Genomic DNA, 57193 nt, shown 5'->3' on the forward strand with positions numbered 1-57193 from the left:
CCCTCAACCAGACATTTATGGATGGCACGCGAGGAATGGAAGCTTTCCGAGCCGCCGCGCAGGATCACAGCATTGCCGGATTTGAGGCACAGAGCGCCCGCATCGGCGGTCACGTTGGGACGGCTTTCATAGATCACGCCGACCACACCCAAAGGCGTCCGCACTCGCTGGATATGAAGCCCCGTGGGCCGGTCCCATTCGGCGATGACCTCGCCGACCGGGTCCTTCTGCTCGGCGACGGAACGCAGACCATCAACGATGCCACGAATGCGGTCTTCGTTGAGCTTCAGCCGGTCCATCATCGCCGGGCTCAGGCCCTTGTCGCGGCCATAGTCGAGGTCGCGGGCATTCGCTTCGATGATCTCCGACCGCCGCGCCCAGACCGCATCCGCCGCCGCGATCAGCGCGGCATGCTTGCGTTCGGCGGTGGCAAAGGCCAGCTCTGCCGCAGCAGCCCGCGCATTCCGGCCCATCTCCACCATCAGGGCCGGTATATCGCTGAAATCTTTCATCTTCTTCTGTTCCAAAATACTCGCGCCGCAGGCATGGCCCGTCAGGGCCACCCGTCAGAACGCCATATCGTCCCGGTGAACCATCGGCCCGCGACCGGCATAGCCGAGAATGGTCTCAATGTCACCCGAACGTCGCCCGGCAATGGCCTTCGCTTCGCCCGCCGAATAGCGCACCAGCCCCTTGGCCAAAGCCTCGCCCGCAGGGCCAAGGACGGCCACCGGATCGCCGCGTTCGAACCGGCCGCTTACGCGTGTCACCCCTGCAGGCAGGAGCGACTTGCCCGATTTCAGGGCCGTGACAGCACCGGCATCGAGATGCAGCTCCCCGCGCGGTTTCATCGCCGCGATCCAGCGCTTGCGCGCCAGTTGTGGCGTGCCTTCGGGCAGGAACCAGGTGCAGTTGGCGCCTTCGGCCAGCGCCTTCAGCGGACGCAGGACAGAGCCCTCGGTGATCGCCATGGCGCAACCACCCGCGACGGCGGTCTTGGCGGCAAGAAGCTTGGTCTTCATGCCGCCTTTCGAAAGACCCGAGACGGGATCGCCCGCCATTGCCTCAATCTCGCCCGTGATCTTCTCAACGATCTCAAAGCGTTGGGCTGCGGGGTTCACCTTAGGATTGTCGGAGTAGAAGCCGTCGACATCCGACAGGAGCACAAGCTGATCCGCGCCGATCGTCACCGCGATCTGGGCGGCCAGACGGTCATTGTCGCCAAAGCGGATCTCATCCGTGGCCACGGTGTCGTTCTCGTTCACGATCGGCACGACGCCAAGACCCAGAAGCGTCTCCATCGTCGCGCGGCTGTTCAGATAGCGCCGACGATCCTCAGTATCTTCCAGCGTCACCAGAACCTGACCGGCGGTCAGACCGTGGGGGGCCAGCACCTCTTCATAGGCGCGGGCCAGCCGGATCTGGCCGACTGAGGCCGCCGCCTGGCTCTGATCGAGGGAGAGCGCGCCTTTCGGCAGGCCGAGCACCCCGCGCCCCAGTGCGATGGAGCCCGAGGAGACGAGGATCACATCGGCGCCGCGCGCCTTGGCCGCCGCGACGTCTTCGGCCAGCGCCACGAGCCAGTCGCGCTTGAGCCCGCCCGCCAGATCGACGAGCAGCGCCGAGCCGATCTTGACCACCAGCCGCCGCGCGGCTGCGATATCGGGCCTCAGGGTTGCCACGGCTGATCATCCTCGGGTTCAGCCTGTTTCCGTGTCCTGGCGATCACCTTCCAGAGCACGCGCAGAACGTCCTGCACGCCTTCGCCGGAGACGCCGGACATCAGATGCACCGGCCCGTCCGCCGCCTTCTCAAGGCTGCGCTTGCGGTTCGCCAGCGTCTTGGCATCCAGCGCGTCGATCTTGTTCAGCGCGGTAATCCGTGGCTTAGCCGCAAGGTCGGGAGAATACGCCTCAAGTTCCGTCAGGATCGTCTTGTAATCCTTTGTGATCGTTGAGGATGTTCCATCAACGAGGTGCAACAGGACCGAGCACCGTTCGACATGGCCGAGGAACATATCGCCCAAGCCCCGGCCTTCCGACGCGCCTTCGATCAGGCCCGGGATGTCGGCCATCACGAATTCGCGGCCATCGACGCCCACTACACCAAGATTAGGTACCAAAGTGGTGAACGGATAGTCCGCGATCTTGGGTTTGGCGTTCGAAACCGCGGCGAGGAAGGTCGATTTGCCAACGTTCGGCAGACCCAGAAGCCCCGCATCGGCGATGAGCTTCAGGCGCAGCCAGATCGTGCGTTCGACGCCTTCCTGACCGGGATTGGCGCGGCTGGGCGCGCGGTTGGTGGAGGATTTGAAGCGCAGGTTGCCCCAGCCGCCGTTGCCGCCCTGTGCGAGCAGAACACGCTGCCCGACCTCGGTCAGATCGGCGATGATGGTTTCCTCATCCTCATCAATAATTTCGGTGCCGACAGGCACCTTTAGCACGATATCCTCACCTGTCTTGCCGGTGCGTTGCGAGCCCATGCCCGGCTGTCCGGACTTGGCGAAGAAATGCTGCTGATAGCGGAAGTCGATGAGCGTATTCAGCCCCTCGACCGCCTCGGCCCAGACCGAGCCGCCATTGCCGCCATCGCCGCCATCGGGGCCACCGAATTCGATGAACTTCTCGCGCCGGAACGAGACGCAGCCCGCGCCGCCGCCGCCGGAGCGGATATAGACTTTGGCGAGGTCGAGAAACTTCATAGGTCAGGCTTTCCTTGGGGTCGTGTGGCGATAGCTTGTGGCGGCGGTTTTCGCAAGGGCGGCGCTGTCGGCAGCGCGTCTGCAAAGCGTCAGCAAAACGTATGGCAGGCGCGCGCGGTGGGGTAAGGGTTCGGCCTCGGCTGCGCCTCGGCCGATCGAAGCGGGGGCCAGCCCCCGCCCCCCCGAAGTATTTTTGCCAAGAAGAAGCTGCAGGGACCAGCCGCCGGGACCGGACAGGTCCGGCCCAAGGTCAGTCACCCCATCTTGCGCAGATAGGTCCAGGTCGGTGCGGTGGCGCCGCGGGCGACCGAGAAGGCCTCGGCATCGCCGAGATATTCGAAGCCGCAATTGGTCAGCACCCGGGCCGAACCCGGGTTGTCCTGAAAGACCTCGGCAAAGAGCGTCCGCGCCTGCTGGGGATTGGCTGCAACGATGGCGGCGACGGCCTCGGACGCGTAGCCGGTGTTCCAGAAGGCGGGGGCGACCCAGTACTTGATTTCGCTCTGCGCGCGCTCCATCCGAGTCAGGCTGACGAGGCCGAGGACCTCGGCATGGCCGAGCTCTGATCCGTCCAGAACCCAGATATCCTCCCCCCGGCCGTTCGCGAGCACACGGGCGATAAACGCCGCGGTCGCGCCGGGAGGCAGCGGGTGGGGAATGGTGCGCGTACCTTCGGCGACGCGCCTGTCGGCGGTATACATCTCGATGAGGCCGGCATCCGACATCCGCAAGGGACGCAGAACGAAACGCTCGGCCGCCAGCGCAGGCTGGACGACGATCGGTTCCTGCATCATGAACTCTTCCTCCGCCTCAACGAATGGCGAGGATCACGGCCGCCCTACCGGCCATGCCCCGTCCGACACTCGCAATGTGACGCGCGACCCTCCCGGCCGCTTTGGGCGCCACGCTGCCCGATACACCCCAAATGGGGCGTGAGCATGACCGGATCAAGCTTGCGCCGTTCACACGTACCGTGATCATGCTCATCACTGCCTCATTGAAACCGTACACTGGCAAACTCCTGCCTGTAAAAGAAAAGGGACCGGCCTTTCAGCCGGTCCCCGTCTACAATCCGATTGTAAAGGTTCGGCTTACTCGGCTGCCTCCGCCGCCGGGAGGACCGAAATAAAGGTGCGGCCCTTGAGACCTTTCTTGAAGGTCACGCGGCCTTCGGCGGTTGCAAAGATCGTGTGGTCACGACCCATGCCGACGCCTTCGCCCGGCCACCAGGTGGTGCCGCGCTGACGCACGATGATGGCGCCCGGCTGAGCCGCCTGACCGCCATAGAGTTTCACGCCGAGACGGCGACCGGCCGAGTCGCGGCCGTTGCGGGAGGAACCGCCTGCCTTTTTATGTGCCATGGGGTGTTACTCCTTCGCTTTGGCCGCGGCCTTTTTGGGCGCAGCTTTTTTTGCCGGGGCGGCCTTGGCTTCGGCTTTCTTGGCCGGGGCCTTTTTCGCCGGGGCAGCTTTCTTTTCGGCCTTTTCCGCCGGGGCCGCGTTGTTATGCGCGGCAACGCGGGCGGCATGGGTGCCAACGGCTTCCTTCACGCCCGACTTGTCCGCGCCCGAGGCGAGGATGTCGGTGACGCGCAGCAGGGTCAGCTTCTGGCGGTGGCCACGGGTGCGCTGCGAGGAGTGCTTGCGGCGGCGCTTCCAGAAGGTGATGACCTTGTCGGCCTTGATGTCGTCGATGACTTCGGCCTGGACGGCGGCGCCCTTGACGAGCGGCGCACCCAGAACCGGCTTGTCGCCGCCGATCATGAGAACTTCGTTGAACTGGACTTTGTCACCAGCGGCGGCTGCGATCAGTTCCACGCGGAGCACGTCGCCCGCCTGAACCTTGTACTGCTTGCCACCGGTCTTGAGGACCGCGAACATGGGTCTTTCCTTCATTTCTGCCGCGCCCTGTGGCCCCGGATCATCCGGCGTTTATGGGTTTCCCCGCCTCGGGCAGCGCGCCCCGTTTCGGGACGACATTACCAAAGATAGAATCCCGGCCGGGCCGAGAGACCCGCCGGGATGCGGGCTTATCAGGCAGGAGGGGGCGAAAGTCAAGGGCGGCTGCAGAGGATTTCATCCATGTCGCAAACGGGATTGCGCGTTGTCGCCGCGAGGCGGATGGTACGCCGCATGCGCGATCACAAGGCCTTTCTGAAGTCCCTTTCCCCCGAACGCAAGACGGCGCTGACCGAAACCAGCGACCGCGCCGGTCTGCTGCATCTGGCGGGCCATGCCGGGCTGATCCTGATCCTCGCCGCGCTGATCGCGGCGCGGGTGCCGTTCTGGGGGCTTCTGCTGCCGCTTCAGGGCATCGCCCTCATCTTCCTGTTCACGCTGGAACATGAATGCACCCATCGGACCCCGTTCCGCTCTGCCGCGCTGAACGATTGGGTGGGGCGGGTCTGCGGCTTTCTCATCTTCCTGCCGTTCGAGTGGTTCCGGGCGTTTCACCTTGCCCATCACCGTTTCACCAACATCCCCGGCGAAGACCCTGAACTGGATGCAAGCAAGCCCGCGACCCTGCGAGACTGGCTGGTCCATGTGTCGGGCCTGCCCGTCTGGCGGGCGAATATCGCGCTGATCCTGCGGCTGGCGGCGGGGCGAGAGCGGGCGCGGTACCTCTCTGACCGGGCCCTGCCCCGGATGGAGCGCGAGGCGCGGGTTCTGCTAGTACTCTATGCGCTGGTGGGATTGTCGCTGATCTGGTCGTCCCTGCTGCTTTGGGTCTGGATCGTCCCGGTCCTTCTGGGTCAGCCCTTTCTGAGGCTCTATCTTCTGGCCGAGCACGGCGACTGTCCCTTTGTCGCGAACATGTTCGAGAATACCCGGACGACCTTCACCAACCGGATCGTCCGCTTTCTGGCCTGGAACATGCCCTACCATGTCGAGCATCACGTCTATCCGGCAGTGCCGTTTCACCGCCTGCCAGAGTTGCACGGGCTGATGCGGGAGAAATTGCAGGTCACGGCAGACGGTTATGCGGTCTTTACCCGCGACTACTTGCGACGCCGGATGTAAATTGCCCGGACCAATGTACCCGTCACAATCCCGGCGTGGCCCTTGCCGGAGCGATCAGTTACTGGGTTTCAGGCTTACGCAACATATCAGACCGGACCGGCCATGACCGACCTTGCGCCATCGAAACCGACGACCGGCGACACCCTGCCGGGGTTCTTCTTCGCGCTCTCGGCCTATCTCCTCTGGGGTTTCCTGCCACTGTACATGAAGGCTCTTGCCCATATCCCGCCGGTGGAGGTCATCGCCCACCGGGTGCTCTGGTCGGTGCCGGTCGCAGGGATGATCCTGATCGCGACCGGGCGCACGGCCGATCTGGCACGGGCGCTTCGGACGCCGCGCATGATCGGGATGGCTGTAGTGACCGCGGCGCTCATCTCGATCAACTGGGGCATCTATGTCTGGGCCATCGGCTCGGGCCACGCGCTGGATGCGGCCCTTGGCTATTACATCAACCCGCTCTTTTCGATCTTCCTCGGCGCGGTTCTCTTGCGCGAACGGCTTGCGCCGACTCAGTGGGTCGCCATCGGCCTCGCGGCCCTTGCCGTCGCGATCCTGACCTGGGAGGCGGGACGGCTGCCTGTCGTGGCGCTGGCTCTGACCCTGACCTGGGGGTGTTATGCGTTTTTCAAGAAGAAGCTGCCGATCGGTCCCAATCAGGGCTTCATGCTGGAAGTGCTGTTGCTGACCCCGCCGGCGCTGGCCTACGCGGTCTGGCTGGCCCGCGACGGAGCGGGTCATTTCATGGAAGGTGTGGCCTTCGATACCTGGATGCTGGTCGGCTGCGGTCTGGTGACAGCGGTGCCGCTGATCCTCTATGCCAACGGGGCGAAGCTGCTGCGGCTCTCGACCATCGCGATCATGCAGTACATCGCGCCGACGATGATCTTCCTGACGGCCGTCTTCGTTTTCGACGAACCGTTCGGAACCGCCCGCGCCATCGCCTTTCCTCTGATCTGGACGGCGCTTGTCGTCTATACCGCGTCGATGGTGCGTCAGGCACGGCGGCGCTGAGATAGCTCAGCGCAAAGGATACCGGTCGCCCTTCTGGTCGATCAGCAGCACCCTCTGACCATTGCGGACATAAAGATCACAGCGCGAGAATCCGTTGACGAAGTCGACACAGACCTCGCCATCGGATTCGATCCGATAACGCCCTTCGGCCCGGTCCCCGCCGTCATATATATAGGCATAGGCCCCGTCCGGGCCGTATTCCGACTGACCGCCATCATAGAACCGCACTTCATTTTCCATGAGAAACGCGGTGACATCGGTCATGCCGAGCGGTTCATCGCCGTCCCGCATTTCCCACCCGGCGGCGTGGGCAGGCACGGCGAAAGCGAAAAGCAGGACGAGGGCGCGCATTGGGACTCCTTTCGGCTGGTGTCCAGAAAACAATCCCCTGCGCCAGCGGTCAACGCACCATCCGGTGAACGGCCGGAGGACGGTTCGGCGATTCACCCTGAATTAACGGTTTCGTGGCAGGCTCAAACCGTGGGGGCTCCGATTGGGGAGCTGGATGATGACGGACTGGCACGCGGTCATACCGCCGCCCGCTGTCGCGACGGCCATGATGCGAACACCTCAGCAGACCGATGCCAAGCGGGTCACCGCCCCGGCGGATTCGGGCAATATCGGCAGTGATGCGAATAACCGCCATCCTCGCACCACTGCGCAAATACGCCACCCCGTCGTCGTGCCTCCGCAGCCTGACACCGACCGGCCGACCGGCCCGCCACCCGCTTTCGAGGCCAATGTGCTGGAAGCCGAGGCAGAGCGCCGCCGGTCGAAAATTGCCGGGGATGACACGGGGATACCAAAGGCGCCGACGGATAAAGACAAGCTGGAAACCGGCCGCACAAAGGACGGGTCGTCAGTTTTCCCCGGCAACCGACCGGTGCCGAACAATACCGGCACCGGACCTTATTCCGATCCGCCCGCTCTCGCGGACCTTCAATTGGACCTGATCCGTTGACCTCTTATTCGGCCGCCTGCGCCGCCGGGTTGTTCGGATGGGTCGTCCAGTTGGCATAGTCGCCAACCGTCTTGCCGGTGCGGGCATCGACCTCACCCTTCGCAAGCTCGCGCATGGTGATGCAGTTTTCCACCGGACAGACATCGACGCAGAGATTGCAGGCGACGCATTCCTCATCCTTGACGCTGAACACGCGATCCGCACTCATCGCAATTGCCTGATGGCTGGTATCCTCGCAGGCGGCATAGCAGCGGCCGCATTTGATGCAGAGATCCTGATCGATCTCGGCCTTGGTGACGTAGTTGAGGTTCAGATACTGCCAGTCGGTGACATTCGGCACCGCGCGGCCGACCAGATCGGCAGTCGAGGTAAAGCCCTTCTCATCCATGTATTGCGACAGGCCGGAGATCATCTCCTGCACGATCTTGAACCCATATGTCATTGCCGCCGTGCAGACCTGCACATTGCCGGCACCAAGCGCCATGAACTCGGCAGCATCCCGCCATGTGGTCACGCCACCAATGCCCGAGATGGGCAGACGGGCGGTTTCGGCGTTGCGGGCAATCTCGGCCACCATATTCAGCGCGATGGGCTTGACCGCCGGGCCGCAATAGCCGCCATGGCTGCCCTTGCCGTCAATGGTCGGTTCCGGCGCGAAACTGTCGAGATTGACCGAAGTGATGGAGTTGACGGTATTGATCAGCGAAACCGCATCCGCCCCGCCGCGCATCGCCGCCTCGGCGGGTTTCCGGACATCTGTAATGTTGGGCGTCAGTTTCACGATGCAGGGCATACGGCTGTATTGCTTCACCCAGCGCGTCACCATCTCGATATATTCCGGGACCTGCCCGACGGCCGAGCCCATGCCGCGTTCGGCCATGCCATGGGGGCAACCGAAGTTGAGTTCCACCCCGTCCGCACCGGTATCCTCGATCCGGTGCAGGATGTCCTTCCAGCTTTCCTCATCGCAGGGCACCATGAGCGAGATGATCAGCGCCCGATCCGGATAGTCGCGCTTGACCGACTTGATCTCGCGCAGGTTCACCTCCAGCGGGCGGTCGGTGATCAGTTCGATATTGTTGATGCCCAGAACCCGGCGGTCAGCGCCATAGACGACGCCGTAACGCGGCCCGTTGACGTTGACGACCGGCGGGCCTTCGGAACCGAGCGTCTTCCAGACAACGCCGCCCCAGCCCGCCTCAAAGGCGCGGCGAACGTTGTACTCCTTGTCCGTCGGCGGGGCCGAGGCCAGCCAGAACGGGTTGGGGGATTTGATCCCGATGAAATTCGATGTCAGGTCTGCCATATCTCAGGGCTCCTTCCTTTCGTGGCGGATCACGTCGAATCCGCCGAAAAACATGCGTTTGCCGTCATAGATGCGCGACGGCGGTTGCGGCATCCTTGGATCGGCCAGCGCCTTCTTCCAGCCGCTGTCCCGTGCGCGTTTCGTGGGCCAGAGCACGAAGCCGACCGCCACGGCCTCCCCTTCGTCTTTCAGAACCGCACGCGGGAAAGACGTCACTTCGCCGTCGCCCAGATCGTCAGCCCAGCCATCGAGAACCTCGCTCGCGCCACATTCGATGAAGAGCGGCGCAAGCTTCTTCGCCTCGCGCAGATAGGCTTTGCGGTTCTGTCCCGGCACCGGGATGACTACGACATCGACGATGGCCATTGGCCCCTCCCGTCAGCTCAGGCTTGCGTGGATATCCTCCGCCGCGTCGCGGCCCTCGGCGACGGCGGTGACGGTCAGGTCCTCGCCGCCCGACGCGCAGTCGCCTGCCGCCCAGACGCCCGTGACCGAGGTCCGGCCCGTGCCGGTAACAGCGATCTTGCCGCCTTCGATCTTCAGCCCTTCCGGCGCGCCGGTCAGCGTCTGGCCGATAGCCTTCATGACCTGATCGGCCTTCAGGCGGAAGGTTTCGTCCTTTTGCTTGAGCCCGTCGGCGCTGTCCTCGGTATAGGCGAATTCGACCTCCTGCGCGGCACCATTGCCGACGACCCGCACCGGCGCGGCGTTATGGATGATCCGCACCCCGACCGAGGCCGCATGTTCCTGTTCATGGCTGGAGGCGCTCATCCGCTCCTGCCCGCGGCGGTAGACGATGGTGACGTTCTCGGCGCCGAGCAGTTTCGATTGCACGGCGGCATCGACTGCCGTCATGCCCCCACCGATCACCACCACGTCGCGACCGATGGGCAGCTTCGCCTTGTCCGGCTGCTGACGCAGCTCGGCGATGAAATCGACGGCAGAAAGGACGTTTTTCAGGTCCTCGCCCTCGGCACGCAGCGCGTTCACGCCGGCAAGGCCGATGGCCAGCACGACCGCATCGTGATCCGCCTTCAGCCCTTCCAGCGTCAAACCCGACCCGAGCGCCTTGCCGTTCTGCACGGCAATCCCGCCGATTTTCAAGAGCCAGTCGACCTCGGCCTGAGCGAACCCGCCCGGCGTCTTGTAGCTGGCGATGCCGTATTCATTCAGGCCCCCCGCCTTGGGACGCGGATCGAAAATGGTGACGTCGTGGCCCTTCATCGCAAGGCGATGCGCGGCCGAAAGACCTGCCGGTCCGGCACCCACAACTGCGATGCGCTTGCCGGTCGCGCTTGCCCGCGCGAAGGGATGGACGCCCTTTTCCATCAGTGTATCGGTGGCAAAACGCTGCAGGCGGCCGATCTCCACCGGCTTGCCCTCGGCCACCTCGCGCACGCAGACCTCTTCGCACAGCTGTTCAGTCGGGCAGACCCGCGCGCACATGCCGCCAAGGATGTTCTGCGAAAAGATCGTCTTCGCCGCCGCTTCGGGTGTGCCGGTGGCGATCTGGCGGATGAACAGGGGAATGTCGATCGAGGTCGGACAGGCCGTCATGCAGGGTGCGTCATGGCAGAAATAGCAGCGGTCGGCGGCCACCCGTGCCTCATGCCCGTCATAACGCGGCGCGATGTCGTCGAAGTTTCGGGCATAGTCCTCTGCCCCGAGGCGTCCGGCAGCGATACCGGGTGTGAGCTGGCTGTTCGTCATCGACGGCCTCCCTGATCCGTTCTTGTCAAAAAGGCTGCCACCGAATCAATTTTTTATCAACTGGTAAATTTTTTAGAATGACTTTGCGGTTTTTCCCTTAAGTAAGCTGGGCTTAAACCCCGTTCACGGGCCAGAAACTCTGTCAACGCAGCGGGAAAGTCGCGCTTTCCACCGACTGCCCAACCGCGTATAACCGCCAGAGAACAAGGCCCGCGATGCAAAGACGGGCCCCCGGACAGGACCGATCGAGGACATCGATGACAAAACCATCCCATGACAGCGACGTGGCCTTCATCGAGGCGCTTGCGGAACTTCTGAATTCCAAGAACCTCGCTGAAATCAGCGTGAAACGTGAATATGGCGACAATGACCGGCTGAATGTGACGGTCTCAAAATATGCGGTTCAGGCTGCGGCACCTGCCGCTCCGATGCAGATGGCTGCCCCCGCAGCCGCGCCTGCGGCCCCGGTTGCCGCCCCGGCTGCAGCGCCTGCGGCTTCGGCGTCGGCAGACCCGGCCAGCCACCCGGGCGCGGTTACCTCGCCCATGGTCGGCACCGCGTACCTGTCCCCCGAACCCGGCGCGGACCCGTTCATCTCGATCGGCGCCGCCGTCAAGGAAGGCCAGACCGTGATGATCGTCGAGGCGATGAAGACGATGAACCATATCCCTGCGCCGCGCGCCGGGACCGTCAAGCGCATCCTCGTCGAGGATGGCAGCCCCGTCGAATACGGCGCGCCGCTGCTCATCATCGAGTGAGGGCGCGATGTTCGAAAAAATCCTGATCGCCAACCGGGGCGAGATCGCGCTGCGCGTCATCCGCGCCTGCCGCGAGATGGGTATCCGCTCGGTCGCGGTGCACTCCACCGCCGATGCCGATGCGATGCACGTGCGGATGGCGGATGAAAGCGTCTGCATCGGTCCGAACTCGTCCTCGCAAAGCTACCTGTCGATCCCGGCAATCATCTCGGCCTGTGAAATCACCGGGGCGCAGGCGATCCATCCGGGCTACGGCTTCCTTTCCGAAAACGCCAGTTTCGTGCAGGCGCTTGAGGACCACGGCATCACCTTCATCGGCCCAACCGCGGAACATATCCGCATCATGGGCGACAAGATCACCGCGAAAGAGACCGCGAAAAACCTCGGAATTCCCGTGGTGCCGGGTTCCGATGGTGGCGTCGCCGATACGGCGGCGGCCAAGAAGATCGCGGCCGAGATCGGCTATCCGGTCATCATCAAGGCGACCGCCGGCGGCGGCGGGCGCGGTATGAAGGTCGCCAAGGATGAAAGCGAGCTTGAAATCGCCTTCCGCACCGCGCGGTCCGAGGCCAAAGCCGCCTTCGGCAATGACGAAGTCTATATGGAGAAGTACCTCCAGCGTCCGCGCCATATCGAAATTCAGGTTTTCGGCGATGGCAAGGGTCAGGCTGTGCATCTGGGCGAACGCGACTGCTCGCTCCAGCGCCGCCACCAGAAGGTGTTCGAAGAGGCTCCGGGCCCCGTAATCACCCCAGAACAGCGCGCCGAGATTGGCGCGATCTGCGCCAATGCGGTCGCCAAGATCAACTATATCGGCGCTGGCACGATCGAGTTCCTCTTTGAGGACGGCGAGTTCTATTTCATTGAAATGAACACCCGCCTTCAGGTCGAACACCCGGTCACCGAGGCGATCTTTGGCGTCGATCTGGTGCGCGAACAGATCCGCGTCGCCGAAGGTCTGCCGATGTCCTTCACCCAAGGTGATCTTGTGGTGAACGGCCACGCGATCGAGGTCCGGATCAACGCCGAGAAACTGCCAAATTTCTCACCCTGCCCCGGCAAGATCACCCAGTATCATGCACCGGGCGGTCTCGGTGTGCGGATGGATTCGGCACTTTACGACGGCTATTCGATCCCGCCCTATTACGACAGCCTGATCGGGAAACTGATCGTCCACGGCCGCGACAGGCCGGAGGCGCTTGCCCGCCTGAACCGCGCACTCGGTGAACTGATCGTCGACGGGATCGACACCACGATTCCCCTGTTCCATGCGCTTCTGCAAGAGCCGGATATCCAGAGCGGCAACTACTCCATCCACTGGCTGGAAAAGTGGCTGGCGAAGGAATTCGGCTGATCCGGAGGCATGGCCGCCCGGGGTGGCCATGCTGACGCCCGAACTGATGCTGTCGGGTTATGCCCAGGGCATATTCCCGATGGCAGAAGGACGCGATTCCGAGGATCTGCACTGGATCGACCCACGACTGCGCGGTGTCATTCCACTGGACAAATTCCATATTTCGCGATCGTTACGGCGCGAAATACTGCGGAAAAATTATACAATTCGAATTAACTCATCCTTTTCCGCGGTTGTCCGCGCCTGTGGCGACCGCGATGAAACCTGGATCAACAGCGCGCTTTTTACCCTCTATGGCGGGCTCCACGATATGGGCCATGCCCATTCATTGGAGATCTGGCAAGAGGAGGAACTGACCGGCGGGGTCTTTGGCATCACGCTCGGTGCAGCCTATTTCGGGGAAAGTATGTTTTCGACCCGCACCAACGCCTCCAAGATCGCACTTGCCTATTTGGTCGACCGGCTGCGTCAGAGCGGCTTCACGCTCTTTGACACCCAATTCCTGACGCCACATCTCGCTTCGCTCGGCGGCGTGGAAATCCCCCGCGCTGACTATCGGAGAAGATTGGCCGAGGCCTTGGAACGCGAGGCGGACTATTGTGCCGTCTCTGTACCTTCGGCCGAGGGGATGTTGCAGCGCATGACCCAGACGTCATAACGCGGATCGTCCATGGCCGACAGCGCCGGGCTGGAGGCGATCATCCAGCCATCGAACGCCACCGCGCCCGATTTTGCGTCGGCGATGGTCACGAAGGCATAGGCGTTCGAGGATGGGTCGGTCACCGGGTAGCGGCAGTCACCCAGCGTCACCGCCAGACGACCGAACTCCTGTGTCTCTCCCACGGCAAGGTCGATATCGGTCGTCGTGCCGGCCACCTTGTCGAGGCCGCGCAACAGCGCGCCCGGAGCGCTTTCGACATCCTGCGCAAGCGCCGCGCCGGAAAGGGCAAGCATGGCGGCCACCGCCAAAAGGGATTTCATGGCGCGTCGGTCCCTGCGCCTGAATCATCGCCACCACCGGCGAATTTCATCATCAGCGCGATGACGCTGACAGCGCCCTGGGTATCTTCGACCTCGGCGCCAGGTTCCAGGTCCAACGGACTGCCACCGGGCAGGATTTCGACGAAGGCGCCGCCAAGCAGGCCTTCCGACGCAATGACGGCGGTGCTGTCATCGGGGACGGCGATGCCGTTCTTCACGGTGAATTTCGCATCGGCGAAGAAGGTCTGCGGGTTGAGCGCCAGTTCTGTAACTGACCCGACCTTGACCCCCGCCATGCGGACATCGGTGCCGACGGTGATGCCTTCGACCGAGCGGAAACTGGCGGTCAGGTCATAGCTGTCAGTCGCCCGCGAAAGCCCGCCGCCTTCGGATGCGTAGACAAGAAATCCAAGTGCCGCGGCCAGAACGCCCGCGCCGGTCAGAACCTCTGTGACATTCTCGGCCACTATTCGGGGCTCCAGGCCTCGTAGTCCCGCCGGTCAGCGGGGGCCGCGTGGCGGATCGAGCCTGCGGGCGCATAGGCCAGCGCGGTGCCGGTCAGGTTGGCCTCATGCGGCTTTTCCCAGGATTTGTGGGCCAGTGCAGCCTTGGTCGGCGGCTCATTCCAGGTGAAATGCAGCCAGCCATGCCAGTCGGGGCTGACCCGCGATGCCTCGGATTCACCGTTATAGATCACCCAGCGGCGCTTGCCGTCACGGGTTTCATAAAAGCAGTTGCCCTCGGCATCCTCACCCACCTTCACCCCCTTGCGGGCGGTGAACAGCTGGGTTCCCAGCGTCTGGCCATTCCACCAGGTCAAAAGGCGCAGCAGGAATTTCATCGGCAACCTCCGGGCAGTCCTGCCCCCTTATAACCGAGGCGTGGGTGAGGTCTAGGGGCTACGGTCATGATGCCGGGGCGGACCCCGTGCAGATCACTTGTTTTGGTAGCTGCGGACATGGCCGACCATCTCGCCCACCACGCGTTTCAGCTGAAGGATGTCAAAGCCGCCAACGACGCGATAACCGCGCTCAAACAAAGCCTCGATTTCCTCCTTCGTATTCGCCGGTCCTCCGCCAAGAGGGATTCCTGCCGCCATCGCCGCGGCCTCGATCCGCGCGACTGCCGCCCTGAAATCGGGGTGGTCGAACTGGCCGTGTATGCCGAGCGAAGTCGAGAGGTCGAAGGGCGCGACGAAAGCCATATCGACGCCCTCCACAGTGAGTATAGCGTCGATGTTCTCGACCGCGCTCACCGTCTCGATCAAAAGGCAGCAGACAGTCTTGTCGCCATAGGTCGGAAGGTAGTCGAGCGGTGGAACTGACCAGCGGGAATGCGCCACGAAGGCGCCCCAACCCCGGACACCGAGTGGCGGATAGCGCATCGACGCAACACAGGCCGCCGCCTCTTCCGCCGTGTTGACCAGCGGAAACATGATCCCTTCCGCGCCCATGTCGAGCGCCAGCTTCACATTGGCCGGGTTGTGATCGATCACGCGGACCATCGCGGCGCAGTCCGTGCCCTGGGTTGCGGTGATCATCGCATGCATCGTCTCGTTGTTCGTCGCCGCGTGTTCCCGGTCGATATAGAGGATGTCGAGGCCCGTTACCGCCAGTGCCTGCGCAACCGCAGCCGAGGGGATCACACAAAGCTCTGACGAAAGGCGACGTCCCGGTTCGCGCAACTTATCCTTCAGACGCATGTCGGAGCCCCCTTGGTTAACCCGTCGCGACGCGCTCTCGTACGCAGTCAATCAGCCGGTTTCACTTTAGCGAGGGAACCCAAGCACACAAAGAAAAAGGGTGGGTCCATCTGGCCCGCCCTTATTCGATGACAATCACATCAGCTGGCGCTCGCAGGCGCTTTCTTTTGCTGTTCGGCATAAATAAGAAGCGGCTTCGCACCCGACTCCACTGCCTCTTCGTTGACCACGACTTCTTCGACCGAGGTCATGCCGGGCAATTCGAACATGGTGTCGAGGAGGATATCCTCCATGATCGATCTGAGGCCCCGCGCGCCGGTCTTGCGCTTGATCGCACGTTTGGCGATGGCCGTCAGAGCGTCGGCGGTAAAGGTCAGCTTCACGCCTTCGATGTCAAAGAGCCGCTGGTATTGCTTGACGAGCGCGTTCTTCGGCTCGGTCAGGATCGTGACCAATGCGTCCTCGTCCAGATCCTCCAGCGTCGCCAGAACCGGCAGACGACCGACGAATTCCGGGATCAGGCCGAATTTCAGGAGGTCTTCCGGCTCCAGCTCTTTGAACAATTCGCCGACATTGCGGTCATCGGGGGATTTGACCTCGGCACCGAACCCGATGGCCGACCCCTTGCCGCGCTGCGCGATGATCCGGTCGAGACCGGCAAATGCGCCGCCGCAGATGAAGAGGATATTGGTCGTGTCGACCTGCAGGAATTCCTGCTGCGGATGCTTGCGCCCACCCTGCGGCGGGACGGATGCAACCGTGCCTTCCATGATCTTCAGAAGCGCCTGCTGCACGCCCTCGCCCGACACATCGCGGGTGATTGAGGGGTTGTCGGACTTGCGCGTGATCTTGTCGACCTCGTCGATATAGACGATGCCGCGCTGCGCGCGTTCGACATTGTATTCCGAAGCCTGCAGAAGCTTCAGGATGATGTTCTCGACATCCTCGCCGACATAGCCGGCCTCGGTCAACGTCGTCGCATCCGCCATGGTGAAGGGCACATCGAGGATACGGGCCAAAGTCTGAGCGAGCAGCGTCTTGCCGCAGCCAGTCGGGCCAATGAGCAGGATGTTCGACTTTGCCAGTTCGATATCGGCCGATTTCGCCGCGTGGTTCAGGCGCTTGTAGTGGTTGTGAACGGCGACCGACAGAACACGCTTGGCATGGACCTGCCCGATCACATAGTCGTCCAGCACCTTGCAGATATCGCGCGGCGTCGGCACGCCATCGGAGGATTTGAGCCCGGTGGACTTCGTCTCCTCGCGGATGATGTCCATGCACAGCTCGACGCATTCGTCGCAGATGAACACGGTCGGGCCCGCAATCAGCTTGCGCACCTCATGCTGCGACTTTCCGCAGAAAGAGCAGTAGAGCGTGTTCTTGCTGTCGCTGCCTGAATTGTTCGCCATCGTCACCCTCTGCGGCCTGTTAACTCGCGTTTGTCGTCTTATTGGCTGCCCTTTTGGACAAGATTAGGGCAGCCATGGGGTCATCACAATGCCAAAATACCCGACCCGGATCACGGATTCAGGTGCCAGGCATCACTTCTTTTCATCTTCCCCCGTCCGCGCCGAGAGAATCTCGTCGATCAGGCCCCAGTCCTTGGCCTCTTCCGGCGACATGAAATTGTCGCGTTCCAGCGCCGCTTCGACCTTTTTCACCGGCTGACCGGTATGCTTGTGATAGATCTCGTTCAGGCGATCCTTGAGCTTCTGGGTCTCCTGCGCGTGGATCATGATGTCCGTCGCCTGGCCCTGATAGCCGCCCGAAGGCTGGTGGACCATGACGCGCGAATTCGGCAGCGAGAACCGCATGCCCTTTTCGCCCGCCGTCAGCAGAAGCGAACCCATCGACGCGGCCTGCCCGATGACCAGCGTCGAGACTTTCGGCCGGATATACTGCATCGTATCGTAGATCGACAAACCGCTCGTAACCACGCCGCCGGGCGAGTTGATATACATCGCGATTTCCTTCGACGGATTTTCCGCCTCAAGGAACAGAAGCTGGGCGCAGATCAGCGTCGACATGCCATCATGGACGGGGCCGGAGAGGAAAATGATCCGTTCCTTCAACAGCCGCGAAAAAATGTCATAGGCCCGTTCCCCGCGCGAGGTCTGTTCGACCACCATCGGAACGAGGGTGTTCATATAGATGTCCAATGGGTCTTTCATGCTCGTCCGCCTCTCGCTGTTCCCTGATCCCATGCTTACGTATGGAACCTTGACCGAGTCTTAGTAGCGCGTTCCGGGGGCTGCAAGGGCTGGCGCGCCCGAAGTGCCGCGTTCAGAGGCAGGGCCAAGAAAATTCAAATTTTCTTGGCAAAAATCTTTCGAAGATTTTTGCGCCGAAGGAAACGCGATGCCGACGCCGCTGGACCGGTCGCCTTGCGCAGGCTAGTCCTGCGTCGGAAAAAGTCGTGAGGTCGACATGGACATATGCGCTGTTTCCGCAGCGGAGCTTTCGCGCCGGCTGACCTCGGGTACTTTGACTGCACGGGCCGTGATGGAGGCCTATCTCGACCGTATCAGCGCGATTAATCCCGACCTGAACGCCATCATTTCGCTCCGCCCCGCCGAGCATCTGCTAGCCGAGGCCGACGCGGCCGACCGGTCACCCCGGCGCGGCTGGCTGCACGGAATGCCGCTGGCGGTAAAGGACGTCGTCGCGACGAAGGGGCTTCGGACAACCTATGGCTCCCCCCTTCATGCCGATTTCGTGCCCGAGGCCGACGACCTAATCGCTGCACGGATGCGGGCTGCGGGTGCGATCTTCATCGGCAAGACCAACACGCCGGAATGGGGACATGGGTCGCACAGCTACAATCCCGTCCACGGCGTCACCCGAAATCCCTATGACCCGACACGTACGGCCGGGGGCTCCTCCGGCGGCGCTGCGGCGGCGCTTGCAGCGCGGTTGGTGCCGGTGGCCGATGGGTCCGATACGATGGGCTCTCTGCGCAATCCGGCCGCCATTTGCAATGTCTACGGCTTTCGCCCGACCTGGGGGCTGGTACCGCAGGACGCCGTCGGCGACACGTTCATCAACACCATCACGACCGACGGCCCGATGGCGCGCAGCCCCGAGGATATCGCGCATTTCCTTGAAATCCTCGCAGGTCCCAACCCCGAAACACCGCTCGGGCGCGCGGCAGAAGCCTATTCTTCGCTCCTTGATACCGACATCAAGGGCAAGCGGATCGGTTGGCTTGGCGACTGGGACGGGGCTTATCCGGTCGAGGATGGCATTCTCGACCTTTGCAGGACTGCGATTTCTGCCTTTGAAGACCTCGGCGCGATTATTGAACCCCTGCCATCGCCGTTTCCTGCCGAGGAGCTTTGGGACAGCTGGACGGTACTCCGCTCCGCCATCAACGCCCAAGCCAAGCGCGATCTGCTGGAGAACCCGGAAAAACGCGCCCTGACGAAACCCGAAACGCTTTGGGAAATCGAAACCGGTCTGACCCGGACGACCGCCGATCTCTTCCGCGCCAGCGAAATCCGCTCGCGCTGGTATGCCGCCGCGGCCCGGCTCTTCGACCGCTTCGATGCGCTTGCGCTGCCATCCGCTCAGGTCTGGCCCTTCCCAACTGACTGGACCTGGCCGCGCGAGGTGGCCGGACGCCGGATGGACAGCTATCATCGCTGGATGGAGATCGTCGTTCCCGTGAGCCTGATCGGCCTGCCCTGCCTGTCGCTTCCCGCCGGGTTCGGCGCAAACGGCCTGCCCATGGGGGTCCAGTTGTTTGGCCCAACCGGCGCGGACGCAAGGATCCTCGCCATGGGCCATGCCTATCACCGCGCGACCGACTGGCCGTCGCAGCGACCACCGGTGCTGTGATGGCGGGCAATGATCATCCCGAACTCAAACTGCGCCTTACGCTCAGGGGCGGCGAATGGCTCGGCCCCGGCAAGGCCGACCTCTTGGAGGGGATCGCGGAAACCGGCTCCATCTCTGCCGCAGGCAAGCGGATGAAGATGAGCTACAAGCGCGCCTGGGGCCTTGTGGAGGTGCTGAATGGCATGTTCCGTGAGCCGCTTGTCACCTCAAGCCGGGGCGGGGCCGGGCATGGCGGGGCGGAACTGACCGAAACCGGGCACGCCGTTTTGCGGCTTTACCGGCAGATGCAGGCCAATGCCGTCAGTGCGACCGAGGCCGAAATCGCAGAACTGATGCAACTGACCGATATTCCCGACCGGAAATAACGCTTGCACGACAGGTGAAAGCGCCGTTATCTCCGTCAGGACATAACGGAACACCATGCGCCTGATCCTGACCTTCGCCCTTTGCCTTGTCACCGCCGCCGCGCGGGCGGAATCGGCTTTGGTCGCGGTCGCCACCAATTTCCATCCGGCGGCCGAGGAGCTTGCGGAGGCCTTCACAGCAGAGACGGGCCACGATCTCCGCCTGACCGCCGGGGCAACGGGCAAGCTCGCCGCCCAGATTGCAAACGGCGCGCCGTTCGACGCGTTTCTCTCCGCCGACACTGAAACGCCTTTACGGCTGGCGGCTGAGGGTCATGCGCTGGCCGACACGGGCTTCACCTATGCGACCGGCGCGCTCCTGCTCTGGTCCGCCGATCCTGCGCGCGATCTTTCAGACCCTGCCGCCGCAATCGAAGCGGCCCGCCATGTCGCCATCGCCAACCCAGCCCTAGCACCATATGGCAAGGCTGCGATGCAGGTCATTGAAAAATTGCATATTTCGACCATCTCGGCCGACAAAATCGTGACCGGAGAAAACATCGGTCAGGCCTATGCCCTGGCCGCCTCTGGCGCGGCGGATATCGGCTTCATCGCGGCCTCCGCGTTGCCCGCAACCGGCACGGCATGGCCGGTCCCACAAAACCTGCACGACCCGATCCTGCAGGACGCCATCCTTCTTGCCCACGGAGCCGACAATCAAGCCGCCCGCGCCTTCCTCGACTGGCTGCACAGTGATCCGGCCCGGACCATCATCCGCAGCCACGGCTACGAGGCAGGCGAATGACCGACCTCGCCCCTCTCTGGCTTACGCTACGGCTTGCGGCCATCGTAACCGTGCTGCTCCTGATCCTCGGCACACCATTGGCCTGGTGGCTCGCCCGCACCCGCTCGCGGCTCGCCCACGTGATCGAGGCCATAACCGCCCTGCCGCTGGTGCTGCCGCCCACTGTGCTCGGCTTCTACCTGCTCATCGCCTTCAACCCCACCGCCCCGCTGGGTCAGTTCTGGCTGAACGTCACCGGAACGACCCTCACCTTCTCCTTTACAGGCCTCGTCCTCGCCTCGCTCCTCTACTCGCTTCCCTTCACCGTCCAGCCTCTGCAAACCGCCTTTACCCAGCTCGGCCCCGCGCCCTTGGAGGCGGCGGCGAGCCTTGGCGCACGGCCGCTTGACGCCTTCCTGACGGTCGCGGCCCCCCTGTCGCTCAGGGGCTACCTGACCGCCGCTGTCCTCACCTTCGCCCATACACTCGGCGAATTTGGCGTCGTCCTGATGGTCGGCGGCAATATCCCCGGCGAAACCCGAGTCATCTCCATCGCGATCTACGAAAAGGTCGAGACGCTCGACTATGCCACCGCGCATCTTTTGTCGGGCCTTCTGCTCGGCCTCTCCTTCCTTATCCTGCTCGCGCTCTATGCGCTGAACGGAAGGCGGCGCGCATGAAAGATCTGGCAATCAATGTCGCGCTGCAACGCGATGATTTGACTATTGAAATCAATGAACGCGTGCCTCTGTCCGGCCTCACTGCGATCTTCGGGCCAAGCGGCGCAGGCAAGACGACGCTGCTTCGCCTCATCGCAGGATTCGAGCGCGGAGCGGGCGAGATGCGCTTTGGCGACGAGGTCTGGCAGCAGGGCCGCCACTTCACCCCGCCGCATCACCGCCGCGTGGCGACGGTTTTCCAGCAGCCCCGGCTCTTCGACCATCTCGACGTGGCGGGCAACCTCGCCTATGCGGCCCGGCGCGCCGGGCAGATGGACGCGGTAGCGGCAATGGTCGCCCGGTTCGCCCTGGATCCACTTCTCTCCCGGCGCCCGGCGACCCTGTCAGGCGGAGAGGCGCAGCGCGTGGCGCTGGCGCGCGCGCTTCTGACCGCACCGAGGCTGGTGCTGATGGACGAACCCGTGACGGCACTCGATCAGGCACGCAGAAACGAGATACTGCCTTTTATCGAAAGCTTGCGCGACGAAGCGAATATCCCGATTCTCTATGTCAGCCATTCGCTGGCCGAGGTCACCCGACTTGCCACCCAGATACTGACCCTGGCAGATGGTCGCGTCGCTGGACTCGGCCCGGCCGAGGCGATCCTGCCCGGGCTTGCCGCAACCCCGGATCAGCCGGGCGAGGAGCCGGGCAGCCTGATCACCGCGCGCGTCCGGCGGCTAAGCAGTGACGGGCTTTGCGAATTGCATTTCCCCGGCGGCAGCATCTTGACCCCCGGACGGGTCGGGCCGGACGGGGCCGAAGTGCGGCTGATCATCCGCGCCCGCGACGTGATGCTGTCGCGCGACCGGCCCGAGGGCCTTTCCGCGCTGAATATCCTGCCTGCCACTGTCACCTCGGTCACCCCTGTTGGCGCTGCCTCCGCCCATATCAGCCTTGATTGCGGCGGAACCGCCATTGCGGCGCGGATCACCATGCGATCGGTCGCGGCGCTCGGACTTTCGCCGGGCGTAAACTGCCACGCTATCCTGAAATCCGTCGCACTGGCGCGGGACGCATTGCCTTCGCCGTGAACGCCGCTAGGGTTTGCCCATGACCCGGTCCGCCCTCATCGTTGCCCATGGCCAACCTTCCGATCCTGAACCGGCCGAGGCAGAAATGGCGCAACTGGCGCAATCCGTCGCCTTGCATCTGCCCGGCTGGCAAGTGCGCGCAGCGACGCTCGCAGCGCCGGGCGCCCTGAAGTCCGCACTGGATGCACTTGATAACCCTGTGGTTTTCCCGTTTTTCATGGCTGACGGATGGTTCATCCGCACACTCCTGCCAAAACGCCTGTCAGAGTCCGGGCATGAAGGGCTTCCGGTCCTGACACCCTTCGGCCTTCTGATCGAAACGCGCTCCCTTGCGATCCGGACCGCCCGCATGGCGGCGGCTGAGCGGAACTGGGGCGAGGCGGACACGACGCTGATCCTCGCTGCCCATGGCTCCGGTCGCAGCCCCTACCCGGCCGAAGCTGCTCGCACCATTGAAGATGCCTTTACCGCCGGGACGGGTTTCGCCAGTATCCGTACCGGCTTCATCGAGGAAGAGCCTTCGCTCGCCCACGCGGCAAGGGATGCCGGAGACAAGTCGCTTTGCCTGCCGCTATTCGTTGCCCGTTGGGGCCATGTGATCGGTGATATTCCCGAAGCCCTTGAAACCGCAGGATTCACCGGCCACCTGCTTGATCCGATTGGCACCCATCCGGAAGTTCCCGCCCTGATCGCAAAAACGATCCTTGACGCGCCATAGCGTTTCAACTGCCGCGAACACTCACGGCAAGGCACCATTTTCTTCACCAACAGCACATACCCTGCCAACGGGCATCGACTTGCCCCGCCACCTTATGTAACAGTTTCATGACAGTTTCGTAAAATTTGAGACTCGAGCACAGAAAAGGAAAGAATCTTGTCAGAAACCTCCCCTCTCCTCTTCCTTCTGCATGTCGCGGGCGCGGCGGCACTTCTGATCTGGGCCGTGCGGTTGGTGCGGACTGGGGTGGAGCGTGGCTGGTCGGTGCCGCTCAGACGGCTGCTGCGGCAGGGGGCGGAGCGACGGGCCATCGCGGCTTTGTCGGGAACGGGCGCGGCCATTGTCCTGCAAAGTTCGACGGCCGTTGCGATCCTGACATCGAACTTCGTGGCGGCGGGCACACTCGCCGCAGCAGCGGGGCTGGCCATTTTGCTTGGCGCCGATCTCGGCTCGGCCATTGTGGCGCAGATCCTTCTCACGCGGGCCGACTGGTTCGTGCCGGTTCTTCTGGTCGCGGGCGTGGCGATGTTCCTGAAATCGCAAAGCCGGGACTACCGCATGGCAGGCCGGGTGCTCATCGGGCTAGCGCTGGTCTTCGTCTCGCTCAGCATGATCCGCGATGCGACCGAGCCTCTGCGCGACAGCAAGGGGCTGGTGACCGCGATGACCTATCTTGGCGGCGATCCGGTCACCGCCTTCGTCATCGGCGCGCTCTTTGCCTGGGCGGTGCATTCCTCGGTCGCTGCCGTCCTCCTCTTCGTCACGCTGGCGGCGCAGGGCGTCCTGCCGGTAACGGCGGGGATTGCGATGGTGCTCGGTGCCAATCTCGGCGGCGCCATCATCGCCTATGTTCTGACACTCGGGGCCGAGATTGAGGCGCGCCGGGTCATCGTGGCCAATCTTGCGCTCAGGGGTGGCGGCGCAGCCCTCGCGCTTTTCGCCCTTTCCGCTTTTGCCCTGCCGCTTGACTATCTGGGGGCCACTCCCGCGCGGCAGGTCATCAACCTGCACCTCGTCTTCAACCTCGCGCTTCTCCTGATCGCCCTGCCGGTCACGCGCCCGGTGCTGGCGCTCGTTTCCCGCTGGATCGCACCACCTGCGCAATCCTCGAACCTGACCCGCATCAGCGCGCTCGACCCCGCAGCCCTGACGCATCCCGACCGGGCTTTGGCCTGCGCTACGCGCGAGATCCTGCAGATGGGTGAAGGGGTTGAGGCAATGCTGCGATCCGTCATCGGGCTCTATGACGAATGGGACGACACGGCCGCCAGTGCGATCCGTGCCAAGGAAACCGAACTCGACAAGATGCATATCGCCATTAAGCTCTATCTCGCCAAGCTGCACCGGACCGCGGATGGAGAAGAGGCAACTCAGAAGAGCCTGGAACTCGCCGATATGGCCGTGAACCTCGAAAGCGCGGGAAATACGATCGCCGATGTGATGCTGGCGCTGGCCCGCCGCCGCGACCAGAGCGGCAGCGCCTTTTCAGAGACTGGCTGGAAGGAGATCCGCGATTTCCACGACCGGGTGCTGTCGAACGCGCAATCCGGGCTCAATGTTCTGATGACGATGAACCCCGACGCCGCCCGCGCGCTGGTGGAAGAAAAAGACCGCGTTCGAGACATGGAGCAAAGACTTCAACGCTCGCATCTCGATCGCCTGAAACAGGGGCTGACGGAAAGCATCGAAACCTCGAACATCCATCAGGAAACGCTCAGGGCGCTGAAACAGGTGAACTCGGCCTTCACGATGATCGCCTATCCGATCCTGTCGGAAACCGGCGACCTGCTGTCCAGCCGTCTGACCCGGCAGCAGGGCTAGGCCGGAACGCCGGAAGGGAAGGATTTTGATCCAGAATCCTTCCCCTTAACAGTTTTGGAACAAAACTTTTCCGACCGGTCGCTACTTGATGATCGTCTCGGGTCCCATGACCTGTGTCGGCAACCAAGTCGAGAGGCCCGGCACATAGGTCACAATGATCAGGAAGACGAAGAGCACTGCAAGGAAGGGCAGCGCCGCCTTCACAACCCGCATCATCGACATGCCAGCCACGCCGGAAGTCACGAAGAGGTTGAGGCCAACCGGCGGCGTGATCATGCCGATCTCCATGTTCACCACCATGATGATGCCGAGATGGATCGGATCAACACCGAGCGAGATCGCGATGGGGAACACCAGGGGCGCGACGATCAGGATCAGGCCCGACGGTTCCATGAACTGGCCGCCGATCAAGAGGATCACGTTGACGATGATCAGAAACACGATCTTGCCGAAACCCGCGTCCAGCATGGCCGCCGCGATCTGCTGCGGGATCTGCTCATCCGTCAGCACATGCTTCAGGATCAGCGCGTTCGCGATGATGAACATCAGCGTGACCGTCAGCTTGCCCGCCTCGAAAAGCGTCGCCTTGGTGTCGCGGTGGAAGAACCCCGTGACCAGCGCGATGGGCTTCTGGATCAGCGTCAGGTTCCCACCCTCGCGTGAGAGCGGCCCCATGTCGCGGTAAATGAAGGTCGCGACGATGAAGGCCCAGACAGAGGCGACGGCGGCCGCTTCGGTCGGTGTGAAGATCGCCGCCGTGATGCCCGGGATGCCGTAAAGACCGACCATGATGATCACGATCAGCATCAGACCCCAGAACGCCTCGCCGAAGCTTTCGAAGACCTCACCCCAGCCGAGCCATTCGCCTTTCGGCAGGTTCTTCCAGATTGCCCAGATCAGGATGGTCGCCATCAGCATGCCGCCCGCAAGAAGGCCCGGGAAGACACCCGCAAGGAACATCCGGCCGACCGACACGTCAGTGGCAGAGGCATAGACGACCATGACGATCGAGGGCGGGATAAGGATACCGAGCGTACCGGCATTACAGATCACGCCTGCGGCAAAGTCCTTGGAATAGCCGACCTGCCGCATCGCCGCGATGACGATGGAACCGATGGCAACCACGGTCGCGGGGCTCGACCCCGACAGCGCGGCAAAGAGCATACAGGCGAAGACACCGGCGATCGCCAGACCGCCCGGCAGGTGGCCGACGCAGGCAATTGAGAAGCGGATGATCCGTTTCGCCACGCCGCCCGTCGACATGAAGGAAGAGGCGAGGATGAAGAACGGGATCGCCAGCAGGGTCGAATGCCCCTCCATCGCGTTGTAAAGCGTCTGCGCGATCGAGGCGAGCGATGTGTCCGAGAACCACAAGAGGAACAGGGTCGATGACAGGCCGAGCGAGATGGCGATCGGAACGCCGATCAGCATGAAGCCGATCACCATGAAAAAGAGAAGGACGACTTCCATTTATCTCACTCCTCGTAATTCATGTGGCGGACGTCTTCCACGGCGTCTTCCGCTTCGTGGCTGACGATGAGGGATTCACGCGTGCCAGTCAGAAGGCCCCAGGTCGCCTGGATCAGGCGGAAAAGCAGGAGCGCGCAGCCGATCGGCAATATCGCGTAGGGAATGAAGCGCGGCAGCTTTTCATAGGCCTCGCCCTGATTGAAGATGGGTTCGATAAACCTGAGCAAGTCGGGCATCGGAATCTGCTCGGTTTCATACCAGGCCTGATCGCGGGTCTTGATGAACCCCTCGGGGAACCAGCGCCCGCCGGTCTGCTCGAACCCGCCGAACGGCGCCCAGTAATCCCAGGCCCCTTTCATCAGCAGGAAGGCGTAGGCGAGACAGCAGACGGCCGCGGCAAGTGCGAGGATACGCCGCCCACGATGAGGCAGGACGTTGATTACCGCATCAACACCGAGATGGGCCGTTATCTTCACCGCATAGGACATGCCGAAGAGAACGAGCCAGGCAAAAAGCGCCGAGGTCAGCTCCAGCCCCCAGATGAGGGAGGAGTTGAAGACATAGCGCAGGATGACGTTGACGAATGTGATAACGGTCATCAGGCCGAGGAGCACCGCGATCACGGTTTCCTCGAATTCATTCACGACGCGGCCCAGCGGCGTCGCGGGTTCATACTTGCCGCTCATCTTTCCTCCCCCTTTTGAAATGGGCCCGGCCATGTCCGGCCGGGCCCTGTCAGCACCGAATGTGCGTCGTGGCTCAGCTGCCGGTGTTGAAGGACTGCGCCGCGTCGATGTTGTCCTGACCGATGCCGTCCGCGAACTGAGCCCAGACCGGCTTCATTGCGTCGACCCAAGCCTGACGCTGCTCGTCGGTCAGTTCGACGATCACGCCGCCATTGTCGAGCACAGCCTGACGGGCATCCGCATCAACCTGATTGACGGCGGCGTTCCGTTCAGCGGTCACTTCCGCAAGGATGGTCAGGACCTGATCCTTGACCGCCGGGTCAAGGCTGTCGAGCCAGTCAACCGAGGCCACGACGAGATAGTCGAGCACGCCGTGGTTGGTTTCGGTCGTACCGTCCTGCACTTCATAGAACTTCTGGCCATAGATGTTGGACCAGGTGTTCTCCTGCCCGTCGACAACGCCCGTCTGAAGCGCGCCGTACACCTCGGCAAAAGCCATCGGCTGCGGCGAGGCACCGAGCGCCTCCATCTGCGCGACGATCACGTCCGACGGCTGCACCCGGATCTTCAGACCGGCCATATCGGTCGGCAGCAGCAGCGGCTTCTTGGCCGACATCTGCTTCAGGCCGTTGTGCCAGAACTCCAGACCCTGAAGACCGCGACGGGTCATCGAGTCTTTCATCGCCTTACCGGCCTCGGATGCCTGGAACGCGTCGACCGCCTTGATGTCCTTGAACATGAACGGAAGGTCGAAAATCTGGAATTGCTTGGTGAAGGCCTCGAATTTCGACAGCGAAGGTGCTGCGAACTGCACGTCACCCTGAAGCATGGCTTCGAGAACCTGGTCGTCATCGTAAAGCGTGGAGTTCGGATAAACCTCCATGCAGGCGGTGCCGTCCATCTCGGCGTTCACACGCTCGGCGAAGAGCGACGCTGCGATACCTTTCGGGTGCTTGTCGGAGTTCGTCACATGGGCGAACTTCATAACGATCTCGCCTTCGTCGCATCCCGCGCTGGCAACAGCAGCGCCAGCGGACAGCGCAAGAGCCATCGCGGTCATGGTGGTGGTTAGAGTTTTCATAGGTATCCTCCCAAAGACTTACTTCCCCAGCGCCATGCCATGATGACGACGCTTCAGGGTAGAAAAGCCGCAAGCATTCTACCGATCAATGGTTCTTTTAGCGGGGGAGGAAATGTCGATTTTTACATTTAATATTAGAATGATATCGTCAAATACTCTGATCTTTCGGTCTGCTGTGTGCGACTGACCGCACATGCATTGCCAAAGAGTGTGCGGAAATTCGCACAGTTTTGTGACACGGGCAGGATGGGAATCGTGCCGCGCATGGAACACGAGCCTTTGGACACCAAACCAGCCGATGGGGGGTCGGATTTCGGTTGCCCCGAGTATCGCAGCCGTTGGGAATTATTCCCGGTAGTCTTCGGGTCGTATCCCGTGCCGGGTCAGCTTGTCATAAAAAGTCTTGCGCGGCAGCTTCAGCGCTGCCGCCGCCTCGGTCGCATTGCCCGTGTGGCGGACCAGCGCCTCGATCAGCAGCGATTTTTCCACCCGCGCCATCTGCCCGGCCAATCCGGGCGCCCCGTCATCCTCATGCGCCTCGTCCAGCCCCATGGCAAAACGCATCGCGGTATTCATCAGCGCGCGGGCATTGCCGGGCCAGTCCTGCGCCATCAGGTCGGCGATGACCTCGGGGGTGATTTCCGGCACCGGCAGGTCGGACTGTTCGCAGGCAATCGCGACGTAGTGACGGAAGAGCACGGGGATATCCTCGGGCCGTTCCTTCAGCGCGGGAATGCGGACCCGGATCACGTCGAGCTTGTAGAAAAGGTCAGGATTGAACCGCCCTTCCCCAGCCTCTGACCTCAGGTCGCGATAGGTGCCTGCGATCACCCTGATACCGGGATGGCCGTCGATCAGATCGAGCGCCGCGAACTGTGCCGCCGGAGGCAGGGCCGCCACTTCATCCAGAAAGATCGACCCGCCCTCAGCCCGCTCGAAGGCGGCCGCCAGCGTTTCGGGCGTGGCCGAGGCGGCCGACAGCTTCTGGAAGGGCCGCATCGCGGCGGCGGAAAGAAGATGGATCACCTCAGCCATCTTGGCGGTCCCGGCGCCCGGCGGGCCCGAGATCAGCACCTCGGCCGAGGTTCGTGCCGCCGCCCGCGCCGCCTCACGCATCTGTTCCGACAGGACCGAGGTCCCGACAAGCATCCGCGCCGCCGCATCCCCGCGCCGGATTTCGCGCTTCAGGGCGCGGTTTTCCAACACCAGCGCCCGCGTCTTCAGCGCTTTCTGCACGACAGAGAGGAAGTCCTGCGGATTGCATGGTTTTTCGAGAAAGTCGAAGGCCCCGCCGGTCATGCCCTTGACCGCCATCGGCACATCGCCCTCTCCGGTCAGGAGGATCACCGGCAGGTCGGGATCGGTCTTGCGGGCGTGTTCAAGAAGGTGGAAGCCGTCCCGACCCGGCATCCGGATATCCGACACGACAATACCGGCAAATTCCTTGGCGATGTGGTCCTTCGCCTCGATGAAGCTCGATGCCAGAACCGGTGCCAGACCTGCCAGTTCCAGCGTCTGTCCCAGCGCCTCACGCACGGCACGGTCATCATCGACAAGAAGCACACGTTCGCTCATGCTGCCCTCGCCTTGCGCGCGGCATCGAGTTCAAGGATGAACTCCGCGCCCCCTTCTGGCCGGTTGCGGCCGGAAATCGCGCCGCCAAAGCTTTTCACGATCCCGTACGAAATGGACAGGCCAAGCCCCATGCCCTCGCTCGCGCCGACCTCCTTGGTCGAATAGAACGGGTCGAAGACCCGGTCGGGCTCGGCGATACCCGGTCCGGTATCGGTCACCGTCAGACGGACGCGGCCCGCAGTCCGGTCGATCCGGATCGTCACCAGACCGCCCGCCTCCATCGCATCGGCGGCATTGGCGAGAAGGTTCATCAGCACCTGTTGTAAACGCACCTCGCCACCACGCACCCACACCGCACGGGTAGGCGGCACCCAGTCAACCGTGACTCCGGCGGCCCTGAGCCGCGCCTCGCTCAGTTCCATCGACGCCACGACGACCTGCCCCAGATCGACATCGCTCATTGCCTCGCTTTCCTGCCGGGCAAAGGCGCGCAGGTTCTTTATGATCCGCCCCATGCGATGGGCAAGGTCGTTGATCCGGCCAAGGTTCTCCACGGCTTTGTCGGGCTGGCCGCGGTCCAGAAACAGCCCCGCATTCTCGGCATAGGACCGGATCGCGGTCAGCGGTTGATTGAGTTCGTGGCTGATCCCCGCCGACATCTGGCCAAGCGCCGACAGCTTGCCCGCCCGAACCAGATCCGCCTGCGCCCGCTGAAGCTGATCATTGGCCTCGGAAAGCTCGCGCGTCCGCTCCTCCACCCGGCTTTCCAGCCGTGCATTCGCCTCGGCCTCGGCGGCAAGCTGTACCGCCAGGGCGCGGCGGCGTTCAAGCAGCGCATAGATCGCCGTACCAATGACGATACAGGCCGCCGCCGCCAGAAGTGCCTCCAGCAGCGCCTGCCTTTCCGCAGGGGCAATGTCGACCAACGCCTCGCCCGTCATCTCGATCACCGGCAGAGGCCGGGTCAGGTGCAGGGCGCGGGTCGGCAGATAGGGCCCGCCGTCAAGGTCCCAGATTTCATGCCGGTCGATGCGGCGCACCTCGCGGCGAAGCAGGTCGGCGGGCACAGTGCCCTCTTCCCCCGGCAGCAAATCAAGCCGCACCAGAACCAGCTCGTCGCGGTTCGACACAAAGGCGATGCCGTCCGTGTCGGTGAAAAAGACAATCATCGGCTCGCCGCGCCAGATCACCTCCACCGCCTCTGTCTCGACCCGGGTAATGAGGGCACCCACGACCGGACCCTCGGGAGAAAAAACCGGCGCGGCATAGACGAAGAGCCGCCGCCCGGAAGCACGCTCGATCTCGTGGTGAAAGCCCAGCGCCCCTTGCATGGCCCGCCTGAAATAGGGCGAGACCGACATGTCCGCGCCATGGGCAGGTCCGGACGAGGCGATGACCCGCCCGTTCCTGTCCGTCAGCACCAGTTCGTCCGAACGGGTCATGTCGGCGGTACGCCGCAATAGCCGGTCCGCCTGGCCAGGATTGGCAGCGGAATCAAGCGCAAGGCGCAACACCTCGGGATGATCCGCCATCAGCACGGTCATCTCCCGGTAACGCTGCAACTGGCCCAGAAGCCTGTCGCCTGCGAGCGCCAGATCGGCACGGCCGCGGTCTTCCAGCCGCGCTAGGGCGTCACTCAGCGACCGCCACCAGACGCCGCCGGTAACGCTCCCCGCAAGCGCGAGAAAAACCAAAAGCGCCAGCGCGCGTCGGATCATGCAGTCCTCCCTCTTCGGCACAGTCTAGCCAACGCGTCGGTCCGAAGGCCAGCGGCTTTCGGGCGATTGATTGCGACCACCGTGGCAGAAAGCTGCGCGGTTTCTTGCACCGCCTTTATGCAATTGATTGCCTGCGCAGAACGCACCCGTCTAGCATCCGCCATCCCCGCCCGCATGGAGGTGCAGGCGGGTCACTTAACGGGAGGAAAAAATGCTCAATCTGAAAAGCAAGATCGGCGCGCTGATCGCGGCGGCCACTCTGGCCGTTCCGGTGGCGGCGCAGTCCGAGGAATTCATCAACATCCTGACCGGCGGCACGTCCGGCGTTTATTATCCGCTCGGCGTCGGCCTCTCGAAAATCTACGCGGACAATATCGACGGTGCGCGTACGCAGGTGCAGTCGACCAAGGCCTCGGTCGAGAACCTGAACCTGCTTCAGCAGGGCAAGGGCGAACTGGCGCTGGCGCTTGGCGACTCGGTCAAGCTCGCCTGGGAAGGCAATGCCGATGCAGGTTTCGCCGAACCGCTCGCCAAACTGCGCGGCATCGCGGCGGTCTATCCGAACTACATCCAGATCGTCGCGTCTAAGGAAAGCGGCATCACCTCGCTCGACGGGCTGAAGGGCATGAGCCTGTCGGTTGGCGCGGCGAAGTCGGGCACCGAACTGAACGCGCGGGCGATCTTCGCTGCGGCGGGCATGACCTATGACGACCTCGGCAAGACCGAATACCTGCCCTTCGCGGAATCGGTCGAACTGATCAAGAACCGCCAGCTTGACGCGACGCTCCAGTCGGCGGGTCTTGGCGTGGCCTCGATTAAGGACCTCTCGACCTCGGTCGACATCCAGATGGTCTCGGTCCCCGAAGAGGTTGTGACTGCACTCGGCGCGCCTTACATCGCCGCGACGATCCCGGCGGGCACCTATCAGGGGCAGGATGCGGACGTTCCGACCGTGGCCGTGGTCAACTTCCTCGTGACGCATGAGGACGTGTCGGAGGAGACCGCCTACCAAATGACCAAGCTTCTCTTTGAAAACCTTGGCGAACTGGAAGCCGCCCACAAGGCTGCCGCCCAGATCAAGCTTGAGAATGCCCTGAACGGCATGCCGATCCCGCTGCATCCGGGTGCCGAGCGCTTCTACAAGGAAGCCGGCCTGATGTAATCTCAAAACCCCGGGCGGCCCGTCCGCCCGGGGTTCACGGCTTTCCAGGGGAGGGGAAAACCGCAATGGCTCAGCCATATCACGACATGCCAAAGGACGCTCCCGATCTGGGGCTGCACGATCCGCTGGCGGAAAGCTTTCCGGCGACCACGGAGGGCCGCGCGCTTTTCTGGATCGCCGTTCTTTTCTCGGTCTTCCAGATCGCCACGGCGGCGCATCTTCTGGACTTTTCCAGCCAGATCGTCCGGGCGTTCCATGTCGGATTCCTGACGCTGCTGGGCTTTCCCCTGCTGGTCGCGCTGAAGCGCAAAGGCGTGCCGTTCAAGGCCGTCGCCTGGGCGCTCGCGCTGTCCGGCGTGATTGTCGCGCTTTATCAGTGGTGGGAATACACGCCCCTGATCCTGCGCGCGGGCGACCCGCTGCCGCGTGACATATTCCTTGGCATCGTCGCGTTGATCACCGTTTTCGCCGCCGCATGGCTTCTGATGGGGCCCGCCCTGCCGATCATCGCAGGTTGCTTCCTCGCCTATTGCTTCTGGGGCGAATACCTGCCCTCTCCCTTGAACCACCGGGGCTATGACTTCAGCCAGGTCATCGACCACATGGCCTATGGGACCGAGGGCATCTACGGCATCCCGACCTATGTGTCGTCGTCCTACATCTTTCTCTTTATCCTCTTCGGCTCGTTCCTTGAACGCGCGGGGATGATCAAGCTTTTCACCGATGTCTCGCTCGGCCTTGTCGGCCACAAGCAGGGCGGCGCGGCCAAGGTCGCGGTCGTCTCCTCGGGCCTGATGGGCACGATCTCGGGTTCGGGCGTCGCGAATGTCGTCACCACCGGCCAGTTCACCATCCCGCTGATGAAAAGCTTCGGCTACCGCCCGGCCTTCGCTGGAGGGGTCGAATCCACCGCCTCGATGGGCGGGCAACTGATGCCACCTGTGATGGGCGCCGTCGCCTTCATCATGGCCGAGACTTTGGGCGTCGAATATGTCGAGGTGGTCAAGGCTGCCCTCATCCCCGCGATCCTCTACTTCGCCTCAGCCTTCTGGATGGTTCATCTGGAGGCCGGGCGGCACGGTTTGAAGGGGATGGCGAAGGCCGACCTGCCCTCGCCCATCAAGGCTCTGAAAGAAAATTGGTATCTGATCCTGCCGCTTGGCGTGCTGGTCTACCTCCTTTTCTCCGGCTTCACGCCCCTCTTCGCCGGGACCATCGGGCTGGCCCTGACGGTGATGCTGATCCTCGGCGGCTCCATCGCGCTAGGTTTGCCGCAGGGCGTCATCCGCATCCTTTTCTGGATCGGCCTTGGCGCCATCGCCGCCGCCTTCTTCGAGTTCGGCATCTTGCCGGTGGCCGTCGCGATCGCCGCACTGATCAGCTGGAACGCGATTTCAAAGGGTGGACGCGAAACATTGGCGCTCTGTCGCGACAGTCTGGCGGAAGGCGCGAAGACCGCGCTCCCGGTCGGCATCGCCTGTGCCCTTGTGGGCATCATCATCGGCACGATGACCCTGACGGGTGCTGCCAACACCTTCGGGCAATTCATCGTCCATGTCGGTGAAGGCAGCCTGTTCCTGTCGCTGATCCTGACGATGATTACCTGCATCATTCTCGGCATGGGGATCCCGACGATTCCCAACTACATCATCACCTCGTCGATCGCCGGACCGGCCCTGCTGGAACTCGGCGTGCCGCTGATCGTCAGCCATATGTTCGTCTTCTATTTCGGCATCCTCGCCGACCTGACGCCGCCCGTGGCCCTCGCCTGTTTCGCCGCCGCACCCATCGCCAAGGAAAACGGGCTGAAGATTTCGATGGAGGCGATCAAGGTCGCGGCCGCCGGTTTCGTCATCCCGTTCATGGCGGTCTACACTCCGACACTGATGTTGCAGGACGGCGGCCCGCTGGCCGAGGCGTTCGGGTTCTGGCCCGGTGTCGCCTATATCGTGGCCAAGACGGTCATCGCCATCGGCCTCTGGGGCGCGGCCGTCATCGGCTGGCTCGGCCATCCCCTCAACTGGCCGCTGCGCATCCTCGCCGCAGCGGCCGCCGTCACGCTCATCGCTGCGCTTCCACTCACGGACGAAGCGGGTTTTGCCATGGCCGCGATTTTCGCGGGCCTTGTCTGGCGCACCCGTACCGCGAGGCCGGCATGAGCCTCGCCTGCCTCCTTGTCAGCGCCAGCGCCACCACCACGCTGACCCTTGCTTCGGCAAGCTTCGACCTGAGCTGGCGCCACTCTGTCGAAAAGACCGAATGGCGAGAGACATGGATCGTCGAAGGAGGCAGGCTGCATCTTACAGAAGCTGCAGTCAAAGGCTCTGGCGCGGGGATGGATCCCGGCAAGGGCGCTGCGCTTATTGACGGCTGGTGGGTCTGGACCCCGGACCTGCCCCCGGTTCCGAACCTCACCCTTGCCGCATCCGGCGCGACAGGGGGTGGCTGGCGGATCTGTGACGGAACCATCTGTCACGAAATCGGCGCAGAGCCCGGTGAGGCGATCCGGCTATCGCCCTGCAAGGGCTGAGCGCTTGCCTTCCGTTCCGCCGCACGGTGCTGTCACGAAGGATACCAGCGGACCGCGTGACCTTGGACGGAAGCTCCGATACGCTTCGCCCCGAATCCAGTGCCGGGGGACCGCGCCTTGCCCGAGACAATGCCGGGAAAGCCGAAGCCGATGATCGCCAGCCGCCGCATCGTCGCGATCTTCCTTGCCGTGGCCTGCCTGGCGGCAGCGCTTGCCTTCACGCTCACCTACCGCCTTGGCCTGTCTTCCCTCGACGCCGATCTAGACCAGTCGCTGATCCTCACCCGCCGCTCCATCGAAAGCGAAATCGAGCGGTTCCGCCATCTGCCCGAAATTGCTGCCGAGGATGCCCGCATCCGGGCCGCACTCAACGCGCCCGGCCCATCGGCGATCGATGCCGCGAACCAATACCTTGAGACAGTGACCGGAAAATCAGGGGCGGCTGACCTCTTCCTTCTCGACGGCGACGGCACCGCCATTGCCGCCTCGAACTGGAATACCGGGCAAAGCTTTGTCGGCAACAACTATGCCTTCCGGCCCTATTTCCGCGACGCCATCGCCAGCGGGAAGGGCCGGTTCTATGCGATTGGCGTGACCACCGGCAAACCGGGTTATTTCCTGTCCTCGCGGATCGGGACCGGTGAAAGGACTGGCGTTCTGGCCGTGAAGATCGACCTGAAACCGCTTGAGGAAACATGGAAAAGCGCGCGTTCGGCAACCGCTATCGCCGACCGCGACGGGGTCGTGTTCCTCTCCGGCATCGACGACTGGCTTTACCGCCCGTTCACGGCGCTGGACGAGGGAACGCTGGTACGGCTGGCCGAGGTTCGGACCTATGACGGCGTCGATCTGGCCGCCGCTCGCCCCCTTCTCGACAGCCCGGACCGGCTGTCGCTGCCCGGCCCGGACAATTCGGCCCTGCGCGGCCGTATTGCCCGGATCGAGGCCGATGGCTGGGCCGTGCTCTCAGCCGCGCCGACATCTCCGGTTCTTGCCACCGCAATCCTGTGGGCCACCGGTGCGGCGCTCGTGGCCATGGCGGGCACCGGGTTTGGCCTCATCGTCTATCAACGCCGCCAGCTTGTTCAGCTTCGCCTCAGGCAAGGCGCGCTGCTGGAGGCGCGGGTCGCCGAACGCACCCGAGAATTGGCCCATGAGATCGAGGCGCGGCGCAAGACCGAGGCCGACCTCAGGGCAGCGCAGGAAACGCTGGTCCATACCGAAAAGATGGCAGCACTCGGCCGCATGTCGGCGGCCATCGTGCATGAGATGAGCCAGCCCTTGGCGGCGATGGAGGCCACGCTTGCCGCTGCTGAACTCTCAACCTCCGAAGACAAGACCACGACCCGCATCGGCACCGCCCGCAATCTCATCCGGCGCATGCAGCGCACCACGAAACATCTCAAAAGCTTCAGCCGCAAAGAGCCGAACCAGCTGACGCTCACCGACCTCAACCGTGTCGTGGAAAGCGCGCTCGACCTCGTCGCGCCCCGCGCGAAGGCAGTGGGCGTCACACCCGCATTCGCCCCTGCCGACCCGGCGCCGATGGTCATGGCAGGCCCGGTGCGTCTGGAACAGGTCTGCCTCAACCTACTACTGAACGCGCTCGACGCGGTAGAACACAGCGAAGGCGGGACCGTGACGATTACCACGGATAACGGGAACGGCGCTGCCCGCGTCACCGTGACCGACACCGGCACCGGGATCGCACCGGACGATCTGGCCCGCGTCACCGAACCCTTCTTTTCCACCAAGATCAGCGGCGAGGGCCTTGGGCTTGGCCTGTCGATCTCTCAGGCGATCGTGACCGAGTTCGGCGGCCGGATCGACATCCGCTCCGATCCGGGTCGCAGCACGACGGTCAGCGTTGTCCTGCCACTCGCGCAAAGCATTGCCGAGGTCGCGGAATGAGCGCGCTTGTCTTCGTGGTGGATGACGACGCCGATCATCTGGCCGCCGCCAGCGACCTGATCGAGACGGGCGGGCATCGGGTACGGGCCTTTGGCAGCGCCGCTGCCGCCCTCGATGCGCTGGACGAAGACCCCGGTGTGATCGTCACCGATCTCAGAATGCCCGGGATGGATGGTTTTGGCCTGATCGTGGCGCTGAAGGATCGCGGTGGCGACCATCCGGTGATCGTGATGACCGGGCATGGCGACATCACACAGGCCGTGCGCGCGATCCGCGACGGTGCCGAAGATTTCCTTGAAAAACCCTATGATGCAGGGCACCTGCTTCTGGTGATCGAGCGCACATTGAAGGCACGCGCCACACGCGACGAACTTCACCGGCTGCGATCCGCGATGGCCCCGCAGGCAATTCTCGGCGACAGTCCGGCGATGACCGACCTCAGGCAAAGGATCGCGGCCCTCGCGCCCCTCGATGTCGATGTCGTGGTGACCGGCGAAACCGGCACCGGCAAGGAACTCGTCGCCCGCGCCCTGCACGCCCAGAGCCACCGCGCCGCTGGTGCCTATGTCGCGCTGAACTGCGCGGCCCTGCCCGAAGCCCTCTTTGAGATGGAGATATTCGGCCATGGTTCAGGCGCTTTTCCCGGTGCTACGGCTGACCGACCGGGCAAGCTTGAACTGGCCAGTGGCGGAACGCTGGTTCTGGACGAGGTTGAGGCGATGCCGCTGCCGGTACAGGCAAAACTCTTGCGCGCACTTCAGGAACGCAGCGTCGAACGGCTGGGCGAAAACCGGCTGCGGCCGCTTGATCTGCGGGTTGTCGCAATTTCCAAGGCGGATCTGAAAGCTCTGAGTTACGAGGGGACGTTCCGCCCCGATCTCTACTATCGGCTTGCAGGCACGGAAATCGCGACGACCCCGTTGTCCGGAATGGCCGGGGATATTCCGCTTCTCTTCGCCCATTTCGCGAATTTCGCCGCCGCCCGCACCAGTCGAACTTTACCCGAAATCACCTTCGCCATCCGGCGCGCGCTGGCCCGCCGTGCCTGGCCCGGAAACGTGCGCGAACTGAAGGCGGCGGCAGAGCGCTTCGCCCTTGGCATTGACACCGAAACCGGCGACAGTCCCCGTGCCGTCACCGGCGAAACCCTGTCCGACCGGCTTGCTGATTTCGAAGCCCGCGAGATTCAGGCGGCCTTGGACAGTTGCCGCGGCAATACCGAACGCGCCGCGCAACTCCTTGGACTTCCACGCAGAACCCTGAACGACAAGATGAAGCGCCTCGGCATCGCCGTATAGCGCGCCCCTGCTGACGTCGGGTTAATAATCATTTTAGCGTGACAAAAAAAATTTTTGTCCTAGCATGAGGATCATCACGACTCGGATTGAGAAGACTTGTCACGCCCGCAGCCGCAGACGACGACCAGTATCGGCCCGCTCATTCGCGGCCGCCGTCGCAAGCTGGCGATCACGTTGCAGGAACTGGGTGAGAAGTCGGGCGTCTCGGTCGGTTATCTCAGCCAGCTGGAACGTGACAACGCGACGCCAACCCTTGGTACCCTTGCACAGATCGCCAAGGCGCTTGGCGTCGGGCTGGACTATTTCATCGCCACGCCGCGCCCCGCGGATGCGCTGACCGTCGCCGCCAACCGGCCACGCTTTTCCGTCGACGGTTCGTCCGTCGTCTATGAACGTATCGGCGCCGAGTTTCCCGGCAGCCATCTGTCCTCTTTCATCCTGCACGTCCCGCCCGGCTACCGGTCTGAAACGGTCAGCCATGAAGGCGAAGAGATCGTCTTCATCCTAGAAGGCTCGGTCGTGCAGGTACTGGAGGGAGAGGAGTTTCGCATGCAGGTGGGCGACAGCCTGCATTACAGCGGCAACCGGCCCCATGGCTGGTACAATGACAGCGACGACTGGGCAAAGGTCCTGTGGACCGGTACGCTGGAGTTGTTCCACGGCCCGACCCGGGCTGCGCCCATCGTTCCCTCGCTTGCCACCGGATTACGGGAGGACGGCCAATGAGACCGCGCTACCGTCACAAGTTTCCCCGCCCCGCCGAAACACGGCGTGACCGGGAAAAGACCTGCCATTTCATCCCCGAAATGACAGCAACAACCTGAAGAACAACAATAAACCTCAACACTGGGAGTAAGATATGAACCTCAGATACCAAATCGCCACCGGCCTCGTGCTGACCGCCCTGATGGGCGGCGCGGCCTCGGCAAAGACGCTGGTCTATTGCTCGGAAGGCTCCCCTGAGGGCTTCGACCCGGCGCTTTATACGTCCGGCACCACCTTCGATGCTTCCGAGCATACGATTTATGACAAGCTGGTCCTCTTCGAAACCGGCACGACTAATGTCATCCCGGGCCTTGCCGAAAGCTGGGAATCCTCGGAAGACGGGCTGGAATATACGTTCAACCTTCGCAAGGGCGTGAAGTTTCATTCGAACGATCAGTTCACGCCGTCGCGCGATTTCAACGCCGATGACGTGATCTTCTCGTTCGAGCGTCAGGGCAAGGCCGACAACCCGTACAACCAGGTATCGGGCGGCACCTGGGAATACTTCAACGGCATGTCGATGCCGGACCTGATCAAGGAAATCGTCAAGGTTGACGATTACACCGTCAAGTTCGTGCTGAACCGTCCCGAAGCGCCGATGATCTCGAACCTCGCGATGGGCTTTGCTTCGATCATGTCGAAGGAATATGCCGACGCGATGCTGGCTGCTGGAACGCCCGAGATGGTGAACCAGGCCCCGATCGGGACCGGTCCGTTCAGCTTCGTCGCCTACCAGAAGGATGCGGTGGTCCGTTACAAGGCCAATGCCGACTACTGGCGCGGCGCCTCGCCCATTGACGATCTGGTCTTTGCGATCACGCCCGATGCTTCGGTGCGCTACCAGAAGCTGAAGGCAGGCGAATGCCATGTCATGCCCTATCCGAACCCGGCCGATATCGAGGCGATGAAGGCCGACCCGGATGTGAACATGCTTGAGCAGGAAGGCCTGAACGTCGGCTACCTCGCCTACAACACCAAGGTTGCGCCCTTCGACAACACCAATGTCCGCAAGGCGCTGAACATGGCGATCGACAAGCAGGCGATCATCGACGTGGTGTTCCAGGGCTCAGGTCAGGCAGCGAAGAACCCGATCCCGCCGACCATCTGGTCCTACAACGACGCGATCGAGGACGACAAGTACGATCCCGAAGCCGCCAAGGCCGCGCTTGAGGCCGAAGGCGTCACCGATCTAAACATGAAGGTCTGGGCAATGCCGGTGCAGCGCCCCTACAACCCGAACGCCCGCCGCATGGCCGAGCTGATCCAGGCCGACATGGCCAAGGTCGGCGTGAATGTCGAGATCGTTTCCTACGAATGGGGCGAGTATCTTGACCGCTCGAAGGCCGAGGATCGTGACGGTGCCGTGCTTCTGGGCTGGACCGGTGACAACGGCGATCCGGACAACTTCCTTGCCGTGCTTCTTGGCTGTGACGGTGTCGGCGGCTCCAACCGCGCCCAGTGGTGCAATGATGAGTTCGAGGCGCTGATCCAGAAGGCGAAGGTCGTGTCCGATCCGGCAGAGCGCACGCGGCTTTATGAAGAGGCGCAGGTCGTCTTCAAGCGTGAAGCGCCCTGGGCCACGATCGCCCACTCGGTCGTCTTCATGCCCGTCAGCCCGAAAGTGACCGGTTACAAGGTCCATCCGCTTGGCGGCCATATCTTCTATGGCGTCGATATCGCCGAGTAAGATCATTAGAGCGGGCGGGGCCAATGCGGCCCCGCCCATTTCCCGGGGGGGAGCCCTTTCATGACTGACCGCTACGCCGCACATCGCGCGATTGCGCGCGATTTGGGTGTCGATGCCGTGGCACTGGTGCCGGGGCCGAATTTCGAACGCCTCTATGACGCGTCTTTCGGCACCAACGAGCGGCCGATGGTCATCGTCATTCCGGCCGAGGGTGCGCCCACGGCCCTTGTCCCCAATCTTGAATTGACCTCCTTTGCCAAACTCGGCTTTGAAGGAGAGGTTTTCGACTGGCGCGACCAGACCGGCTACAATGATGCCTTCGCCGCGATGGCGGGGCACCTGCCTCTCGGCTCGGTCGCAGTCGAGGGTCAGGTTATGCGGGTCTTCACTCATCACGCCCTGACTGTCGCCAATCCGGGCCTGAATGTCGTTGATGCTGAATACCAGATCGCAGGGTTGCGGCTGAAGAAGACACCCGAAGAAATAGCCGCCCTGTCCGAAGCGATCCGGATATCAGAGGCTGCGCTTGGCGAAACGCTCGATCAGATCCGGGCCGGCATGACAGAGGCACAAGTCGAACGCATCCTTGTCGCCGCCCTCTTCGCCCATGGCGCCGACGATCAGGCCTTTGGCGCGCTGGTCGCCGCCTCGGATAATTCCGCCCATTCCCACGCCCATGCCCGCGACGATTACCAGATCCAGCCGGGCGACGCGCTGTTGATCGACTTCGGCGCAAAGAAGCACCGTTTCTGCGCTGATATCACCCGCACCGTCTTTGTCGGCCATGCTACGGATGAGGCGCAGGCCGTCTATGACACCGTCCTGCGCGCCAATCTCATGGGCCACGCCCGCACCGAGCCCGGCGCAACGGCCCACGACGTCGATGACGCGGTCATCTCGGTGCTGGAAGCCTCGCCCTTCGCCGACCGCATCCGCACCAAGACCGGCCATGGGTTGGGCCGCGACGTGCATGAGGCGCCGTATATCATGCGCGGCAATCCTCAGGTGCTGGAACCCGGCATGGTCTTTACCAACGAACCCGGACTTTACCGCACCGGTCCCGGCGGTTTTGGTGTTAGGATCGAAGACGATGTTCTTGTCACTGAGACCGGGTCCCGCTCGCTTACCACATTTCCCAAAGAACTGAGGATCGTCGGCTGATGTTCCGCTATCTCCTCTCGCGCCTCCTGACGTTTCTGCCGACTTTCTTCGGCGTGACGATCATTTCCTTTGCCTTCATCCGCATGCTGCCCGGCGATCCGATCATCGTCATGGCGGGCGAACGCGGGGTAAGTGAAGAGCGCTATGCCGAACTCATCCAGCAGTTCGGTTTCGATCAGCCGATCTGGCGACAATACCTCGACTATCTCGGCGGTGTCGTGCAGGGCGATCTGGGGCAGAGCTTTGTCACCAAGAAACCGGTCTGGGACGAGTTTTTCGCGCTTTTCCCGGCGACACTGGAACTCTCGATCTGCGCGATGATCTTCGCCGTAGCCCTCGGCCTGCCCGCAGGCGTCATTGCCGCCGTGAACCGGGGCAAGCTCTTCGACCGGACGCTGATGTCGACCGCCCTTGTTGGCTATTCAATGCCGATCTTCTGGTGGGCGCTCCTGCTGATCATCGTCTTTTCCGGCATGCTCGGGATCACGCCCGTTTCGGGCCGGATCAGCTTGCTCTACTACTTCGACAATCCGTCCGGCTTCATGCTCTGGGATGCGCTCGTGTCAGACCAGAAGGGGGCGTTCTGGTCCGCACTTCATCACCTGATCCTGCCGACGATCGTTCTGGGCACCATTCCGCTGGCCGTCATCGCCCGCCAGACCCGGTCAGCGATGCTGGAGGTGCTGAGCGAAGACTATATCCGGACCGCGCGTGCCAAGGGCCTCGCGCCCGGCCGCGTCAACGGTGTCCACGCGCTTCGTAACGCCCTGATCCCGGTTATCACGGTGATCGGCCTCAGTGTCGGCACCCTTCTAGCCGGCGCGATCCTGACCGAAACCATTTTCTCATGGCCTGGCATCGGCAAGTGGATGGTCGATAGTATCTTCCGCCGCGACTACCCGGTCGTGCAGGGCGGCCTCTTGTTGATCGCCGTCATGGTGATGATCGTGAACCTGACCGTGGACGTGCTCTACGGCCTCATCAATCCCAAGATCAGGAAACGCTGATGGCTCTGACGCCCGTAACCTCCGGGACCTTGCGGAACCGCCCCGGCCGCCTGCAGGAATTCTGGTACTATTTCCGTGAAAACCGTGGCGCCGTCATCGGACTCTGGGTTTTCGCGGCCTTCATCGTCGTGGCCCTCTTCGCGCCGATCCTCGCCCCGCACGACCCAACCCAGCAATTCCGCGATGCGCTGCTGCAACCGCCCTTCTGGGAAGAAGGCGGCAGCCTGACCTATCCCTTGGGCACCGACGCGGTCGGTCGCGACATGCTCTCGCGGCTTCTGCACGGCGCGCGCTATTCCTTCTATGTCGGCATCATCGTCGTGACCTTCGCGGCCTCCGGCGGGATCGTCATCGGCCTTCTGGCGGGCTTTGCCCCGAAATGGGTAGATACGATCATCATGCGAGTGATGGACATCATCCTCGCCTTTCCCTCTCTGCTGCTCGCTCTCGTTCTCGTCGCGATCCTAGGGCCATCACTCACGAATGCCATGATCGCGATCGCTATCGTGCTGCAGCCACATTACGTCCGGCTCACGCGCGCGAGCGTGCTGTCAGAGAGGTCGAAAGATTACGTGACGGCGGCCCGTGTCGCCGGCGCAAAACAGACGCGACTGATGTTCATCACCGTGCTGCCGAACTGCCTATCACCGATCATCGTGCAGGGGGCGCTCTCGTTCTCGACCGCGATCCTTGATGCCGCCGCCCTTGGCTTTCTCGGCATGGGCGCGCAACCCCCCACCCCCGAATGGGGCACGATGCTGGCCGAGGCTCGCGAATTCATCCTGCGCGCCTGGTGGGTCGTGACCTTCCCCGGCGTTGCGATCCTGATCACCGTCCTTGCCATCAACCTGATGGGCGACGGGCTGCGCGACGCGCTCGACCCGAAACTGAAGCGGAGCTGAGCCGATGCCCCTTCTCGATATCCGAAACCTCTCGGTCGATTTCGCCACCGCCTCGGGCCAGTTCCGCGCCGTCGATGGCGTCGATGTAAACGTCGATACCGGCGATATCCTTGCGATCGTCGGCGAATCCGGCTCCGGCAAGTCGGTTTCCATGCTTGCCATGATGGGGCTCCTGCCCTGGACCGCGACGATCACCGCCGATGTGATGAGCTTTGGCGGTCAGGACCTGCGGGGCCTGACGCCCCGCCAGCGCCGCAAGATCATCGGCAAGGATATGGCGATGATCTTTCAGGAACCGATGTCGTCCCTGAACCCTTGCTTCACCGCCGGGTTCCAGATCAAGGAGGCTTTACGACTGCATCTCGGCCTCGACGCGAAAGAGCGTCACGCCAAGGCCATCGAACTGTTCGAGATGGTCGGCATCCCCGCGCCCGAGGATCGGCTCAAGGCCTTCCCGCACCAGCTGTCGGGCGGCATGAACCAGCGGGTGATGATCGCGATGGCCATCGCCTGCAGCCCGAAGCTGCTGATCGCCGACGAACCGACAACCGCGCTCGATGTGACCATTCAGGCGCAGATCCTCGACCTTCTGACCGGGCTTCAGCGCGAAACCGGAATGGCGCTGATCCTGATCACCCATGACATGGGCGTCGTGGCCGAAACCGCCGAGCGGGTGCAGGTGCAATATGCGGGCCAGAAGGTGGAGGAACAGCCCGTGGGCGATCTCTTCGAGACGCCTCATCACCCCTATACGGCGGCCCTGCTGGCGGCGCTCCCTGAGCGCGCCACATCGCGCAAACTGCCGACCATCCCCGGCGTCGTGCCCGGCCAGTTCGACCGGCCGATGGGTTGCCTTTTCTCGCCCCGCTGCCAGTTCGCGGATGACAGATGCCGCAACACGCCGCCCGCGCCCTGCGGCCCGGAACTCGGCCTCGCCCGCTGCCACTATCCCCTGAACGCCAAAGCGGAGGCAACGGCATGAGCACCCCGGTCGTCATCGCCGAAAACCTCACCCGCCACTACGACGTCAAGGGCGGCCTGTTCTCCAAGGGCGGCACAGTGCGCGCCGTCTCTGAAACGAGCTTCAAGCTTGAACCCGGAAAGACCCTCGCCGTCGTCGGCGAGTCGGGCTGCGGCAAGTCCACCCTCGCCCGCCTGATCACGATGATCGAGGAACCGACCTCAGGCACCTTCTCCATCGGCGGTCAGAACGTGACGCCGGAGACCTGGGCCTCGCATCGCGCCGATGTGCAGATCGTGTTTCAGGACCCCTATGGATCACTGAACCCGCGCCAGCGGATCGGTTCGATCCTTGAGGAACCGCTGAAGATCAACCGCCCCGACATGCCCGCCGCCGACCGCGAGGCCAAGGCGCGCGACATGCTGAAGCTCGTGGGCCTGCGCCCGGAGCATTTCGACCGTTACCCTCACATGTTCTCGGGCGGCCAGCGCCAGCGCATCGCGGTGGCCCGCGCGCTGATGCTGGAACCGAAGGTGCTGGTGCTGGATGAACCCGTCTCGGCCCTCGATCTGTCGATCCAGAGCCAGATCCTGAACCTTCTCGTGGACCTGCAGGAACGGCTCGGCCTTGCTTACTTGTTCATCAGCCATGACCTCTCCGTTGTGAAACACATGGCCGACGACATCATCGTCATGTATCTCGGCCGCCCGGTCGAGGTCGGGCCTAAGGCAGAGATCTTCGCAAAACCGCGTCACCCCTATACCAAGGCGCTCCTCTCGGCGACGCCAATGGCCGACCCCAAGGCGAAGAAGACGCGGATCAAGCTGGAAGGCGAACTGCCCTCGCCCCTGAACGTGCCCGCAGGCTGCGCCTTCGCGCCGCGCTGCTGGAAGGTGAAGGACAAGTGCCGCGCCGAACGTCCGGTGCTTGGGGATGAGGTGCATCCCGCCGCCTGCTTCTTCCCCGAAGCCTGACGGAAGGTGTGTTGAAACCAACCTGACGCAGCGCCAAACCATTTGCCTGCAAACAGCTCTTGTGGGACCATCTCCGCCATAACGTCAAGGAGATGGTCCCATGGCTGATCCCGCCCCCGCCGCCACCAGCAAGACGAAACTTGTCATCCGCAATATCGGCCAGATCCTCTCGGGCAAGATCGAGGAACCGCTGATCGACGGCGATTGCGTGGTCTGCGACGGCGACCGGATCACGGCGGTGGGCTACGAGAAGGACCTCGACACCGACCGGGCGACGACCGTGGTTGATGCCAAGGGCGTGACCCTCTGCCCCGGCCTTATTGACAGCCATGTGCATCCCGTGATCGGTGACTACACGCCCCGCCAGCAACAGCTGAACTGGATCGATTCCTGCCTCCATGGCGGCGTCACCACGATGATCTCGGCGGGTGAGGTACACGCACCGGGCCGTCCTAAGGACATCGTCGGGCTGAAGGCCATGGCGATCGCCTCGCAGCGCTGGTACGAAAACTTCCGCCCCTCGGGCGTCAAGGTCCATTCCGGTGCGCCCGTGCTCGAAGAGGGCATGGTCGAGAGCGACTTCAAAGACTTGGCCGATGCGGGCGTGAAACTGCTGGGTGAGGTCGGGCTCGGTTCCGTCAAGGCCGGCGAGACGGCGGCCCAGATGGTCAAATGGGCCCGCAAATACGGCATCCAGTCGACCATCCATACCGGCGGCCCCTCGATCCCCGGCTCCGGCCTCATCGACAAGGATGTGGTGCTGGAGGCGGATGCCGACATTATCGGCCATATCAACGGCGGTCACACAGCCCTTCCCGACGACCAGATCACCTGCCTTTGCGAAAGCTGCCTGAGGGGTATCGAAATCGTCCATAACGGCAACGAACGCGCGGGCCTCCTCGCCATGCGCACCGCCTTTGAACTTGGCCAGCCCGAGCGCATCATCCTCGGCACCGACGCGCCTGCTGGCTCCGGCGTGCAGCCACTCGGCATCCTGCGCATGATCGCCATGCTCTCCAGCCTCGGTGACATCCCGCCCGAGATTGCCTTCTGCTTTGCCACCGGCAACACGGCAAGGATGCGCGACCTCGATTGCGGCATCATCGAACCGGGCAAAGCGGCGGATTTTGTCCTTATCGACATGGCCCAGCACGCGCCCGGCGGCTCGATGCTGGCCTCCATCCATCAGGGCAACCTGCCAGGTGTTGGCATGACCGTGATCGACGGAATTGTCCGCACCACCCGCAGCCGCAACACGCCCCCCGCCACGCGGCTACCGGAAATTGTCGAGACTTGATGTCACTTTCTGTCGGAAAAAAACTCCCGCCGGAGGCAAACCGGAGCATGCGGGCCCTGCCCGCATGCTACAGATAACTTGCGCCCGGGAACCGGGCGCTCAATTTGAATACACCTACCGGTCTCTCCTGACGGTCACACGCCGCTCGATCTCTCCGGCAATCTCCTCGACCCGGCGCACCTGATCCATATGGCCGCCGAGGGCGGCATAGTCCGACAGCCGCATGGTGAACTCGATGGGCGCCACCAACGCGGGCGTTGGCACATAGCCAAAGGCGTTCGACGGCATCTCGGTCACGTCCGCCATGAAGGTGATGCCGCCGCCGGGCCAGACATAACACTCCGCCCCGCCGCAGGTCACATTCGTCACCGCCTCGCGAACGGATCGCGTCAGCCGGACCGGATTTTCCGTCACACCGGCCCGCAGGGACCCGCCGGCCCCGCCCATGAAGACGACCGAGGTCATCGACGGCTCGCAGTTCTCGGCGATCCTCTCAACCGATTGCCTGAGACTCTCCGGAAGCTCGGTCGGCACCGGCCGCAGATCGGCGTCGAGCACATAATACCCAAACTGCTCGCCTGTAGTGGAAACCATCAGCAGCGTCAGGCCTGGCCGTGCGGGCGCTCGCCAGGGCCCAAGGATCGTCAGCGGGTCCGATATATTCGTGCCGCCCCAGCCGGTTCCTGGCTCGGCCACGCGGAAATAGCGGCCCGGCGTCGATTTGTGGCCGAGGATCTTGATCCCCGTCGGCTCAACCCCCAGGACCTTACCCGCCTGATGTTCGGAAAGGACGCCGGTGATGTGATCGTCCACCACCACAACCTCATCGACCAGCCCATGCCATTGCTTGGCGAACATGCCGATTGTCGCGGACCCGCAGCCGACCCGCATCAGATGCTCTTCCTCGCCATTCACAATGGGCGGCCTGCCCGCCTGCAACACAACGTCGGCCCCGCCGTCGATACTCATCTCCACCGCTTCGCGATTGCACAGGCGCAGAAGCGCATCGCAGGTCACCCGGCCCTCCTTCTTGCCACCACCCGTCAGGTGATGCACGCCGCCGAGCGATAGCATCTGCGAACCGTATTCGGCCGTCATCACATGGCCGATGGGCTCGCCATCGACCCTCACCGGCGCCGCCTCAGGCCCCAGATAGCGGTCGGTGTCGATTTTCACCTTGGCCCCGCAATAGGAAAATATCCCTTCGGTCACGATGGTGACCATGTCCACACCGTCATGATCCTGCGCCACGATGAAGGGGGCGGGCTTGTAGTCGGGATAGGTCGTGCCCGCGCCGATGGCGGTTATGAAGGGCCGGTCGGTCCTGAGCAGGTCACCGTCCCACTCGCCCGCCTCAAGTTCCAGGAAGGGCACGACCTGGCCATCACCCTCCTTGGCCGCTTCCAGCACCGTGAACGGGTCGAGCCGCACCAGTTCACCGCCCTCATTGGCATAGCGGTCGCAGGCCCCGGCGCGGCCCTCGGCGATATAACACATGACCGGACAGGCATCGCATCTGATCTTGTCTTTCATACGGGATTCAACGGCTTGCCTGACCATGCTAACCCTCCCTAGCCGTCCGGATCGCCGCCAGAACCCGGTCCGGTGTCGCAGGCAGCCGCTTCACGCGTGCACCGCAGGCATGGCGTATCGCCGAGAGAATCGCGGGTGCGGTCGGGATCAGCACATGTTCGCCCAGCCCCTTGGCACCATAAGGCCCGTTCGGGTCAGCCACCTCGACGATATGCGAGGTGATCGGCGGCACGTCCCCGATCGTCGGGATCAGGTAGTCGTGCAGATTATCGGTGCGGCCGGGGATATACTCCTCCATCAGCGCGAGCCCGATCCCCTGTGCAACACCGCCATGGATCTGCCCCTCGACCAGAACCGGGTTGATCGCGCGGCCCACATCATGGGCGGCGTGGATGTGATCCAGCTTGACGGTGCCAAGCGCAGTATCCACGGTCAGCTCCACCATCTGCGCGGTATAACCGTAAACGGCATAGGGCACACCCTGCCCGTTCTCGTCCAGAGGCGAGGTCGGCGGGTCATAGGTCTCTGCCGCCTCAATCACATAGCCATCGCCCTTGGGCAGCACGGCACGATGCAGGGTGCCGTCCGGCGCCGTCACAGTTACTTCACCCCGCGCGACGGCGATCCGGCCCTCGGCGGCATTGGTCAACCTCAGAATATCCGCACGCAACCCCAGCCCTGTCAGCCGGGCCGCATTGCCCGAGACATAGGTCTGGCGCGAGGCAGAGGTCTTGCCGGCATCGGGTGTGACGCCCGTATCCGGGCCGACAAGCTCCACAGCGCGGATGTCCACGCCCAAAGCCTCGGCGAAAATCTGGGCGATGACCGTGTTGGCCCCCTGGCCAATATCCATCGCGCCCTGATGCAAGACGATCCGCCCGTCGCCTGTGATCCCGGCGCGGATTGTCGAGGGGTTCGGCAGCGAGGTGTTTCCACAGCCATACCAGCCGCAGGCGATGCCGACACCTTTGCGAAAAAAACCCATCTTCTTATTGAATTCTTTCGCTTTTTCTAATGCTACACCCCATGCAGGGCGCAGCGCATCCAGACAGGGTTTGATCCCCACCGCCCCGTCGAAGACCTGCCCCGTCGCGGTCGGAATGCCATTGTCGAGCGCGTTCAGATGCCGGAACTCCAGCCGGTCTATCCCGAGCTTTTCAGCCAGATCGTCGAACAGGAACTCCTGTGCGATGGCGGCCTGCGGTACGCCGAAACCACGGAAGGCACCCGCAGGCACGCAGTTGGTATAGACGCCTTCCGTATGCGCGACATAATCCGCATGGGCGTAAGGCCCACCCGCATGGACCGGCACCCGGTTGGCTACGGTCGGCCCCCAGGAGGAATGCGCGCCGGTGTTGAAGGTGCCGTCGAAGGCAAAGCCCGACAGCCTGCCATCCGTCGTCGCCCCAACCCGCACCCGCATCAGCGCCGGATGCCGCTTCGTCGTGGAAGCCATTGATTCCGCGCGTGAATAGGTCATCCGCACGGGACGTTTCAGATGGAACGCAGCCAGCGCCACATGCGGGTGGAATGAGATGTCGAGCTTCGACCCGAAACCGCCGCCAACCGCCGTCGGAACTACCCGCACCGCCTCGGGAGAAAGCCCCAGAATCTCCGCCACCGAATCCCGTGCCATGACCGGGGCCTGCGTGCCGCCGTGAACCTCGATCCGATCCTCAACCCAATCGGCATAACCCGCCTCGGGTTCGATATAGGCGTGTTCGATGAACCGGGTCTCGAACTCCCCCTCCGCCACGATATCAGCCCTTGCGAGCGCCGCCTCGGCATCGCCCTTCTTCACGAAGCCCCGGCACATGACATTCGCGGCATGACCTTCGTGGAACGGTTCGAGCGCCTTCGCGTCAGCGGGTTCTCTTGCCGCGTTGACCGGGCTCCAACTGATTGGAAAAGAAGCAAAATCCAGCCCAGTCATGATCCTGGCCGAACCAACCACCGCCGCAACGGCCTCGCCCCGGAACCGGGGAATCTCTTCGGCATAGACCGGCTGGTCGATGAAACCGGGAATGGTGCCGAAGAGGTTCCGCCCCGGCACATCACGGGCGGTCAGGATCAGGTCCAACCCATGGGTCCGACGCCATGTTTCAAGGTCTCCGAAGGTGAAGCGGGCATGGTCATGCGGTGAACGTATTACCTTTAAAACCAATGCGTTATCCGGCGCGACATCGTCGCTGAAAGCCTCTCGCCCCTCGACCTTTCGGGCGCCGTCCAGACGCACGATTCCAGCGCCGACGCCGGTCCGGTCCTCGGCGGGTGAGGCCACCCCCATCACCGCGTCGATGATCTTGCGGTAACCGGTGCAGCGGCAGAGGACACCGCCCAAAGCATCCTCGACCTCGCGTTCGGAGGGTGTGGGATTGACGCGCAGAAGGGCTGTCGCGGCGACCATCATACCCGGTGTGCAGATGCCGCATTGCGCCGCACCATGGTTCAGGAATGCTTCCGAAAGATCTGAAAACAAACGATCATTGTCACGCAAACCTGCGAGTGTTTCGACCGCGCGTCCCGCCGCCGCTGCGACCTGAGTGATGCAGGAACAGACCGGCGCGCCATCCACCAGAACAGTGCAGGCGCCACAATCCCCGGCATCGCAGCCGACCTTCACATCAAGGCAGCCGAGGTCGTACCGCAGGACCGAAGAAAGCCGCTCCAGACCCCGTGCTTCATATCGAACATCCCGCCCGTTCAGGGTGAACCTCAGCTCTGTCATGGCCGCCCCCCAGCCGTCCGGCATGCGTCCAGCAGGCGTATGGCAAGCGTATGGCATGCGTCCCGACGATAGTCTGCCCCCGCCCGCACGTCGTCGATAGGGGAAAGCCCCGCAAAATGATCGCGTCGCACCGCCCCGGCCATCTCATCCGGACCAAGACCGATCAGATCGCGTTCGAGCGCCGTCAGCCGCATCGGCACCGGTGAGGCCGCCCCGGCGGCCAGCCGCGCCTCGGCCACGCGATCGCCGTCCAATCGGACAAGTCCGGCGAGCGAGACGATGGAGATGACGAGATAGGCGCGGCTGCCCAGCTTCTCAAACCCCGTCCGGACGTCGCCCGCGACATCCGGCAACAGCAGTGCAGTCACCACCTCGCCTGCCCTCAGATCCGTCTTTCGAACCCCGGTCACGAAATCGGCCAGCGCCACTTCGCGCCGCCCGGTGGCGGAGGCAAGCTCCACCGCGGCGTCGAGGGTCAGGAGGGTCGGCACCCCATCCGCCGCAGGCGAGGCGTTGCAGATATTGCCCGCGAGTGTCGCGGTGTTCTGGATCTGGACCGAGCCCACCTGCCGCCCGGCAATCTTCAGCCCGTCGAAAATCGGGGGCAGATCAGCGCGGATCACCTCGGCCCATGTCACTCCCGCCCCGATCCGCCATCGCCCATTGTCACGGGCAATGCCCTTCAACCCGGAAATCGCGGTCACGTCCAGCACCCGTCCCGGCGCGGGCCGGTCGCCAAGCGCCGGGAATACATCCGTTCCGCCCGCCAGCACGACCGCAGGCGCCTCTGCCAGAAAGCCCAGCGCGTCCTCCAGCCGTTCGGGGCGGTAGACCACCATCTCAGCGCAGCCCGTCCTTGCCCTCGGCCTCTTCATGCGTCAGCCCGCCCACGCGCGGCAGGGGCCGCCCGCTGTCGGTCACGGCAACGGCCACGAGGATTTCGTTGGCGCGGGGGGCGTCGTTCACCCTGACTTCCATCCCGTCAAAATGCGACCGCACATAGGCGGCGTCCTTGTGGCCCAGAGGCACGTCCAGAGGATGGCCCATCGGCCCTTGCTTCTTGTTCGAGGGCACCAGCGCCGCCCCCTTCTCCACCGCCTTGCGCAAAGGCGCACCAAGGCGGGGATGCAGGATCGCGGCGGCATGTTCCAACTCACCATTCTCGCCCACCAAAGCCGCCTTGCCATAGCTCTGCGCCTGATCAGGCGTGATGCCGAGCGCCTTGACGCAGGCCTCGCCCAATGTGCCGCCCAACTCCTCGCCGATCTGCATCAGCGCCTCCAGATCGGGTTCATAGCGGCCCGCGAAGGGGTTCTCGATCACCGCGATGGCGGCGGCGCGGCGGGTGGGCGGGGAAATCGCCTGCCCCATCTCGGTCCTCACCTCCTCGACCACGGTCACGATCTTGCGGATCTTCGCCTGTGTCATCGCTTTTCCTCCCTTATGGCCGGAAGGTCCGCGCCAAGTGACCGGACCTCATCCTGAAGCGACAGGAAAATGGCGCGGGCCAAGCCGCGCCCGATCAGTTCTGCCGCATATTTTTCGCCCGCGTCGAGCGCCCTGGCCCGTTCGCCCGGGGTCAGCGGACCGACATCCACCGTGACCGGCCGGGTCCCCAGATCGCTGTCCGGCGCGAGGTCGCGCGCAGGGCGGCGGATGATGCCGGAATGGCCCGGCAGATCGACCGCATTGGCGATCATGGTGGCGGCGGCATCGGCCCCGGCCGCCGTCCGGGCCAGCACGGTCACCGCGTCGGCGATGCCGAGCGAATGGCTGCGCCCGCGCCAACCCGATGTCGCGATGCCGCCGATCCCGTCCCCGGCACCGATGCCGATCAGCGCAAGGGGCGCCGTGCCGGGGCGACCATCGGCGATGCCGACCCGGTAGCGTGCGGTGCCTTTCAGCCAAAGTGCGACATCACCACCATTATTCACCGCCGCACTGTCGAGCCCACTTTCTGCGGTGACGGCGGCAAGGATATGATCGGCCACCGCCCCCGCGACAGCGGCCATCGGCGTGATGAAGTCCGGCCGGAACGGGGCGACCGCCGAGGCCATAGCGCGAGCGACCTGGCCCTGTGGCAAGGCCCCCTGCCCGACGGGTGTACGCAGGACCGGCAGTTCGGCGACAAGCTGTTCGAGAAGCCCCTCAAAGGCCATAACCGCCCGTGCCTCGGCGGCACGAACCGCATCCTCAGGCCCCTTTAAATCGAGGATGATGTCGATCGGTCCCTGCACGAGCCGCAAGCGCCCGCCTTTTGCGGCACGCCCGATCCACGGCAGGTGCCCGCCAACCGCATTGTCCCGGGCGGGCGTATCAGCTTGGACGGACATGGCTGGGGCAGGCATCGGCTGGCCTCAACTCATCATGGCCCCGGTTGTCGGGGCTTTGGACTCACACCCAGATTACCACCCCAAAAACGTTTGCTGTCAAACAGTTTCGACGGTGCGGTTTGCACACTTCCAGATTGACTTGTCTTTATCGGACGAAGCCTTACAGTCACAAGTGAACCTCACGTCACCCACGATCAGCCGGAATTGGACCAACGTGACGGAAAAGCCGGGATATCGCCTCGAAGACCAGGTTGGTTTCAAGCTGCGGCTGGCCAATCAGCGTCATCTGGAGATCTTCGCGTCGGAGATGCCCGACCTGACCCCGCGCCAGTTCGCGGTACTGGCGAAGCTGAGGGATGAGGGCACGACGTCGCAAAATCAGTTGGGCCGGCTTGTGGCGATGGATGCTGCCACAACGAAGGGCGTTGTGGAGCGGCTGAGCCGGAAGGGGATGATCGCGACAGCGCCCTCGCCCACCGACCGGCGGCGGATCGAGATTTCGCTGACCGATGAGGGTCGCGCCGTTCTCGAACATCTCGTCCCGATCGCGGCGCAGATTTCGGAACGGACATTGCGCAACCTCACCCCACGCGAACGCGCGCGGCTTCTTGACCTGCTCGACAAGCTCTGAACACACCGGTCCTGAAAGGGGTAGGAGTGGTGCGGTTGAGAAGACTCGAACTTCCACGGGGGTTAGCCCACAGCGACCTCAACGCTGCGCGTCTACCAATTCCGCCACAACCGCACCGGGCCCGGGTGTGCCCCGGGCGAGGTGGGCGCTTCTTAGCCAAACGCTCTGGCAATGTGAAGGGGGATTTTAGGCCTTGCGCAAAAAAGACCGGCGTCGCCTTTTCCGGCCCGGGCAAGGTGGGATCAAACCCGCCTTACCCCAGATCAGGAGGCCTTTTCCGCCCGTTCCTTCAGCAGCTTGGTCAGCCAGTCCGGGTCCATCTCGGGCACCGAGGACAGGAGAAGCTCGGTATAGGGATCGTGCGGCGGCTGGAACATCTCGTCCTTTGGGCCCTGTTCGACCACCCTGCCCCGTTGCATCACGACGACCTCGTCTGCGATGGCGCGAACCGTCGCGAGATCATGAGTGATGAACATATAGGCCAGGTCGAACTCGGTCTGGAGCCGGTCAAGTAGCTTCAGGATGCCTTCGGCCACCAGCTGATCCAAGGCCGATGTCACCTCGTCGCAGATGATGAACTGAGGTTCGGCCGCGAGCGCCCTTGCGATGCCGACCCGTTGCTTCTGCCCGCCCGACAACTCTGACGGCAGGCGGTCGATGAACTTGTCGGGTTCCAGTTCAATGAGATTCAGCAAATCGCGGATGCGTTCGGTCAACGCCTTGCCCTGAAGCCCGAGATACATCTGCGCGGGGCGGCCGATCAGTTCGCGCAGGCGCAGCTTGGGGTTCAGCGCGGTATCGGCCATCTGATAGATCATCTGCGCCTGACGGAGCTGTTCGCGTGTCCGTTGCCGATAGTCGGCGGGCAGCGCCTGACCGTTGAACAGGACCTGACCCTGTCGTGGCGGCAGAAGCCCGGTGATCACCCGCGCCGCTGTCGATTTGCCCGACCCGCTTTCACCGACCACGGCGACCGTGCGGCGCTTGTGGATGTCGAAATTGATGTTCTTCAGGATGTCGACCTGGCCGTAACCCGCCGTAACCCCCTTGACCGAAACGACCGGAACCGTGCCCTTTTCCACCGGCGGCTGGGTGGCGCGGGCATGGCTGCGCACGGCCCAGAGGGTCTTGGTATAGGCCTCTTTCGGGCTGGCGAGCATCGTGCGGGTGTCGGCTTCCTCCACCTCGTCGCCACGGAGAAGCACTTTGATCTTGTCGGCCATCTGCGCCACGACCGCGAGGTCATGGGTGATGTAGATCGCCGCCGTGTCAAACTGCGCCACGATATCGCGGATCGCCGAGAGGACCTCGATCTGTGTGGTCACGTCGAGCGCGGTCGTCGGTTCGTCGAAGATGATCAGGTCGGGGCGGCAGGCCATCGCCATCGCCGTCATCGCCCGCTGTAACTGGCCGCCCGACACCTGATGCGGATAGCGAAAGCCGATCTCGTCCGGATCGGGCAGTTGCATACGGCGGTAAAGCTCCACCGCGTCGTGCTCCGCCTCGCCGCGCCCCATCACGCCATGCTGGACCGGCGCTTCGCTGTACTGGTCGATCAGCTTGTGGGCCGGGTTGAAGCTCGCGGCCGCCGATTGCGCGACATAGGCGATGCGCTTGCCCCTGAGGCCCCGTTTCGTGGCCTCGGACGCTTTCATCAGGTCGATGCCGTCGAAGTCGATCGTGCCGCCGGAAATGCGGCACCCGTCGCGGGTGAACCCCATCGCGGCGAGGCCGAGCGTCGACTTGCCCGCGCCGCTTTCGCCGATCAGGCCCAGCACCTCACCCTTGTTCAGCGTCAGGTCCACGCCCTTGATGATCGGCGACCAGGTTTCGTCGGAACGACCCTCGATCTGGATGTTGCGCATCGTCAGGAGGACGGGCTTTTCCTTCATGTCTTTCATCGCCTTACTCCTTCAATCCGCTGGCGCGGTGCAGCATCCAGTCCACCACGAAGTTGACCGCCACTGTCAGAAGCGCGATGGCACCGGCGGGCAAGAGCGGCGTGACATCGCCGAAGGTGATCAGCGCCGCGTTTTCACGCACCATGGAGCCCCAGTCGGCGGTCGGCGGCTGAATGCCGACGCCGAGGAACGAGAGCGCCGAAATGGCGAGGAAGACGAAGCAGAAGCGCAGCCCGAACTCTGCGACCAACGGCGCCATGGCGTTCGGCAGGATCTCGCGCGTGATCAGCCGCCAGAGTCCCTCCCCCCTGAGCTTCGCCGCCTCGATATAGTCCATCACCACGATGTTCTGCGCGACAGACCGCGCCAGCCGGAAGACCCGGGTGGAGTCGATGACGGCGATGACGAGGATCAGGGTGATGACCGAGGTGCCGAAGATCGTCAGAAGCAGGAGCGAGAAGATCAGCGACGGAATTGCCATCAGAATATCGACGACCCTGCTGAGAATCTGGTCCAGCCAGCCGCCGACCGTGGCCGCCAGAAGCCCGAGGATCGAGCCGATGAAAAAGGCGAGCGCCGTCGTCATGAAGGCGATCCCGACCGTGTTCCGCGCCCCGTAGACGAGGCGGGTGAACATGTCGCGGCCAAGGTTGTCGGTGCCGAAGATATGCGGCGCCTCCCATGGCAGGAACTGGCCGCCGACGACCTCACGCTCGGCAAAGGGCGCGATCACCGGGGCGAAGACCGCCACGAGGATGTAAAGCAGGATGATGAACATCCCGAAAGCGGCGGTCAGCGGCGCGGTGCGCATGGCTTTGCGCAGGTTGCCGCGCGACAATGCGATGACCGCCGTGCGGAAGACCCAGCCCAAGGCCAGCGCCCCGGCGACAACGACAGCGATCCAGAAAAGGGTGATCAGAAGAGACATCTTAGCACCCCTTACTTGCGATGGATCAGACGCGGGTTCGACAGGGTCGACAACACGTCAGCGGTGAGATTGAGAAGCACATAGGCCGCGGCAAAGATCAGCGCGACCGCCTGCACGACCGGGAAGTCGCGTTTGGCCACGCTGTCCACCATGAGCTGGCCGAGGCCGGGATAGACGAAGACCACCTCGACCA

The 57193-nt window shown here is 63.3% G+C and carries 55 protein-coding genes, 1 tRNA gene and 1 pseudogene (2 of these 57 only partly in view); 27 read left to right on the forward strand and 30 right to left on the reverse strand.

Going from position 1 to position 57193, the window contains the following annotated elements:
• The 6 genes and pseudogenes from QKW60_RS06400 to rplU form a co-directional block, all read right to left on the reverse strand.
• A protein-coding gene (locus tag QKW60_RS06400) for a glutamate-5-semialdehyde dehydrogenase (protein WP_282367365.1) crosses the window boundary here: on the reverse strand, positions 1 to 512 show its beginning. Its footprint begins 742 nt before the window's first position; the window shows 512 of its 1254 coding nt (coding positions 1–512); the start codon lies at positions 510 to 512; its stop codon lies off the left edge, out of view.
• Positions 513 to 566: 54 nt separating this feature from the next.
• Positions 567 to 1682: a glutamate 5-kinase gene (gene proB, locus QKW60_RS06405; RefSeq protein ID WP_282367366.1), complete on the reverse strand. Its 1116-nt coding sequence runs from the start codon at positions 1680 to 1682 to the stop codon at positions 567 to 569.
• The gene (gene obgE, locus QKW60_RS06410; protein WP_282367367.1) at positions 1670 to 2701 is read right to left on the reverse strand and encodes a GTPase ObgE; all 1032 of its coding nucleotides are present in this window, start codon (positions 2699 to 2701) and stop codon (positions 1670 to 1672) included. Before obgE ends, proB begins: the two co-directional genes overlap by 13 nt.
• Positions 2702 to 2955: 254 nt before the next feature.
• A complete protein-coding gene (locus QKW60_RS06415) occupies positions 2956 to 3495 on the reverse strand; it encodes a GNAT family N-acetyltransferase (protein WP_282367368.1) in 540 nt (179 codons plus the stop codon).
• A gap of 297 nt (positions 3496 to 3792) precedes the next feature.
• Positions 3793 to 4062, reverse strand: coding sequence for a 50S ribosomal protein L27 (gene rpmA / locus QKW60_RS06420; protein ID WP_282367369.1), 270 nt, complete (start codon positions 4060 to 4062; stop codon positions 3793 to 3795).
• Positions 4063 to 4083: 21 nt separating this feature from the next.
• Positions 4084 to 4581 (reverse strand): annotated as a pseudogene (gene rplU / locus QKW60_RS06425) (50S ribosomal protein L21); the annotation flags it as partial.
• A 252-nt stretch (positions 4582 to 4833) separates the two neighbouring features.
• On the opposite strand from rplU, the gene QKW60_RS06430 reads away from it, so the two are divergent.
• On the forward strand, positions 4834 to 5721 hold the full coding sequence (locus QKW60_RS06430) for a fatty acid desaturase (RefSeq protein ID WP_282367371.1): 888 nt from the start codon (positions 4834 to 4836) through the stop codon (positions 5719 to 5721).
• Between the two features lie 102 nt (positions 5722 to 5823).
• On the forward strand, positions 5824 to 6732 hold the full coding sequence (rarD, locus tag QKW60_RS06435) for an EamA family transporter RarD (protein ID WP_282367373.1): 909 nt from the start codon (positions 5824 to 5826) through the stop codon (positions 6730 to 6732).
• 6 nt (positions 6733 to 6738) lie between these two features.
• On the opposite strand, the gene QKW60_RS06440 is transcribed toward rarD, so the two are convergent.
• The gene (locus QKW60_RS06440) at positions 6739 to 7083 is read right to left on the reverse strand and encodes a hypothetical protein (protein ID WP_282367375.1); all 345 of its coding nucleotides are present in this window, start codon (positions 7081 to 7083) and stop codon (positions 6739 to 6741) included.
• A 157-nt stretch (positions 7084 to 7240) separates the two neighbouring features.
• Between QKW60_RS06440 and QKW60_RS06445 the strand changes: the two genes are divergently transcribed.
• Complete coding sequence (locus tag QKW60_RS06445; RefSeq protein ID WP_282367376.1) at positions 7241 to 7693, forward strand: hypothetical protein; 453 nt, start codon at positions 7241 to 7243, stop codon at positions 7691 to 7693.
• A 4-nt stretch (positions 7694 to 7697) separates the two neighbouring features.
• On the opposite strand, the gene preA is transcribed toward QKW60_RS06445, so the two are convergent.
• The 3 genes from preA to QKW60_RS06460 are packed head-to-tail and all read right to left on the reverse strand — an operon-like array spanning position 7698 to position 10709.
• The gene (gene preA / locus QKW60_RS06450) at positions 7698 to 8999 is read right to left on the reverse strand and encodes an NAD-dependent dihydropyrimidine dehydrogenase subunit PreA (protein ID WP_282367378.1); all 1302 of its coding nucleotides are present in this window, start codon (positions 8997 to 8999) and stop codon (positions 7698 to 7700) included.
• 3 nt (positions 9000 to 9002) lie between these two features.
• Positions 9003 to 9365, reverse strand: a complete 363-nt coding sequence (locus QKW60_RS06455; RefSeq protein ID WP_282367380.1) for a DUF1428 domain-containing protein — start codon at positions 9363 to 9365, stop codon at positions 9003 to 9005.
• Between the two features lie 12 nt (positions 9366 to 9377).
• Positions 9378 to 10709 (reverse strand): NAD(P)-dependent oxidoreductase, encoded by a 1332-nt coding sequence (locus QKW60_RS06460; protein WP_282367382.1) that lies wholly within the window; start codon positions 10707 to 10709, stop codon positions 9378 to 9380.
• Between the two features lie 257 nt (positions 10710 to 10966).
• Here QKW60_RS06460 and accB point away from each other — a divergent pair, with 257 nt between their 5' ends.
• From accB to aat, 3 genes are read left to right on the forward strand one after another with little or no spacing between them, the layout of a single operon-like run.
• Positions 10967 to 11467 carry an acetyl-CoA carboxylase biotin carboxyl carrier protein gene (accB, locus tag QKW60_RS06465; RefSeq protein ID WP_282367384.1) on the forward strand — a complete coding sequence of 167 codons (501 nt, stop codon included), beginning with the start codon at positions 10967 to 10969 and terminating at the stop codon, positions 11465 to 11467.
• A 7-nt stretch (positions 11468 to 11474) separates the two neighbouring features.
• Entirely contained in the window at positions 11475 to 12821 is a 1347-nt protein-coding gene (accC, locus tag QKW60_RS06470; protein ID WP_282367385.1) for an acetyl-CoA carboxylase biotin carboxylase subunit, read from the forward strand.
• A gap of 28 nt (positions 12822 to 12849) precedes the next feature.
• On the forward strand, positions 12850 to 13479 hold the full coding sequence (gene aat / locus QKW60_RS06475; protein WP_282367386.1) for a leucyl/phenylalanyl-tRNA--protein transferase: 630 nt from the start codon (positions 12850 to 12852) through the stop codon (positions 13477 to 13479).
• Here aat and QKW60_RS06480 read toward each other — a convergent pair.
• From QKW60_RS06480 to QKW60_RS06505, 6 genes are all read right to left on the reverse strand, one after another.
• Positions 13416 to 13802: a DUF2155 domain-containing protein gene (locus QKW60_RS06480; protein ID WP_282367387.1), complete on the reverse strand. Its 387-nt coding sequence runs from the start codon at positions 13800 to 13802 to the stop codon at positions 13416 to 13418. The genes aat and QKW60_RS06480 overlap by 64 nt on opposite strands.
• Positions 13799 to 14269, reverse strand: coding sequence for an outer membrane lipid asymmetry maintenance protein MlaD (gene mlaD / locus QKW60_RS06485; protein ID WP_282367388.1), 471 nt, complete (start codon positions 14267 to 14269; stop codon positions 13799 to 13801). Before mlaD ends, QKW60_RS06480 begins: the two co-directional genes overlap by 4 nt.
• The gene (locus QKW60_RS06490; protein WP_282367389.1) at positions 14269 to 14643 is read right to left on the reverse strand and encodes an NADH:ubiquinone oxidoreductase subunit NDUFA12; all 375 of its coding nucleotides are present in this window, start codon (positions 14641 to 14643) and stop codon (positions 14269 to 14271) included. The genes mlaD and QKW60_RS06490 overlap by 1 nt, the downstream gene beginning before the upstream one ends.
• Before the next feature lie 93 nt (positions 14644 to 14736).
• Positions 14737 to 15504 carry an HpcH/HpaI aldolase family protein gene (locus QKW60_RS06495; RefSeq protein ID WP_282367390.1) on the reverse strand — a complete coding sequence of 256 codons (768 nt, stop codon included), beginning with the start codon at positions 15502 to 15504 and terminating at the stop codon, positions 14737 to 14739.
• 140 nt (positions 15505 to 15644) lie between these two features.
• On the reverse strand, positions 15645 to 16913 hold the full coding sequence (gene clpX / locus QKW60_RS06500; RefSeq protein WP_282367391.1) for an ATP-dependent Clp protease ATP-binding subunit ClpX: 1269 nt from the start codon (positions 16911 to 16913) through the stop codon (positions 15645 to 15647).
• 132 nt (positions 16914 to 17045) lie between these two features.
• Complete coding sequence (locus QKW60_RS06505; RefSeq protein ID WP_282367392.1) at positions 17046 to 17675, reverse strand: ATP-dependent Clp protease proteolytic subunit; 630 nt, start codon at positions 17673 to 17675, stop codon at positions 17046 to 17048.
• Between the two features lie 256 nt (positions 17676 to 17931).
• Between QKW60_RS06505 and QKW60_RS06510 the strand changes: the two genes are divergently transcribed.
• The 7 genes from QKW60_RS06510 to QKW60_RS06540 all read left to right on the forward strand — a co-directional run bounded on the left by QKW60_RS06510 (position 17932) and on the right by QKW60_RS06540 (position 24761).
• Entirely contained in the window at positions 17932 to 19341 is a 1410-nt protein-coding gene (locus QKW60_RS06510) for an amidase (protein ID WP_282367393.1), read from the forward strand.
• Positions 19341 to 19706: a winged helix-turn-helix domain-containing protein gene (locus QKW60_RS06515; RefSeq protein ID WP_282367394.1), complete on the forward strand. Its 366-nt coding sequence runs from the start codon at positions 19341 to 19343 to the stop codon at positions 19704 to 19706. Before QKW60_RS06510 ends, QKW60_RS06515 begins: the two co-directional genes overlap by 1 nt.
• Positions 19707 to 19761: 55 nt before the next feature.
• Positions 19762 to 20490: a molybdate ABC transporter substrate-binding protein gene (gene modA, locus QKW60_RS06520; RefSeq protein ID WP_282367395.1), complete on the forward strand. Its 729-nt coding sequence runs from the start codon at positions 19762 to 19764 to the stop codon at positions 20488 to 20490.
• Entirely contained in the window at positions 20487 to 21149 is a 663-nt protein-coding gene (gene modB / locus QKW60_RS06525; protein WP_282367396.1) for a molybdate ABC transporter permease subunit, read from the forward strand. Before modA ends, modB begins: the two co-directional genes overlap by 4 nt.
• Positions 21146 to 22222, forward strand: coding sequence for a molybdenum ABC transporter ATP-binding protein (modC, locus tag QKW60_RS06530; protein WP_282367397.1), 1077 nt, complete (start codon positions 21146 to 21148; stop codon positions 22220 to 22222). Before modB ends, modC begins: the two co-directional genes overlap by 4 nt.
• A 19-nt stretch (positions 22223 to 22241) precedes the next feature.
• Positions 22242 to 22940 (forward strand): CbiX/SirB N-terminal domain-containing protein, encoded by a 699-nt coding sequence (locus QKW60_RS06535; protein ID WP_282367398.1) that lies wholly within the window; start codon positions 22242 to 22244, stop codon positions 22938 to 22940.
• A 156-nt stretch (positions 22941 to 23096) separates the two neighbouring features.
• The gene (locus QKW60_RS06540; protein ID WP_282367399.1) at positions 23097 to 24761 is read left to right on the forward strand and encodes a Na/Pi cotransporter family protein; all 1665 of its coding nucleotides are present in this window, start codon (positions 23097 to 23099) and stop codon (positions 24759 to 24761) included.
• 81 nt (positions 24762 to 24842) lie between these two features.
• Here QKW60_RS06540 and QKW60_RS06545 read toward each other — a convergent pair whose 3' ends face one another.
• The 5 genes from QKW60_RS06545 to QKW60_RS06565 all read right to left on the reverse strand — a co-directional run bounded on the left by QKW60_RS06545 (position 24843) and on the right by QKW60_RS06565 (position 31291).
• Positions 24843 to 26231: a TRAP transporter large permease gene (locus tag QKW60_RS06545; RefSeq protein ID WP_282367400.1), complete on the reverse strand. Its 1389-nt coding sequence runs from the start codon at positions 26229 to 26231 to the stop codon at positions 24843 to 24845.
• Positions 26232 to 26236: 5 nt separating this feature from the next.
• Complete coding sequence (locus tag QKW60_RS06550) at positions 26237 to 26917, reverse strand: TRAP transporter small permease (protein ID WP_282367401.1); 681 nt, start codon at positions 26915 to 26917, stop codon at positions 26237 to 26239.
• 73 nt (positions 26918 to 26990) lie between these two features.
• Positions 26991 to 27998, reverse strand: a complete 1008-nt coding sequence (locus tag QKW60_RS06555; protein ID WP_282367402.1) for a DctP family TRAP transporter solute-binding subunit — start codon at positions 27996 to 27998, stop codon at positions 26991 to 26993.
• 345 nt (positions 27999 to 28343) lie between these two features.
• Entirely contained in the window at positions 28344 to 29573 is a 1230-nt protein-coding gene (locus QKW60_RS06560) for a sigma-54-dependent transcriptional regulator (protein WP_282367403.1), read from the reverse strand.
• Entirely contained in the window at positions 29570 to 31291 is a 1722-nt protein-coding gene (locus tag QKW60_RS06565; protein WP_282367404.1) for an ATP-binding protein, read from the reverse strand. The genes QKW60_RS06560 and QKW60_RS06565 overlap by 4 nt, the downstream gene beginning before the upstream one ends.
• Before the next feature lie 211 nt (positions 31292 to 31502).
• On the opposite strand from QKW60_RS06565, the gene QKW60_RS06570 reads away from it, so the two are divergent.
• From QKW60_RS06570 to QKW60_RS06630, 13 genes are all read left to right on the forward strand, one after another.
• Complete coding sequence (locus tag QKW60_RS06570) at positions 31503 to 32453, forward strand: TAXI family TRAP transporter solute-binding subunit (RefSeq protein ID WP_282367406.1); 951 nt, start codon at positions 31503 to 31505, stop codon at positions 32451 to 32453.
• 86 nt (positions 32454 to 32539) lie between these two features.
• Entirely contained in the window at positions 32540 to 34612 is a 2073-nt protein-coding gene (locus QKW60_RS06575) for a TRAP transporter permease (protein WP_419762660.1), read from the forward strand.
• Positions 34609 to 34983, forward strand: a complete 375-nt coding sequence (locus QKW60_RS06580) for a DUF1850 domain-containing protein (RefSeq protein WP_282367410.1) — start codon at positions 34609 to 34611, stop codon at positions 34981 to 34983. Before QKW60_RS06575 ends, QKW60_RS06580 begins: the two co-directional genes overlap by 4 nt.
• A 117-nt stretch (positions 34984 to 35100) precedes the next feature.
• On the forward strand, positions 35101 to 36894 hold the full coding sequence (locus tag QKW60_RS06585; RefSeq protein ID WP_282367411.1) for a sensor histidine kinase: 1794 nt from the start codon (positions 35101 to 35103) through the stop codon (positions 36892 to 36894).
• The gene (locus QKW60_RS06590; RefSeq protein WP_282367412.1) at positions 36891 to 38192 is read left to right on the forward strand and encodes a sigma-54-dependent transcriptional regulator; all 1302 of its coding nucleotides are present in this window, start codon (positions 36891 to 36893) and stop codon (positions 38190 to 38192) included. Before QKW60_RS06585 ends, QKW60_RS06590 begins: the two co-directional genes overlap by 4 nt.
• A gap of 96 nt (positions 38193 to 38288) precedes the next feature.
• Positions 38289 to 38918, forward strand: coding sequence for a helix-turn-helix domain-containing protein (locus QKW60_RS06595; RefSeq protein WP_263738345.1), 630 nt, complete (start codon positions 38289 to 38291; stop codon positions 38916 to 38918).
• Positions 38919 to 39051: 133 nt separating this feature from the next.
• Entirely contained in the window at positions 39052 to 40644 is a 1593-nt protein-coding gene (locus tag QKW60_RS06600) for an ABC transporter substrate-binding protein (RefSeq protein WP_282367413.1), read from the forward strand.
• 60 nt (positions 40645 to 40704) lie between these two features.
• Entirely contained in the window at positions 40705 to 41805 is a 1101-nt protein-coding gene (locus tag QKW60_RS06605; RefSeq protein ID WP_282367415.1) for a M24 family metallopeptidase, read from the forward strand.
• Entirely contained in the window at positions 41805 to 42812 is a 1008-nt protein-coding gene (locus QKW60_RS06610; protein ID WP_282367416.1) for an ABC transporter permease subunit, read from the forward strand. Before QKW60_RS06605 ends, QKW60_RS06610 begins: the two co-directional genes overlap by 1 nt.
• Positions 42812 to 43714 (forward strand): ABC transporter permease subunit, encoded by a 903-nt coding sequence (locus QKW60_RS06615; protein WP_282367417.1) that lies wholly within the window; start codon positions 42812 to 42814, stop codon positions 43712 to 43714. Before QKW60_RS06610 ends, QKW60_RS06615 begins: the two co-directional genes overlap by 1 nt.
• Positions 43715 to 43718: 4 nt before the next feature.
• A complete protein-coding gene (locus tag QKW60_RS06620) occupies positions 43719 to 44696 on the forward strand; it encodes an ABC transporter ATP-binding protein (protein ID WP_282367419.1) in 978 nt (325 codons plus the stop codon).
• Positions 44693 to 45649 (forward strand): ABC transporter ATP-binding protein, encoded by a 957-nt coding sequence (locus QKW60_RS06625; RefSeq protein WP_282367421.1) that lies wholly within the window; start codon positions 44693 to 44695, stop codon positions 45647 to 45649. Before QKW60_RS06620 ends, QKW60_RS06625 begins: the two co-directional genes overlap by 4 nt.
• Positions 45650 to 45749: 100 nt before the next feature.
• Positions 45750 to 46946: an amidohydrolase family protein gene (locus QKW60_RS06630; protein WP_282367423.1), complete on the forward strand. Its 1197-nt coding sequence runs from the start codon at positions 45750 to 45752 to the stop codon at positions 46944 to 46946.
• A gap of 114 nt (positions 46947 to 47060) precedes the next feature.
• Here QKW60_RS06630 and QKW60_RS06635 read toward each other — a convergent pair whose 3' ends face one another.
• From QKW60_RS06635 to QKW60_RS06655, 5 genes are read right to left on the reverse strand one after another with little or no spacing between them, the layout of a single operon-like run.
• Positions 47061 to 48506, reverse strand: a complete 1446-nt coding sequence (locus QKW60_RS06635) for a 6-hydroxynicotinate reductase (protein WP_282367424.1) — start codon at positions 48504 to 48506, stop codon at positions 47061 to 47063.
• A gap of 1 nt (position 48507) precedes the next feature.
• Positions 48508 to 51207, reverse strand: coding sequence for a molybdopterin-dependent oxidoreductase (locus tag QKW60_RS06640; protein WP_282367426.1), 2700 nt, complete (start codon positions 51205 to 51207; stop codon positions 48508 to 48510).
• Positions 51204 to 52046: an FAD binding domain-containing protein gene (locus QKW60_RS06645; RefSeq protein WP_282367427.1), complete on the reverse strand. Its 843-nt coding sequence runs from the start codon at positions 52044 to 52046 to the stop codon at positions 51204 to 51206. The genes QKW60_RS06640 and QKW60_RS06645 overlap by 4 nt, the downstream gene beginning before the upstream one ends.
• A 1-nt stretch (position 52047) precedes the next feature.
• On the reverse strand, positions 52048 to 52635 hold the full coding sequence (locus tag QKW60_RS06650) for an amino acid synthesis family protein (protein ID WP_282367428.1): 588 nt from the start codon (positions 52633 to 52635) through the stop codon (positions 52048 to 52050).
• Positions 52632 to 53540, reverse strand: a complete 909-nt coding sequence (locus QKW60_RS06655) for a UPF0280 family protein (RefSeq protein WP_282367429.1) — start codon at positions 53538 to 53540, stop codon at positions 52632 to 52634. The genes QKW60_RS06650 and QKW60_RS06655 overlap by 4 nt, the downstream gene beginning before the upstream one ends.
• Before the next feature lie 214 nt (positions 53541 to 53754).
• On the opposite strand from QKW60_RS06655, the gene QKW60_RS06660 reads away from it, so the two are divergent.
• A complete protein-coding gene (locus tag QKW60_RS06660; protein ID WP_282367430.1) occupies positions 53755 to 54171 on the forward strand; it encodes a MarR family winged helix-turn-helix transcriptional regulator in 417 nt (138 codons plus the stop codon).
• Positions 54172 to 54198: 27 nt separating this feature from the next.
• Here the strand turns inward: QKW60_RS06660 and QKW60_RS06665 are convergent.
• From QKW60_RS06665 to QKW60_RS06680, 4 genes are all read right to left on the reverse strand, one after another.
• Positions 54199 to 54285, reverse strand: a tRNA-Leu gene (locus tag QKW60_RS06665).
• A gap of 149 nt (positions 54286 to 54434) precedes the next feature.
• A complete protein-coding gene (locus QKW60_RS06670) occupies positions 54435 to 56063 on the reverse strand; it encodes an ABC transporter ATP-binding protein (protein WP_419762661.1) in 1629 nt (542 codons plus the stop codon).
• Positions 56064 to 56076: 13 nt separating this feature from the next.
• A complete protein-coding gene (locus tag QKW60_RS06675) occupies positions 56077 to 57000 on the reverse strand; it encodes an ABC transporter permease (protein WP_282367432.1) in 924 nt (307 codons plus the stop codon).
• Between the two features lie 11 nt (positions 57001 to 57011).
• Positions 57012 to 57193 carry the 3' end of an ABC transporter permease gene (locus tag QKW60_RS06680; RefSeq protein ID WP_282367434.1) on the reverse strand. It continues 775 nt past the right edge of the window, so the window shows 182 of its 957 coding nt (coding positions 776–957); its start codon lies beyond the right edge, outside the window; it ends in the stop codon at positions 57012 to 57014.

The sequence above is a fragment of the Albidovulum aestuarii genome (assembly GCF_029961185.1).
GTDB classification, from domain to species: Bacteria; Pseudomonadota; Alphaproteobacteria; order Rhodobacterales; family Rhodobacteraceae; genus Albidovulum; species Albidovulum aestuarii.

Coding starts and splice junctions, on each gene's coding strand:
- obgE (WP_282367367.1), bottom strand. CDS start 2,701: ATGAAGTTTCTCGACCTCGCCAAAGTCTATATCCGCTCCGGCGGCGGC.
- QKW60_RS06415 (WP_282367368.1), bottom strand. CDS start 3,495: ATGATGCAGGAACCGATCGTCGTCCAGCCTGCGCTGGCGGCCGAGCGT.
- rpmA (WP_282367369.1), bottom strand. CDS start 4,062: ATGGCACATAAAAAGGCAGGCGGTTCCTCCCGCAACGGCCGCGACTCG.
- QKW60_RS06430 (WP_282367371.1), top strand. CDS start 4,834: ATGCGCGATCACAAGGCCTTTCTGAAGTCCCTTTCCCCCGAACGCAAG.
- rarD (WP_282367373.1), top strand. CDS start 5,824: ATGACCGACCTTGCGCCATCGAAACCGACGACCGGCGACACCCTGCCG.
- QKW60_RS06440 (WP_282367375.1), bottom strand. CDS start 7,083: ATGCGCGCCCTCGTCCTGCTTTTCGCTTTCGCCGTGCCTGCCCACGCC.
- QKW60_RS06445 (WP_282367376.1), top strand. CDS start 7,241: ATGACGGACTGGCACGCGGTCATACCGCCGCCCGCTGTCGCGACGGCC.
- preA (WP_282367378.1), bottom strand. CDS start 8,999: ATGGCAGACCTGACATCGAATTTCATCGGGATCAAATCCCCCAACCCG.
- QKW60_RS06455 (WP_282367380.1), bottom strand. CDS start 9,365: ATGGCCATCGTCGATGTCGTAGTCATCCCGGTGCCGGGACAGAACCGC.
- QKW60_RS06460 (WP_282367382.1), bottom strand. CDS start 10,709: ATGACGAACAGCCAGCTCACACCCGGTATCGCTGCCGGACGCCTCGGG.
- accB (WP_282367384.1), top strand. CDS start 10,967: ATGACAAAACCATCCCATGACAGCGACGTGGCCTTCATCGAGGCGCTT.
- accC (WP_282367385.1), top strand. CDS start 11,475: ATGTTCGAAAAAATCCTGATCGCCAACCGGGGCGAGATCGCGCTGCGC.
- aat (WP_282367386.1), top strand. CDS start 12,850: ATGCTGACGCCCGAACTGATGCTGTCGGGTTATGCCCAGGGCATATTC.
- QKW60_RS06480 (WP_282367387.1), bottom strand. CDS start 13,802: ATGAAATCCCTTTTGGCGGTGGCCGCCATGCTTGCCCTTTCCGGCGCG.
- QKW60_RS06490 (WP_282367389.1), bottom strand. CDS start 14,643: ATGAAATTCCTGCTGCGCCTTTTGACCTGGTGGAATGGCCAGACGCTG.
- QKW60_RS06495 (WP_282367390.1), bottom strand. CDS start 15,504: ATGCGTCTGAAGGATAAGTTGCGCGAACCGGGACGTCGCCTTTCGTCA.
- clpX (WP_282367391.1), bottom strand. CDS start 16,913: ATGGCGAACAATTCAGGCAGCGACAGCAAGAACACGCTCTACTGCTCT.
- QKW60_RS06505 (WP_282367392.1), bottom strand. CDS start 17,675: ATGAAAGACCCATTGGACATCTATATGAACACCCTCGTTCCGATGGTG.
- QKW60_RS06510 (WP_282367393.1), top strand. CDS start 17,932: ATGGACATATGCGCTGTTTCCGCAGCGGAGCTTTCGCGCCGGCTGACC.
- QKW60_RS06515 (WP_282367394.1), top strand. CDS start 19,341: ATGGCGGGCAATGATCATCCCGAACTCAAACTGCGCCTTACGCTCAGG.
- modA (WP_282367395.1), top strand. CDS start 19,762: ATGCGCCTGATCCTGACCTTCGCCCTTTGCCTTGTCACCGCCGCCGCG.
- modB (WP_282367396.1), top strand. CDS start 20,487: ATGACCGACCTCGCCCCTCTCTGGCTTACGCTACGGCTTGCGGCCATC.
- modC (WP_282367397.1), top strand. CDS start 21,146: ATGAAAGATCTGGCAATCAATGTCGCGCTGCAACGCGATGATTTGACT.
- QKW60_RS06535 (WP_282367398.1), top strand. CDS start 22,242: ATGACCCGGTCCGCCCTCATCGTTGCCCATGGCCAACCTTCCGATCCT.
- QKW60_RS06545 (WP_282367400.1), bottom strand. CDS start 26,231: ATGGAAGTCGTCCTTCTCTTTTTCATGGTGATCGGCTTCATGCTGATC.
- QKW60_RS06550 (WP_282367401.1), bottom strand. CDS start 26,917: ATGAGCGGCAAGTATGAACCCGCGACGCCGCTGGGCCGCGTCGTGAAT.
- QKW60_RS06555 (WP_282367402.1), bottom strand. CDS start 27,998: ATGAAAACTCTAACCACCACCATGACCGCGATGGCTCTTGCGCTGTCC.
- QKW60_RS06560 (WP_282367403.1), bottom strand. CDS start 29,573: ATGAGCGAACGTGTGCTTCTTGTCGATGATGACCGTGCCGTGCGTGAG.
- QKW60_RS06565 (WP_282367404.1), bottom strand. CDS start 31,291: ATGATCCGACGCGCGCTGGCGCTTTTGGTTTTTCTCGCGCTTGCGGGG.
- QKW60_RS06570 (WP_282367406.1), top strand. CDS start 31,503: ATGCTCAATCTGAAAAGCAAGATCGGCGCGCTGATCGCGGCGGCCACT.
- QKW60_RS06575 (WP_419762660.1), top strand. CDS start 32,540: ATGCCAAAGGACGCTCCCGATCTGGGGCTGCACGATCCGCTGGCGGAA.
- QKW60_RS06580 (WP_282367410.1), top strand. CDS start 34,609: ATGAGCCTCGCCTGCCTCCTTGTCAGCGCCAGCGCCACCACCACGCTG.
- QKW60_RS06590 (WP_282367412.1), top strand. CDS start 36,891: ATGAGCGCGCTTGTCTTCGTGGTGGATGACGACGCCGATCATCTGGCC.
- QKW60_RS06600 (WP_282367413.1), top strand. CDS start 39,052: ATGAACCTCAGATACCAAATCGCCACCGGCCTCGTGCTGACCGCCCTG.
- QKW60_RS06605 (WP_282367415.1), top strand. CDS start 40,705: ATGACTGACCGCTACGCCGCACATCGCGCGATTGCGCGCGATTTGGGT.
- QKW60_RS06610 (WP_282367416.1), top strand. CDS start 41,805: ATGTTCCGCTATCTCCTCTCGCGCCTCCTGACGTTTCTGCCGACTTTC.
- QKW60_RS06615 (WP_282367417.1), top strand. CDS start 42,812: ATGGCTCTGACGCCCGTAACCTCCGGGACCTTGCGGAACCGCCCCGGC.
- QKW60_RS06620 (WP_282367419.1), top strand. CDS start 43,719: ATGCCCCTTCTCGATATCCGAAACCTCTCGGTCGATTTCGCCACCGCC.
- QKW60_RS06625 (WP_282367421.1), top strand. CDS start 44,693: ATGAGCACCCCGGTCGTCATCGCCGAAAACCTCACCCGCCACTACGAC.
- QKW60_RS06630 (WP_282367423.1), top strand. CDS start 45,750: ATGGCTGATCCCGCCCCCGCCGCCACCAGCAAGACGAAACTTGTCATC.
- QKW60_RS06635 (WP_282367424.1), bottom strand. CDS start 48,506: ATGGTCAGGCAAGCCGTTGAATCCCGTATGAAAGACAAGATCAGATGC.
- QKW60_RS06640 (WP_282367426.1), bottom strand. CDS start 51,207: ATGACAGAGCTGAGGTTCACCCTGAACGGGCGGGATGTTCGATATGAA.
- QKW60_RS06645 (WP_282367427.1), bottom strand. CDS start 52,046: ATGGTGGTCTACCGCCCCGAACGGCTGGAGGACGCGCTGGGCTTTCTG.
- QKW60_RS06650 (WP_282367428.1), bottom strand. CDS start 52,635: ATGACACAGGCGAAGATCCGCAAGATCGTGACCGTGGTCGAGGAGGTG.
- QKW60_RS06655 (WP_282367429.1), bottom strand. CDS start 53,540: ATGTCCGTCCAAGCTGATACGCCCGCCCGGGACAATGCGGTTGGCGGG.
- QKW60_RS06670 (WP_419762661.1), bottom strand. CDS start 56,063: ATGAAGGAAAAGCCCGTCCTCCTGACGATGCGCAACATCCAGATCGAG.
- QKW60_RS06675 (WP_282367432.1), bottom strand. CDS start 57,000: ATGTCTCTTCTGATCACCCTTTTCTGGATCGCTGTCGTTGTCGCCGGG.